Raw genomic sequence first — 57,671 nt, 5'->3', positions numbered from 1 at the left:
GTCACGCTGGGGGCCGCGGGCAGCCTGGTGGTCACTGCGGAAGGCGCGGAGACGGTGCCCGCACTCAAGGTGGACGTCTCGGACACGACCGGCTGCGGGGACGCGTACTGCGCGGGGTTCCTGACGGGACTCCTGCACGGGCAGGACGTGCTGACCGCGGCCCGCTGGGGCACGGCCGCCGCCGCCCGCGTCGCCACCGGGCTCGGCTCGGACGCCGGCCTCATCGATCTCGACTCGACTCTAAGGACTCTCGGATGACCGACGCAGAACTCCGTCAGCGCGCACTGAAGGTCGTCCCCGGCGGCATGTACGGCCACCTCAACGCCGCCCTCTTCGCCCCCGGCTTCCCGCAGTTCTTCGAACGCGGCGAGGGCTGCCGCCAGTGGGACGTGGACGGTCGCGAGTACATCGACTTCATGTGCAGCTGGGGCCCGGTCGTGCTCGGCCACCGCCACCCGCGCGTGGAGGAGGCCGCCGCCCGGCAGGCCGCACTCGGCGACTGCCTCAACGGCCCCGGCCCGGTCATGGTGGAGCTGGCCGAGCTGCTGGTGGACACCGTGCCCAGCGCCGACTGGGCGATGTTCTCCAAGAACGGCACCGACGCCACCACGCAGGCGCTCATGGTCGCCCGCGCCGCCACCGGCCGGACCAAGGTCCTGATGGCGCACGGCGCCTACCACGGGGCGGACCCCTGGTGCACTCCCTCCCTGGCGGGCACGACGCCCAACGAGCGGGCCGACCTCGTGGAGTTCACGTACAACTCACTCGAGTCCTTGGAGGCCGCGGCGGCGACCGTGGAGGGCGACGTGGCGGCGATCATCGTGACGCCGTTCAAGCACGACTCGTTCGAGGACCAGGAGCTGGTGGAGCCCGCCTTCGCGCGGGGCGCCCGCGCCCTGGCCGACCGGCTCGGGGCCGCGCTGGTGATCGACGACGTGCGGGCCGGGTTCCGGGTCGATCTGCGGGGTTCCTGGGAGCCGTACGGGGTGCGGCCCGACCTGACCGCCTGGTCGAAGGCCATGGCGAACGGCTACCCGATCGCCGCCGTCACCGGCACGGACGCGCTGCGCGGACCGGCGCAGACGCTGTACTCGACGGGGTCGTTCTGGTTCTCGGCGGTCGCCATGGCGGCGGCCAAGGCGACCATCGAGACGCTGCGCGACACGGACGGCATCGGCGCCATGGAACGCGCGGGCACGCAGCTCCGCGAAGGGCTTTACGCGCAGGCCAAGTCCCACGGGTTCGTGGTGAACCAGACGGGACCCGTCACGATCCCGTGGCTCAGCTTCGACGGGGACGCCGACCTCTCCGTCGCGATGTGGTGGAGCGACGCCTGCCTGCGGCACGGGGTCTACCTGCACCCGTGGCACAACTGGTTCATGTCGGCCGCGCACACGGAGGCCGACGTGGCCAGGGCGCTGGAGGGCACGGACCAGGCGTTCGCGGAGACCCGTGCCCACTTCGGCTAGGGAGCGGTGAGCTTGCTGATCTCGGCCACGACGGACGGCCAGAGCGGGCGCGGCAGGTCGTGGCCCATGCCCGGGTAGGTCACCAGCCGGGCGCCCGGGACGGCCGCGGCCGTGGCCTGGCCGCCCGCGACCGGGACGAGCTGGTCCGCCTCCCCGTGCAGCACCAGCGTGGGCACCCGCACCCCGGCGAGCCCTGCCGTGCGGTCGCCCGAGGCCATGATGGCGGCGAGCTGCCGGGCCGTCCCGCCGGGGTCGAAGCAGCGGTCGAACGCGAGTCCGGCCAGCAGGGTGATCCGCTCGCGGTCCAGCTCGTATCCGGGCGAGCCGATGACCGACCAGGTCAGCACCGCCTGGGCCTGGACCGCTTCGCGGTCGGCGGGGGGCGCGGCCATGAGGGTGGCGAGCGCGGCCTCGGTGGGCGGGGCCGCCGAGGGGCCGGGGGTGGACATGATCGAGGTCAGGGTCAGCACCCGGTCCGGGTGGCGGATGGCCAGCGCCTGGGCGATCATGCCGCCCATCGACGCTCCGACCACGTGGGCGGCCGGCCAGCCCAGCGCGTCCATGAGTCCCGCCGAGTCGTCGGCCAGGTCGTCCAGCAGATACGGCGAGGGCGCCCCCATCGCGGGAACGCCCTTGTCGTGGAAGTGTGTGGAGAGACCGGCGTCGCGGTTGTCGAACCGTACGACGTGGTGTCCCTGGTCCGCCAGCAGCGCGCAGAGCCCTTCATCCCAGTGGATGAGCTGCGCGCCGAGCCCCATGATGAGGAGCAGGGGGCGCCCCTCGTGCGAGCCGAAGCTCTCGTAGGCGATTTCGATGCCGTTCGCGGCTACGCGGGTGGTCACGAGGACCAGAATGACATTCTGGTCCAGGTCCGTAAAGTTCAGCCCTTGAGAAGATTGCGGACGCGGTCGCTGGCGAGCACCACGCCGCCGCCCACCGCGGCCACGGCGCTGGCGACGACGGCGCCCGTGCTGGCGCTCCACTCTCCGGCCTCGCGCGCCGGCGCCGGCACGGCCGCACCGGCCGCCGGGGGCTCGGCCGGGTTGTTGTCACGCTCGGACCAGGCGCCGGTCGAGAACGGGACCGGGTAGTTCTTCTTGCCGGGACCGTTGCCCCACTTGGTGATGACGTAGTCGACCTTGATGTGGCCCTGGCCGCCGACGCCGTCGACGCCGAGCGTCTCCATGTTGAACGAGCCGCCGGTCAGCTCCGCGAACGTCTTGCCGTCCAGGTCGAGCATGACGCCGTTGTTGGAGGGCACGCCCGGGCCGCGGTCGCCGACGAAGAAGGGCAGCTTCTTGCCGTCGTGAATCACGTATCCCTCGGTCATGAGCGGCCAGCTCGGGCTGGCGGCCAGACCTTTCTGCATGGGCTTGCCACCGGCGGGCAGACCGGTGTCCCCGGCGCGGCCGGAGGAGTCGTCCCAGAAGTACGAAGCGGTGGTCGAGCCCTTGAGCAGGACCTTCTCGTCCGTGTTGGAGTCGGCGTGGGCCGCGGTGCCGGCGATGGTGAGCGCGCCGACGGTGGAGGCGGTGAGCAGAGCGAGGGTACGCAAACCAGAACGTGCAGACATGAAAGTACAGTCCTTCGCGAGGGGGCAGGGGGATTGCGCTCGCTGAAAAAGGGCGTAGCAGGGCAAAGCACCTGACAGGGGGAAAGCTACGCGGAGCGCGAAACGAGCCTGGAGAAGGGACCGCTCAGAGGGCGGCCGTCATCACGCCGTATGGGTGTTCTACGTGATCATTCAAGTTCTGCATATGTCCTCTCCATCTCGCCTACCGGGTTAGCTGACGGGTTCGGGCGGTGGAGTTGCCCTACCGACACAAGGTCGGATTCACCCCAGGGAGGTGGGTCCCCGGCTCCCGAGTGATCGGGATTAGGCGCCAGCCGGCTGGTTCCCTTGTGTGGTCCACGCCACCGGCTGGTAAGTGGGCATCACTCTAACCACGTATTCCGGACAAACACAAACAGTTCGTCATGAATCGGTGTAAAGATCTACCTGCCTCCGGCATAGAGAAAGGGGGCACGGCATGGCCGTACCCCCTTGAAATTCCCGGCCTCAGCCGCCGCTCTTGCGCCTGAACGATCTTTTACTCGCAGCCGGACCGTGCGCCCCGTGGATCTTCGATGGGTCGCCGCCCTTGCCACCCGCGCCCGAGTCCGCGTGCTGGTTACGCTTGCGCTCCAGCGCCTCGCGGAACTTGCGCTTCATCTCGTCCTCGGGAGTCTCGCTGACTTCCGGCTCCGGTGTTTCCGCCATGAGGACCTCCATGGTGTTGGGGACTATCACAGCTTCGCATGGCGCCGCTTATGACGCGAAACTGGCCTCAACCCTGTTCTGCGGCGTGGCGGGCACCTCCAGCCGCCTGGCCGGCATCGCCACCAGCGCGATCAGGGCGAGCAGCGCCCCCGCCACCCCCAGTGACGGGATGACCGCCGCCGCGGCGGAGGCGTGCGCGGCGGCCAGGCCGTGCACGGGCGCCTCCGCCGTGACCGTCGAGGTGTAGAGGGTGCCGCCGACGGCCAGCGCCACGGAGCCGCCGATCTGGCGGAAGAAGGTCAGGTTCGCGGAGGCGACGCCGATGTACTGCGGCTCGACGGACTGCTGGGAGGCCACGGTCAGGCCGGACAGCATCGGGCCCATGCCCAGCCCGATCAGCAGCATCCAGCCGGCCAGCAGCAGCCCGTCGGTGTGCGCGGTCAGGTTCAGGCAGAGCAGGGTGCCCGCGACGAGCAGGAACGGGGAGGCGACCAGCCACGGCTTGTAGACCCTGGTCCTGGACATGAGCGCGCCCATGACGACGCTGCCCAGGACCATGGCCAGCGTCATCGGGTAGATCCTCAGCCCGGACTCGGTGGCGCTGACGCCGAGGGACTGCTGGAAGTAACGCGGCAGGAACACCACGCCGGCGTACATGCAGAAGGCCGTGAAGAAGGACGTGACGTTCACGAGCGTGTAGGTGCGGTTGCCGAACAGGTGCATGGGCATGATCGGGCTGGCCGCCCGCCTCTCGACCAGCACGAACACCGCCAGCAACGCGGCCGCGAGCACGATCGGCCCGGCCACGGCGGCGTCGGTCCAGGTGTTGCCGTCCAGGCCCTTCTCCGTCAGGCCCAGCAGCAGCGCGCTGATGGCCACGGTGAAGACCGCGATGCCCGCGTAGTCGGGGCGCCCGCCGCCGCCCACGCCCGGCCGGTTCGGCAGGCGGCGCGCGACGATGGCGATCAGCACGAGGCCGATCGGCACGTTCACGTAGAAGGCCCACCGCCAGGTCGCGTGGTCGGTGAACAACCCGCCCAGGAACGGCCCGGCCAGGTACGTCAGGCCCATCACGCCGCCGAGCGCGCCCTGCACGCGGGCGCCGTTCGTACCCGGAGGGAACATCTCCATCACCAACGCCATCGACAGCGGCAGCAGCGCGCCCGCGCCGAGCCCCTGCAGCGCGCGGAACGCGATGAGCTGCGGCATGTCCTGCGCCGCCCCGCACAGCGCGGACCCGGCCACGAACACCACCATCCCGATCAGCAGCAGCGCCTTCCTGCCGTGCTGGTCGGAGAGCCGGCCGTAGAGCGGCACGGTCACCGTCGAGGTGAGCAGGTACGCCGTCACCACCCAGACGTAGAGCGTCGTGCCGCCCAACTCGGCCGTGATCCGTGGTAACGCGGTGCCGACGATCGTCTGGTCGAGCATCGCCAGGAACATCCCGCCGAGCACCGCGAGCAAAAGGAGCCCTTGAGGCTTCATGTCATCATTCACATGTGAAGAGTGATATGTAAATTCTGACATGTCAAGTCTTCGATATGCTGGCGCGCATGTCCCTTCGGATCGCACTTCTCGGGCTGCTGGAGGCCGTGGGCCCGGCGAGCGGGTATGACCTGGCCAAGAAGTTCGAGCACTCGCTCAACCACGTGTGGCAGGCCGGGCACACGCAGATCTATCCCGAGCTGGTGAAGATGGCGGCCGACGGCCTGGTGGCGGCCTCGTCGGAGGGCGCGAGGGGGCGCAAGATCTACACGATCACCCCCGAGGGGGCGCGGGAGCTGCACACGTGGCTGGTGGAGCACGAGCCCGTCTTCGTCGTACGCAACGAGACCGCGCTGCAGGCGTTCCTGCTGCCGCTGCTCTCCACGGAGGAGGCGATCGCGGTGGTCGAGCGGATCAAGGCCGGGTACGAGGCACGGCTGGTGGTCCTCGACTGCCAGCCCGCGGAGGGGACCGGCCACTACGCGCTCCGGCTCGGGCTGGCCCAGGTCCGCACCGGCATCGAGTGGGCCGAGGAGACCCTGGCCGCCCTCAGGAGCCGCTGAGCCCGCCCGCTCAGGTAAAGGGGAACCACTCCGTTCCTGGTGTTGCGTTGGAGCGGCCCAGGAAATAGACCCCGCATGCCCGCCACGATCGCCACGTCCGCAGTCGCGTCATGAGTCTCCTCGGCCGCGACCTGGCGATGGACCTCGGGGGCTCCCGCACGCGGATCTACGTCAGGGGCAAGGGCATCGTGCTCGACGAACCCTCCGCGGTGACGATCGACGGCCGTACCGGCAAGATCATCGGGTACGGCGCGGACGCGACGGGCGAGGAGATCTGCTGGCCGGTCAGCGGCGGCCTGCCGGCCGACGGCGACCTCACCCTGCGGATGGTCAAGCACTTCCTGAGCAAGGTGCACCGGCGCCCGCTCGCCAGGCCACGCCTGATCATGGCGCTGCCCGACGGCTCCACGCCGATCGAGCGGGCCACGCTGCGCGACGTGGCGTACGAGGCGGAGGCCAGGCAGATCCGGCTGATCCCGCACTCGCTCGCGGCGGCGCTCGGCGCGGGCCTGCCGGTCCGCGACTACGTGGGCGGCATGGTGATCGACATCGGGCGCGACTCGGCCCGGATCGCCGTGCTCTCCGGTGGGGAGGCCGTGGCCACGACGGCGGTCCCGGGCGGCGGCCGGGCCGTGGACCGGGCCATCGCCCGCCTGGTCGAGCACGAGCACGGCCGCACGATCGACGAACGCGAGGCGGAGGCGGCCAAACACCACGCCGGCGCCGACGGGAATCCCGTTACCGTACGAGCCAGGGACCCCGAAACCGGTCAGGAGCACGACGTGCGGCTGCCCGTGGAGCGGATCCGGGAGGCGGCCGGTCCGGCGATCGAGTCCATCGTGTGGGCGGCGATGGAGACCGTCGAGCGCTGCCCCGCCGAGCTGACCGGCGACCTCGGGGATCGCGGCGCGGTGCTGGTGGGGGGCGGCGCGCTGCTCGCAGGGCTCGCGCAGCGGCTGCGGGAGTCCCTGGGCATGCCGGTACGGCGGGCGGAGCGGCCGCTGGAGTGCGTGGCGCTCGGCCTCGGCACCTGCGTGGACGACCTGGGACTGCGTGCCCGGCTCCGCCGGCGCCGTTGATCATTCTGTTTTCGCTTTTTTGGTGGAGGGCCCCGGACGATCTCGGATATGGTCCGATCGTGCGCGCCTGCCGTCACGGCTTATCCGCGGTGCTTCTCTGCGTCGCGGCGATGACGGCCTGCACGGCGGCGGCCGAGCTGCCCACACTCGAAGACGCCGCCCGGCAGCTCGACTCCGACGGCGGCGCCCTGCTCAGCTCCGCCGGCCTCCGGCTGTCGACCGAGTCGCCGGTGGACGACGACTCGTGCGTGCCGGGGCAGGTGCGGCGGTACTTCCGCGCCGAGAGCGACCTCGCCTCCGCCTCCTCGGGGCTGCTGGATCGGCTCCAGGAGATGGGGTACGACAAGGTGGTCGACGACCTGGACCTGCGGGATGGGGATCAGGACGTCTCCGTCCTGCGCAATCCCGAGACACGGCTGACGTTCGAGCTGACCGTGCTCTCCGGCGACCGGCCCGGCGTCCGGGTCATCGGCAAGACCACCTGTTACGCCACCGACTGACACCACCCGGCCCCTTGGGTCCGCCGCCGGGAGGGCCTCAGGGGGTGGACAGGGCCTCGGTCGGGGAGAGGCGGGAGGCGCGGATGGCGGGGTAGAGGCCGGCCGCGGCGCCGATGGCCAGGGTGGCGGCGAGGCCGCCGACGGTGGCCCAGGCCGGGACCACGGAGGGCCAGCCGCTGTACAGCGCGTAGCCCATCGTGACACCCGTCCCCAGCAGGATCCCCCCTCCCCCGCCAAGCGCCGACAGAAGCAGCGACTCCGCCAGGAACTGGGTGCGGATCTGCCCCCGGGTGGCCCCGAGCGAGCGGCGGAGGCCGATTTCGGCGCGGCGTTCCAGCACCGAGATGACCATCGTGTTGGCCACCCCCACCCCACCCACGAGCAGGGCCACCGCGCCCACCCCCAGCAGGAGGTTGGCGAACGCCTGGCTGGTCGCCTGCTTGGCGGCCAGGGCGTCGGACGGGCGGGAGACGTCCACCTCGTTGGGCGCCTCCGGGTTGGCGGTGCCGGCCAGCACCTGGCGTACGGCCTCCAGCTTGGACTCCTCCGAACGGGTGTAGAGCGTGGTCGGGTGCCCGTCGAAGCCCAGCCTGGACTCCGCCACCGGCCAGCCCACCAGGACGCCGCTGTCCAGTTCGGTGGCGAGCGCCACCGGGTTCATGACCCCGACGACTGCGAAGCGGACGCCGCCGATCACGACCTGCGTGTCAGCCCCGATCGAGCCCACCCCGAGCCGCTGGGCCGCGGAGGAGCCGAGCACGGCGGCCGGGTAGCGTTCGGTGGCGGCGTTGAGCCAGGTCCCGCTCCGCAGCGTCGCTCCGACGGTGGCGGGCAGGTCGAGGCGGGCCGCGTACGTGGTCATGCCGCCGGTCTGGGCCTCGGGGATCTCCTCCGACCGGTAGACCTTGGCCTCGCTGATGCGCCCGATCGACGAGGCCGCCTGGACGGGGCCGATCCGTTCGATCATCGCCTCCGCGTCCTTCGGCATCTGCGCGGCCTCGCCCATGAGCGTGGTTCCGGACGAGACCGTGAGCAGGTTGGTGCCGAGCGCGGAGAGCGTACGGTCCAGCTCGGCGCCCGACGAGGACGACAGCCCGACCACGCTGACCATGGCCGCGATGCCGATGGCGATGCCGAGCGCCGACAGGAAGGCCCGCAGCGGTCTCGTACGCAGGCCGACCGCCCCGACGCGCATCACGTCGCGGGGCCGCATCCTGGCCGGGGACAACTTCGGCCGGGGCGCTTCCACGACGGCCATCACACCGCCTCCAGCGGGACCCGCGCGCTGTCGGAGATGATCCGGCCGTCGCGCATCCGCACCTGCCTGGGCAGGCTGGCGGCGATCTCCCGGTCGTGCGTGATGATCACGATGGTGGTGCCGCTCGCGTTCAGCTCGTGCAACAACTCCATCACCCCCGTACCCGACACCGAGTCCAGGGCCCCGGTCGGTTCGTCGGCCAGGAGCAGCGGCGGGTCGCCCGCCACCGCCCTGGCGATGGCCACGCGCTGCCGTTCGCCGCCGGACAGCTCGTGCGGCTCGTGGTCCATCCGGTGCCCGAGCCCGACCCGTTCGAGCGCCTTGGCCGCGCGGCGCCGCCGCTCCGACCGGCTCAGGCCGGTGTAGACCAAGCCGTCGGCCACGTTGTCCAGCGCCGGGACCTTCGCGGCGAGATGGAACGACTGGAACACGAACCCGATCGTGGTGGCCCGCAGCGCCGACAGCTGGTTGTCGGAGAGCTTGGAGACGTCGTACCCGTCGATGTGGATGGTCCCGGAGGTGGGCCGGTCGAGGGTGCCGACGACGTTGAGCATCGTCGACTTGCCCGAGCCGGACGGCCCGACGATGGCGATCAGCTCGCCGTGCTCGATGCGCAGCGACACCTCCCGCAGCGCCGCCACGCCGCCGGGATACGTCCTGGACACGTCCGTCAGCGCGATCATGGGGTACGTCATTTCGGCATCCCCACGGTCATGCCCTCGGTGAGCCCGTCACCGCTGACCTCGACCCGTCCCCCGGCGAACAGCCCCGTCTCGACCTTGATGTAGCGGGACCTGCCCCCCTCGACGATCTCCAGGCCGTAGCCGCCCTCCTGTAGCGCCACCAGCGCCGCGACCGGCACGGTCAGCACGTTCTTGCGCTGGGAGGCCGTGAACGTCACGTCCACCGCCGCCTTGTCCAGCCCCTTGGCGGACTTGGACTCGCCGATCGAGACGAGCGCCTCGACCCGGGTCTCCGGCTCGGCGTTCTGGCCCTCGCCCGGCTTGACGACCGTGGCCACCTCGGTGACCTTGCCCCGTACGTTCTTGCCGTCCGGCAGCGTGACCTCGACCTTGGCGCCCTTCTTGGCCATCCGCTGGTCCTCGGCCTCCAGCTCGACCGTGACCACCTTGGACGTGCCCGTATAGGTCAGGATTTTCTGTCCCGGCGTGGCCGGCTGGCCCTCCTCGGACTCCAGGCTCTCCACCCGTACCTTGCCGGGGGCGAAGACGACCCGGCCCAGCTCGACCACGCCCGTCTCGTCCAGGCCGCGGTCCTCCTGCCACTCCTTGACCGCCTCGGCGGTGTCGTAGGTGTACTCGTCGTCGACCGTGAAACCGTCGTAGCCGAGCTTCTTGAGGTTGCGCTCCAGGTTCTCGACGTCCTTGCCCTCCACGCCGACCTTGAGGTCGCGGTAGGCGGGCGTGTCGCCGTACAGGAGCATGACCGGCTGGTTGTCCACCCGGTACAGCGACCGGCCGCGGGTGACCTGGGCTCCGCTGTCGGGCAGCCAGGTGATCGTGCCGGGCTTCCTGCTCATCGCCGTGGTCACCGGGCCGTAGCCGAGCTCGCCGTCGGCGTCCCTGGTGTCGTTCAGGGTCTGCCTGGTCACCGCGGTGGTGGCCGGGGGCAGGGCGGTGGCCGACCGGGTGGGGCCGGCGCCGCCCTTCAGCAGGCCGGCGCTGTTGATCGCCACGAACCCGCCGCCCGCGGCGACCAGCGCGATCAGGAGCCCGGCGACCACCTTGCCCCGGCCGCGCCGGCGGCGCGGCCGGGAGGGCGGGGAGCCGGGCTCCGCCTTCCCGTCGATGGTGGCCATCCCCATCACATGCCTCCCATGCCCGCCTCAGAGAGCTCCTTCTCGCACTTCTGCTGGGCGGACTTGAAATCGGGGTCCTGGCCGACCTCGGCGTTGATGCGCACCATGCCGCCCTCGGGGTCGGGGTAGGACTCGACGCCGTTGTCACGCATGCACTGGGCGACCTTGCGCAGCGCCTCGGCCCGCTGGGGGTCGATCTTGCCGCCCTCCCCGCCCATCTTCGGCGCGTACTGCTTGCACGCCTCCTGGGCGGCCTCGACCTTCTCCTGCGGGACGCTGCCGTCGAACTTCATCATGATGCCCTTGCCGGGCTCGGGGTCGGGGACCTCCACTCCGTTCTCGCGCATGCACTGGGCGAATTTGAGACCGCGCTCCTGCGGGTCCTCGCTGGGCTTCGCGCTGGCCGCGGCCTGGGTGCCGGTGCCGGACACCGACGCCACGTCGGAGCCGCCGCCTCCGCCCGAGCCGCAGGCGGCCAGGGTCAGGGTGAGCGCCAGGGCCATCGCGCTGAGGACTGGTCCTCGCATGGGTGTTCTCCTCCGTCGAATGAACGTGGTTCGAGGAGAGATGCAATAGGGGCCGCTGTTTCCTCAGCGTTTCCGTCCGCTGTTTGTTCCGCGGCTTATTTTGAGCAAATGCCGTCTACGCCACACTCAGCTCCGTAAGCAGAAGAAAGGTGCACGATGCGGGTGCTGGTGGTGGAGGACGAGCCGCTGCTCGCCGACGCGATCGCCGAGTGGCTGCGCGAGGAGACGCACGCGGTCGATCTGGCGCGCGACGGTGCGGCGGCGCTGGAACGGATCGCGGTCAACGAATACGACGTGGTCGTGCTGGACCGCGACCTGCCGCGCGTGCACGGCGACGACGTGTGCCGGGAGCTCGTCGCGTCCGAGCGCGACGCGCGGGTGCTGATGCTGACCGCCGCCGTCCAGCTCGACGACCGGGTCACGGGGCTGTCCCTGGGGGCCGACGACTATCTGTCGAAGCCGTTCGCGTTCCCCGAGCTGGCCGCGCGGGTCCTGGCACTGGGGCGGCGCTCGCGGCCGGCCGTGCCGCCGGTGCTGCGCAGGGCCGGGATCACGCTGGACCCGGCGCGCAGGGAGGTCTTCAGGAACGGGCGGTTCGTCCCGTTGTCGAAGAAGGAGTTCGCCGTACTGACGGAGCTGATGCGGGCGAACGGCACCGTGGTCTCGGCCGAGCTGCTGCTGGAGAAGGCGTGGGACGAGCACGCCGACCCGTTCACGGGCGCGGTCCGGCTCACCATCCTCAAGCTGCGCCGCAAGCTCGCCGACCCGCCGGTGGTGGAGACCGTGCCGGGGGTCGGGTACCGGATCCCATGAGCTTCCCTCGCATGAGCTTCCCTCGCATGAGTTTCCTGAGGCGGCTCGTACGGCCGCGGCCCACGCTGCGGCTGCGGCTCACCCTGTTGTTCGGCGCCCTGTTCATGCTCGCGGGGCTGACCCTGCTCGGCGTCACCTATCTGCTGTTCAACCAGCAGCTGACGAACTCGTTCGAGAGCCGGTTCATCGCTCCGCCGGGCAAGTCGAAGCAGCTGTTCTTCGTCCAGGACGGCGTCGAGCTCTCCGGCGAGGCGGCGTACGAGTGGATGCGGCAGCAGGAGCTGACGCTGCGCGGCGCGGCCATCACGTCGCTCCTCACGCAGGGTCTGATCGCGCTGGTCGTGGTCGGCGCCGTGGCCGTCTGGCTCGGCTGGGTGGTCGCCGGACGGGTGCTGGCCCGGCTGCACCGGGTCACCGAGACGGCGCGCAGGATCGCCGCCGCGCCCATGGCCGAGCGCGGGCTGCACGAGCGGATCGCGCTGGCGGGGCCGGACGACGACGTCAAGACGCTCGCCGACACGTTCGACACCATGGTGGAGCGGCTGGACCAGTCCTTCGACGGGCAACGCAGGTTCGTGGCGAACGCCTCCCACGAGCTGCGCACGCCGCTGACGCTGAACCGGGCGCTGGTCGAGCTGGCCATGCACCGCCGTACGGCCTCGGCGGAGATCAAGGAGCTGGGCGAGAGCCTGCTGGAGATCAACGCCCGCCACGAGCGGCTCATCTCCGGGCTGTTGCTGCTGGCCAGGTCGGAGCAGGAGATCACGGACCGCTCCCCGGTGGACCTGGCCGACGTCGTGACGCACGTGGTCAGGCAGACCGCCGCGGACGCCCAGGACTCCAAGGTCACCGTGCACGAGGTCACCGCGCAGGCGCCCACCGTCGGGGACGCCCTGCTGCTGGAACGGCTGGTGCACAACCTGGTCGAGAACGGCATCCGGCACAACCTGGACGACGGGACCGGGTGGGTGCGGGTGGTGAGCCGGGTCGTGTCCGGCGGCCCGGGCGGGTCGGGGGGCCCGGGCGGCCCGGGCGGGTCGGGCGGGTCGGGCGGCTCAGCCGGATCGGGCGGGTTGGGCGGCTCAGGCGGCTTCGGCGGCTCGGGCGGGAGAGCCGAGGTCGAGGTCAGCAACACCGGGCCGGACGTGCCGCCATACGAGATTCCGCAGCTCTTCAAGCCGTTCCACCGGCACGGGGCCGAGCGCGTGATCACGGCCAGGAGCGCGGGGCTGGGGCTGTCGATCGTACGGTCGGTGGCAGTGGCGCACGGCGGGGACGTCCGGGCGGAGCCCAGGGAGGGCGGCGGCCTGGTGGTGACCGCGTCGCTGCCGCTCGCCTTCCATTAGCTCTGTACTGTCGGGTGTCATGGAGATCTGGATCAATCCGGCGTGCTCGAAGTGCCGCTCCGCGCTGTCCATCCTGGACGCCGAGGCCGCCGAATACACCGTGCGCCGCTACCTTGAGGACCCGCCCGACGAGGCCGAGATCCGCGCGGTCCTGGCCCGGCTGGGCCTCGAACCGTGGGACGTCACCAGGACCGGCGAGGCGCGGGCGGCCGAACTCGGCATGGCCACCTGGCCGCGCGACGCGGACGCGCGTGACCGGTGGATCAGGGCGCTGGCGGAGAACCCGATCCTGATCCAGCGACCGATCATCACGGCCGACGACGGAACGACGGTGGTCGCCCGGTCCGAGGACGCCGTCCGCTCTGTACTCCCCTGACCGTCCCCAACGGCTCACCACCGAACACGACCAGACAGCCACGAACCACCGCCAAACCAACACGCCCGCACCCATCTCGGTGCCATGTCGGTCCGGCCACCGCCCGCCCGCACCCCTTCGGCGCCACGGCGGTCCGACCACCATGCCCACACCCATCCCAGCGTCGCGGCCGTCCAGCCACGGCCCGCCCGCACCCATCCCAGCACCGCGGCGGTCCAGCCGCCACGCGCCCGCGCCCTTCTCAGCGACCCGGCAGTAAGCCCGCCAACGCGTCCGCGCACATCTCGGCGGCACAGCGGTCCCGCAGCCACCCATCCGTTCGTCCGGCCGATTTCCGATTTCGGCCGCATCCGCGCGGACGCGCAGGTCGTCGTGCTCGCGGGGACGGCGGGCGAGGATCATCGGAGCCGACACCGGCCAACTGCGGGCATCGCCCCCGTCGTTGACGACGACCCGGCGGTACACGGCCGTACTCCCCCGGCTGCGACGGGGTGGGGCGTGGTGCACGCGCTCCTACAACCCCCGTGTGGATCGCTTGGTCAGTTGACGCAGTCCTGCGTCTTGAGGCTGAGCGCCAGCTCGTAGACCTTGCCCTTGGAGAGCAGGAACGAGTAGTTGGCCTTGGAGTTGCCGGGGACGCTCACGTACGGGTAACCGCTCGCCGCGGTCTTGACGCCCGGATACGCCTTCTTGATCTGCGTCATCGTGGAGCCGAGGCCGATGCCCTCGGGCGTCTTGACACCCTTCGCGGCGAAGATCAGGGCCACGCCACGCTTCTTGGAGATGTACAGGCCCACGTTGTCCTTGCCGGTGGGCAGGGCCTTCAGGTCCCAGCCCGCGCACGAGCCCGCCTCGCCGGCCTTCTTGAGCACAACCTCTCGGGTCGCCTTGGCCTGCTTCTCGCTCATGCCGAGCCGGACCTTGCCATAGCCGTAGGGCCCCAGCGTGGTCTGGGCGGACTGGGCGAACGCGGGCGCGCCGGCGGTGAGCAGTGCCCCGCCTGCCAGGACCGCCACAAGCACCTTCATCACGATGATCTCCCCTGTGTCGAACGGTACGCATGCTTCGAGTGGCGGACCCGGCGGAAAGTTCATCCGGATTAGTCACGAACGCGCCACACCGGCGGCGCGAACAGGCTCACAGCCGTGACGAGCACGGCCGCCACGGCGCCCACACCCAGGACGGGCCCGCTGCCCAGCAGCGCCGCCGCGGGCCCCGCCAGGCCCATGCCGACGGGCGCGGCCACGAGGGCGCCGAGCATGGTGACGGAGGTGGCGCGGCCGACGAATTCCTCGGGGAGGTGGCGCTGGATCGAGGTGGTCTGGAGGACGTTGTAGACCACCAGCTCCATGCCGGCGGCCGCCGCCGCCAGCGCCAGTAACCAGAGCGCGGCGGGGATCGCCAGCAGCGCCGGGAGCGGGGCCATCAGGAAGAAGAAGAGGAGCGCCGCGACCACGGGCCGCCCCGGCCGCCACCGGGCGCCGACGAAGCCCCCGGCCAGCCCGCCGACGGCGTACGCGATGCCGATGGCCGACCAGGCGGGCGCGCCGCCGAGGTGCTGGTCGGCGACGTACGGGCCGAGGACCAGGATCGGGGAGACCACGAGCACGTTCGTGAGCGCGCTGTGGATCGTCCACATCCACAGCCACCGGTGCCGGGAGAACTCCGCGAACCCGCCGCCGATGCCGGCCAGCACACCGCCGCTCGGCCGCGGTCGTCCCGTCTCGAGGGGCAGGCGGTACAGGAAGGCCGCGCTCACCAGGAACGTCAGCGCGTCGACCAGGATGGCCCAGCCCGGCCCGACCAGCGCCACCAGGGCTCCGGCCGCGCCCAGCGCCAGGATCGACGCCGCGCTCCTGGAGATCGAGATCAGGGAGTTGGCCGCCTGCACATGCTCCCTGCCGGCCAGCCCGGTCACGAGGCCCGCCGCGGCCGGGGTGAAGAACGCCGATCCCGCGCCGGCGATCAGCTGCAGGGCGATCAGCATCCAGAGGTGCGCGGCGCCGGTGAGCAGCAGGACCGCCGTCATGCCGTGCGCGGCGAAGCGGGTCAGGTCGGCAAGCAGCATCACGGTCCTGCGGGAGAACCGGTCGCCGACCGCGCCGCCCAGCAGGGTCAGGAGGATGACGGGCAGCCGGGTGCTCAGGACCACGATCCCCAGGTCCACGGGTGATCCGGTGAGGTGCAGGACGGCGAACGCGATCGCCAGAGGGGTCAGCGAGTCACCGAACGCGGAGGCGGTCTGACCCAGGTAGTAGCGCCGGAACCCTTTGGCCGCCAGCGGCGCGAACATCGAACGCGAACGAGAACGAGGCGAGACCGCCCGGCCACCGGCGTCTCGCTGCCCATCCACGGCGAGCCGAGCGCCAGCATCAGCCCGGACGCGCGCAGCGTCAGGAACGGCGGCGTCAGGGACGGTGGCCGTGGCACGGGGATCGGGCTCGACGCCCGTGGCACCCGGGGTGCTCGGGCCGAGTGGCGTCGTGAGGTGGCGAGCGTCGGGTGCCGCGAGGTGGCGGGCTTCGCCTATGGCGAGGTGGTGGTTGTCGGGTGCCGCGAGGTGGCGGGGGTCACCTACGGCGGGGTGGTGAGTGTTGGGCGCGGTGGGGTCGAGCGGCTGGGGCTCGGTTGTGCTCCGGTGGCTGCGATCGGACACCGTGCCCCTTTCGACGCGCGCGTGGCATCGGCACTCGCCCCTGGCCGCCGGCGCCGGTCTGAAGATTCGGGGACACTCTGCCAGGCTCCACCGACAGTTCCGGGGTGGTCAGGCTGGGGCGTAGTGCGCGTTGACGGCGGGTTGGCCGGTGTAGTTGGGGCCGGCCTGGTCGTCCGCGCCCAGGTAGCGGTACGGGAGGTCGAGACGTCTGCGGCCCCGGCAGCTGATCCTCCTCGTGCGCCCGTCGTACGTCATCCCTTGCGAGCGCAGGGCGGTGGTCAGGCGGCGGCCGGCAGGGGTGTCGTCCGGGAGGCGGATGCTGCGGGTGTCGAAGTTCGCGACGAAGAGGCCGTCTTCGGTGAGCCAGTCGGCGGCCTTCGCCAGGAGCGCGAGCTTGTCACCGATGTAGTGGAGGCCGTGTACGCAGGTGATGAGGTCGAACGGGGTATCGGGGCGCCACGTGGTGACGGAGGCGGTGATCAGTCGCAGCCGTGGCGGGGTCGGCGGGCAGGCGAAGAAGTCGACCAGGTCCACGCCCACGATCTCGGCGTCCTGTCCGAGCAGTGCGGTGGCCTCGTTGAGGGCGTTCGCCGTGCCGCAGCACAGGTCCAGCCAGCGCGCCGGCCGGGCTTCCGTGGCGCGGAGCACGTGGATGACGTCGATGCCGAGCTCTCGGTTGTAGGAGGGGAGGCGGCGTTCGCGGTTCATGAGGCTGTTGGCCACGACGGGCGAGCCCTCCAACTCGTCGTCCGTGGTCAGCGGCATGATCGCACCTTTCTGGCCGCGCCCGGGGTTACCGGAAGGTTTCCGACAGATCCGGAACTTCGCCACAAATCCGTATGCAGTCGCTATCGTACGTAACGATCAGCCGCCCCCGTCTCAGGAGTCACTTCTCTCATGCCGCAAGTCGAACCGCTGCGGGAGGATGACCCAGCGACAGTAGGGGAATACCGCCTGTTCGGCCGGCTGGGCGCGGGCGGCCAGGGGACCGTCTACCTCGGGCAGGCTCCCGGCGGGAGCCCCGTGGCGGTCAAGGTGCTGCGCGAGGGTGCGGGGTTCGACGACAGGCTGGCGAAGGAGATCGCGGCCGCGCGGCGGGTGGAGCCGTTCTGCATCGCGCAGGTACTGGACGCCTCGCTGGGCGGCCCACGACCGTACATCGTGACCGAGTACGTGGACGGCCCCTCACTCCACCAGGCCGGCCGCCACAGCGGAGCCGACCTGCAACGGCTCGCCGTCGCCACGGCCACCGCGCTGGCCGCCATCCACCAGGCGGGCATCGTGCACCGGGACTTCAAGCCCGCGAACGTCCTGCTCGGTCCCGGCGGGCCGCGCGTCATCGACTTCGGCATCGCCCGCGCCATGGACGACGCCCTCACGCACACCAGCAGCATCGTCGGCACGCCCGCGTACATGGCGCCCGAGCAACTGGCGGGGCAGTCGGTGGGGCCGGCGGCGGACGTGTTCGCCTGGGCGTCGGTCATGGCGTGGGCGGCCAACGGGACGCCGCCGTTCGGGCAGGACACGCTGCCGGCCATCATCAACCGCATCCTCCACAACGAACCCCAGCTCGGCGACGTCCCGCATCCGTTACGGGGCATCCTGTACGACTGCCTGGCCAAGGATCCGCATGCCCGGCCGACGATGCGGGACGTCATCCTGCGGCTGCTGAGCGGGCAGAACTCCGGGGGGCAGGGTCCGACGGCCGGGGTCCCCCAGGGAGCGGGGTCCGGTCCGATCCCAGGATCCGCAATGCAGGGGCCGGGTTACGGGTCGGTGCCAGGGCAAGGTCCGATTCCAGGGCCGGGGCAGGGGCCGGTGGCCATATCGGGGCAAGGGCCGGGGCCGGGGCGGGGTCAGGTTTTCGGGGCTGGGAACGGGCCGGTGCCGATGCAGGGGTCGGTGCCGGGGCAAGGACCGCTTCCCGGGCCGGGACGTGGGCCGGCGCAGGGTCAAGGACCGGCGCCCGGGCCGGGATATGGGCCGGTGCCGGGGCAAGGACCAGTGCCTGGGCCGGGTCAGGGGTATGGCCCAGGCCAGGGGCATGGGCCGGAGCGGCGGGGGGTGGCTGGGCGGCGGGTTGTGCTTCCGGTGGCCGTGGGTGTGTCGGGGGTCATGGTGGTGGCGCTGATCGGTGGCGTCGTCTGGCTTGCCCCCTGGTCGAAGCAGCCCGGTCGGGCGTCGTTCGCCGCCGATCAGCTCAGCCCGTCCGCCGCCACCAAGACCACCGAGCCCCCGGCCACGAAGACGCCGCCCCGGAAGACCCACAAGGCCACCCCCAAACCCACCCAGAAGATCACCCCCAAGGTCACGTCCACGCCACCGTCGGCGACGCCCACGCGCACCACGGCGCGCCCGACCGTGGCTCCCACCCCCACCAAGACCACCAAGAAGCCGGTCGCGAACGCCAGGATCAGCATCCTCGAGATCGAGCTGTTCGGCGGCCCCGGCCAGAGCCAGGGAAGCGGCTGCTACATGCCACCGGTCCACTTCCAGACCAACGTGGAGTCGACCCGGCAGAAGGTGTGGGTCTCCTACAAGTGGCTGCTGGACGGCAAGGCGGTCGCAGGGAACAGGTCGTGGGTGTCCGAGGGCGGGTACACCGCGTTCGCGACCTCCGGCCAGTACATGCTCAAGGCCGGGCGCCACACGGTCGCCCTCAAGGTCACCTCCCCGTCGGCGACGCAGAAGAGCGTGTCGTTCAACGTCTGCGCCATCCCGACATGATGATGCCGGAGGCCATCGGCCCGTACCGGGTCGTCAAGCAGCTCGGCGAGGGCGGCCAGGGCGTGGTCTACCTGGCCACCGCCCCCGACGGCACCCGGGTCGCCGTCAAGGCGCTGCACGAGGGGCTGCCGGGTGACGGCCGGTTCGCGAAGGAGATCGCGGCCGCGCGGCGGGTGGAGCCGTTCTGCATCGCGCAGGTGCTGGACGCCTCGCTGGGCGGCCCACGACCGTACATCGTGACCGAGTACGTGGACGGCCCCTCACTCCACCAGGCCGGCCGCCACAGCGGAGCCGACCTGCAACGGCTCGCCGTCGCCACGGCCACCGCGCTGGCCGCCATCCACCGGGCCGGCGTCGTCCACCGGGACTTCAAGCCCGCGAACGTCCTGCTCGGACGTGACGGGCCGCGCGTCATCGACTTCGGCATCGCCCGCGCCATGGACGCCGCGCTGACCCGTACCAGCAGCGTCGTGGGGACGCCGGCGTACATGGCGCCCGAGCAGTTCATGGGCGCCGCCGCGGGGCCGGCGGTGGACGTGTTCGCGTGGGGGGCCGTCATGGTGTACGCGGCCACGGGCGCCCCGCCGTTCGGCAACGACTCCGTGCCCGCGGTGCTCAGACGGATCCAGTACGAGGAGCCGCAGCTCGGCGGGGTGCCGGAGCCGCTGCGCTCGATCGTGTACGCCTGCCTGGCCAAGGATCCGGCGGCCCGCCCGGCCATGCACGACGTCCTCTTCCAGCTGATCGGCGGCCAGGCACCTCCGCCAGGCGGTTCGGCTCATCCGGCCTCACCAGGACCGGGATCGGGGGCGTTCCCGGGCGGCCCGGTGCCTCAAGGAATGGCGCCCATGGGATCAGGACATGCGGGTCCGGGGGCGTTTCCAGGAGGGCCCGCATATGGGGCCGTCCCGGGCGGACCTCATGGGCCTGGCCCGTACCGGGGACCCGCGCATCACCCCGGCGGGCCCTTTCCGCACCAGCCGCCGATCGCCCACCTCCGGACCAACCCCGGACGGGGATCCTCCGGCAACGGGCGCATCCTCGCGTTCCTGGCCGGCGGGACCGCGGTCGTCGTGACCGGCGCCGTGGTGGCCGCCTGGGCCTGGGCGCCGTGGTGGCCCGGCCGTGCCACCACCGCCAACATCGTCACGGCCTCCACCCCGACTGTCTCCGGCTCGGGCACCGGGGCTAAGGGATCCGCCAAGACCCCGCACCCCACCAAGAGCCCGAAGACCTCCAAAACCCCGAAAACGCCCAAGACCTCCACAACCCCCAAGGCCACCACCACGACCCGCCCCACCTCCGAGCCCACCGTCAGCCGAACGTCCAGACCGACCACGAAACCCAGCACCTCCAAACCGACCGCGACCAGCGGCGGCGGCGGGGTGAAGTCGGTGTCCTTCAGGTACGAGGGCTACAAGCTGAGCGACTGCTGGCGCAACGACACGAACATCTGGGCCACGGTCTCGGCCACGGGCACCTACAGCTACCGGTGGCTCGTCAACGGCCAGAACCAGGGCAGGCAGGAGGGCACGTCGTCGTCGAAACCCCTGCTGCCGTCCATCACCTGGAAGGGGGCCGGGACGTACAACGTCGTCTTCGAGGTGGTCACCCCGACGAGGTTCACGAAGAGCGCCACGGTGAAGATCTGCAGCAACAGCGAGAGCTGGGGCGAGGAGTGGCCGGACTAGCGTCTTGAATTCTCTGTGATCTCTGAAGAAATTCGGGCGGGCGTAGCCTGCTTTGGGCTGCTCCCGTGCTTGGCAAGTGCGAGCACGGGGGTGGCTTTGGCGTGGTGGAAGCCGGTCCGGTGGTAAGAATTCCTGACATGCCCTGTCCGGTACGACTCGCGCCGTCCCGGCTTGGATGCATGGCCCGCCGGACGCTGTCCCACCCCGGGCACGCCGGGGACGGGGGCGGGCACCGTGCGCCGGTCGGGCACACGGCTGGAGGTCAGCCAATCGTCTGCCAAGGTGTTCACCAAGTTGTTTGCCGGGTCCTTCGCGGTGCGGGCCGGCCGTTTCGGGGTGGGACGGTTCTTGGATCTGTCGCGCGCCGCCGGCCGGGGGTGCAGGTCGGTTCGGGTATGTCGGGCGCGGCGGGCGGCGCGGGTGGGCTTGGCCGGCCGGCGGGCGCGCGCCACGTTACCCTCCACGACCTTGGGGATGGTGCGGGCCCCGGTGGCGCGGTGGGTGCGGGTGGCGTTTTGGCCGAGCAGGCCGCGCGCCAGGATCCGCTCGGCTGCGGCCCAGTCCCGATCACACGACAGGCCGCAGACAGGGCAGTACGCCCACGCCCAGCCGCGCTCGGCGAGCCGGTCCGGGGCCGGGCAATGCCGGAGCACCGACGTGCCGTCCCCGCAGCGGGGGCAGTACCGGGAGGTGCCGCGTGCCGGGACGGTGACCACGGCGATGGTGTGCTTGGCCGCCAGGTGCCGGATGGCCTGGACGATCTGCCCGCGCACCTGCCCCGACAGGCGCGCGTTCGCGCGTCCTCGGCGCCCGCGTGCTTCCAGGGTGGCAAGGTCTTCCAGGTAGATGACCGTCGCCCCGTTGGCGACGGCCTGATCGACCGCCCAGCGTGCCGCCGACCAGGCCAGCGCCTTGTTCAAGTGCCGGATGCGGGCGCACACGCGCTCGTGTTCGACACCAGTGTGCCGGCACGCTACGGCCAGCTGCGCGTAGCGGGGATCGGCGGGCGTGATACCGGCCAGGAGCCGCTGCTGATGCTGGTGCTTGGCGGCCAGGCGCTCACGCTCGGCCCGCAGCCGGTGCAGTTTGGCGGAGATACCGCTCGCGTCGTAGGTGAGTGGCCGCCCGTCGCCGATCACCCGGCCATCAGTCAGACATCCGGCCGTGCCGGTCAGCAGGGTGTTGAGGCCCCAGTCGAACCCCACCCCGGTCACATGTCCGGTGGCGGGCGCGAACGCGATCGGGATCTGGAACGGCAGATCGACGCGCACCCGGCCGTCTTTCACTCGAAGGGCAGGCGTGCATAGCTTCGCTTGCGAAGGCACAGTCGGTGGCAACGCGATCGGCAGCACGTGCCAGGCCCAGTCCTTGGCGGAGGCGGGCGAGGCGATCAGGGGAAGCCGCACCCGCAACCGGGCGCTATGGTTGCCGGTGCGCTCCAAGGTGACCAGCTGCCGGTCGGCTGCGGCCAGCACGATCTGCGCCGCGCTGACCGGGGGCTCCTCCAGGTCGGTCAGATCGACTGGCAACACGCCATGCTCATCATGGTAGGCGCGGATCTGCCGGGTCCGGTTTCGGATCTGCGCCAGGGTCACCCCGTCCGGCAGCACAGCGTGCAGCGCGTCCCATTCGGCGCTGGTGCGGGCTCGCGGGTTGGCTGGCCAACTAGCCACGATCGCCGCCGCTAAGCGGCGACGGTGAAGCGCCAGCCGCAACGCGCGGGCGGCCTGCTCCTGCGCGCACCGCACCACGCGATCGAACACGTACACGCTCGACGCGGGGGTTATGCTCCAGCCCAGCCGCCGGAGAGCCATCCACCCTTTCGGCGGCAATGCGCGCCCGTCCAGCCCCACTCCGGACGCCAGACCATCCAGATCAGCCGCATTCCACCGGGCCGCGACGATACCGGCGCTGAGTTCTCGCGCCAGGCCGGTCAGCCAGGCGACCCGCTGCGCCAGCAGCGGCTGAGAAACGACCTCGCCGGTCTTTTCCACCGTCGCTACGTGGGCGGTGCAGGGCGCGGTCGCGGTGAGCTTACTCACGTCGCCGCCCCCTGCCTCGAAGCGGTTGCGCGGCGGCACCCGGGCGTGTACGGCACGACCTGCATCCGCCCACCCCGCCTCTCGCCTCCACGATGTGTCACCGAAACACTACCAAGAGTTCGCGTCCATGGATAGAACACTTGAGCGATAAATATCCAATACCGTCCGCCCGCACACGCGCTCAGGCCACACGGCAAAAATGCTCGCCGACCGCCCGGCCAGGCCGGTCTTCCACAGCCTGAGCCCTGTCCATGCGGACCTCCACGATCCGGTGGCGGCGCCCTTCGTCTGCCCGTACCGCCAAAGATGCCTCCTGCCCGCCCCCACCGGATACGCGCACGTAGCCGACCCGCACCCGCCTCTATACCGGAAAGAGGCCGCAACACCAGCGAACGAATCAAGGCCCGCCTTCTCGAAGCGGCCCTCGAGTTGAGCCGTGCCGACCCACCTCACGCGAATCCGACCCCGACCGACCCGCAGCCGCACTACGCCGAGACGCTTAGCCGCCGCCCGTCTCAACACACTCAACTGAGCTGAGAGATCACGGCAGAGCCTCTGGCTTTCATAGCGAATATGGAGAGCAGTTCATGCCCTTAGCCCTTGGCCAGGAGCTCCTCGAACGTGGTCGCGGCGTGCCCGGTGAGCGTGGGGATCGCGTCGCCGACCCCCTCCAGCTCACCGGCGGCGATGGCCTCGTACGTCGACACCCACGCCGCCACCTGCCACGCGGGCGCGTTGTAGCCGCGGCGTGACTCGTAAGCCTCTTCGACCGTCTCCGGGTGGTATGTGATCGCGCGCCCGGTCGCCCTGGTCAGCGCGGCGGCCACCTCGTCCAGTGTCAGGGCCTGCGGCCCGGTGAGGTCGTAGGTCGCGCCCTCGTGCGCGCCCGGATCCAGCAGGACCGCGGCCGCCGCCTCCGCGATGTCGTCCTGGGCCACCGCCGCGACCCGCCCCTGACCGGCCGGGCCGCGGATCACGCCGTCCTCCCCCGCCATGCCCGGCAGGAAGTCGGCGTACAGGTTGTCGCGCAGGAAGGTGAAGGGCAGGCCGCTGCCGCGAATGTGCTGCTCGGTGGCCCAATGGTCGCGCGCCAGCGTGAACGTGGCATCCGGGGCGGCGCCGTAGAACGAGATGTACACCAGATGGGCGACACCGGCGTCGCGGGCGGCGTCCACGAACGTGCGATGCCGGTCGAGGCGGTCGGCGCTCTCCGACGCGGACACGAACAGCACGGTCGAGGCCCCTTCGAGGGCCCGCCGCATCGCGCCGGGATCGCCGTACTCGGCGCTGACCGCGCTCGCGCCCGCGAGCGGGGCGACGCGGTCGGCCTGCCGTGAGACGAGCCGCTGCTCGACCCCGGCGGCGGCGAGCAGCGCGGCCACCCGCCCGCCGAGGCGGCCGGTGGCACCGGTGGTGACGATGAACCCCATGCCGTCACCCTATTGCGGCCGGAGCTGTCAACCAGGCGTCCCCCTGCACCGTCTCCTCATGGTCCCCATCCGTCGCAAGGAGTCGCCGTGCGTGTTCTGCTGCTCGTCCCAGCCGCCACCCTGTTGCTCTCGTCCGCCGCCGCCCGAGCCGACGTCGTGGAGTACGCGTGCAAGGTCCGCGCCACGGGCGAGACCCAGGACGTGAAGGTCGAGGTCGAGCTGACGGTGCCCACGGACGCGCAGGTGGGCGAGCAGATGGCCATCGGCTGGCACGGCACGTACGTGGAGGGTTCCGAGTTACGCGCACCTGCCACGGGCCTGGAGGACGGCCTCAAGCTGTACGCGTACGCGGGCATCAGCGGCATCGAAAAGCTGACGTCGGCCACCGGCGTCGCCGCGGTCGGGCCGATCATTCCCGGGGCGCCCGTCCGACTCCCCGCGACGACGGTCGACATGAAGACGACACCCAAGAACCCGGGCACCGGCACCGTGCACGCGGCCTCCATCAACTTCGGCACCAGCCCCAGCGATCGCGCGATCGAGTGCGAGGTCAAGAACGAGGACGCCCGGACGGAATACCCCCTCAGCATCCCCGGAACCGGCGAGACCACGAGCGGCAGCCCCAGCGAGACGGACACGAAGACGAAAACCCCGGCGGGTGCGGCCGACACGGGTGGCGGTGGTGAGGCGGGGCCCGACGGGCGGGTGCTGGTGGGGGTGGGAGGCCTGCTCGTCCTCGCCTCCGCAACCGGCCTGGTCCTGCGGCGGCGCAGGGTTGTAGCGGGCTTGTAGCGACCCTGTAGGACCCGGGCTGATCGTTTACGGCAGAGGGGCGCGAGAAGCCCCTCTGCCCCGAACAACGAGGGAGAGTCCCATGGTCAAGACTGTTCGCCGGTACGCCAAGTACGCCATCAGCACGCTGTCGACCGCGGTTTTCGTCCTCAACGGCTGACACCCAGGTGTCCCCCGGGCGCTCCGGGCCCGGGGGACACACTGCACCATCGCGACAGGAGGGCGAGGCGTGTTCGGCACAGCGGTGCGGCAACTGGGCTACGCGTGGACGATGATGTCCGGCCGCAGGTTCCGGATCAAGGACGTGCGGGCGCTGGTGGAGGACACGCGGGCGACCATGGAGGCGTTCGGATCGCCCGGCGAGGGCTCCGACGACATGCTCGCCGCCGCCGACCCGGAGATCCAGGAGGACCTCACCAAGCGGCGCCTGCGCCGCACGATCAGGCACGCCCGCGCGGAGGTCCCGTACTACCGCGGTCTCGAGTCGGACGACCTGGCCGGCATCGCCCCCACCCCCAAGCAGGCACTGCGCGGCATGTCCGCCGCGTTCGTCTCCGAGCTGGCCCGTCCCGCCGTGCTCGCGCACACGACCGGCACGACCGGCAGCCCCACGCTCGTGTGGTTCTCCGCGTACGAGATCGAGCTGATGTCGTCGATGGCGGCGCTGGCCGCGATGCTGAACGGCGGCCTGCGCTCCGAGCACCTGTGGGCCAACGCCATCAGCTCCCGTTCCATCGCCCAGATCGTGGCCGAGCGGGCGGTGCCGATGACGGGCGCGGGCTTCGTGCACCTCGGCATGATCGACCCGCGCGCCACCCTCGACCGGCTGGCCACGCCGATGCACGTCCCCGGCAAGCAGCCCCTCATCACGCACCTGAACGTGACCGCCTCCTACCTGGCCGCGCTGGTGCAGGAGGCCGAACGCGGCGGCTGGAGCCCGCGCGACTTCGGGCTCATCGAGGTGACGTCCGGCGGCGAGGTGCTCACCGACGCGCTGCGCCTGCGCGCCGAGGAGGCCCTGGGTGCCAGGGTCTACGACGGCTACTCCATGACCGAGATCGCGCCCGTCACCGGGCGGGTGTGCGATGACGGCCACCTGCATCTGCCCTCCGACCAGGGCCTGATCGAGGTGCTCGACCCGGTCACCATGGAGCCCGCCGGGCCGGACGCGCTCGGCGTCCTGGTCGTCACCCCGTACTCCACCTTCCGCGACACCACGCTGCTGCTCCGGTACGTCACCGGCGACCTGGTCAGAACCCTGCCCGAGCCGCCCACGTGCGCGCTGGCGGCGATCCCGGCGACCTCCCGCATCCTGGGACGCGCCGTGGACGGCGACGTGACCACCCGTGACGTGCTGGACCTGCTGCAGGCCGAGCACGCGCTGCCGCTGCCGACCAGGTTCGCGGTCGAGGACGGGATCCTGCACGTCGTGTCGGGCAAGGACGACCCGGCGCTGCTCAGCCGGCTGGAGGAGCGGGCCGCCGCGACGAAGCTCAAGGGCATCGTGCTGGTCGAGAGCCCGGACGACCTGCCACGCCCCTGCCACGTCCGGGCGGACCTGATCGAGCAGAGCTTCGAGCACGCCGCGCACCTCCCGATCGGAGTCCGATGACCGCGCACGTCCTGGGCCTGCACACGCTCATCGCGCTGACCGTCGCGTTGGCGGCCCTGTTCCTGTCCCGGTACGAGATCCCGCGACCGCCGGTCGGCAAGTTCGTCGGGTCCGACATCGCCGTCATGATCGTGGCGCTGGTGGCGATGCCGTTCGCGTACCTGCACATCCCCGTCGGCATCGTCGTGACGATCTTCGGCGTCGTGGTGTTCACGCTCGCGCAGCTCACGCTGGCGCCGGTGCTCGGCGGGCGGACGGCGGCGATCGCGGCGGCGGTGCTGGTCGGCGGCGACGTGGCCGCGTACTTCGCCGGTTGGGAGCCCGCCGTCCTCGTGCTGAACGACGTGGCGGTGATCCTGCTCGTCGTCGGCGTGGTCAACCTGTGGGTCCAGACGGCCGTCACCCCGGCCCAGGTGGCCGCCCTGGCCGCCGCCCTGACCTGCTACGACACGCTCGCCACCGGGCTCAGCTCGCTCACGCTCGACTTCGTGGCGCGGCTGGACGGGCTGCCGTTCGCGCCGGTGCTGGCCACCCGCTACGGCGCCGACGCCTCGCTCGTCGGGTTGGGCGACTGCCTCATGCTCACGTTGTGGCCGCTGGTGGCGTACAAGAGGTACGGCCGGCGCGCCGGCTGGCTGGCCGCCGGGATCGACGCCGCGCTGCTGGCCGTCGCGGCCACGGCCTTCCTGTTCGGTAGCGGCGCGATACCGCTGCTGACCCCGCTCGGCCCGCTCATCGTCGCGCAGTGGCTCTTCTGGCGCACCCGCCCGGTCCCGGCGCCGTCGCGGCCGGTGGTGGAGCGGGCGCTGGGCGAGATGATTCCCGCGGGCGTGTGGGTGGCGCTGGCCGACGGCGAGATCGTGGGCGAGGGCCCCACGCCGGGAAGCGCCCGGCGGGCGGCACGGCAGTCGGGCCTCGCAACCGTCCCCGTGGTACGGCACCGCCCGGCCGAGTAGGTCAGCCCTGGGCCTCGTTCAGGAAGCCCTCGACCTGGGCCCGTTCCGGCCCGCTCTCGAACAGCTCGGCCGACTCGCGCCACACCGCCGCCGCGCACGGGTGCTCCCCCAGCTCGGCGTACGCGCGGCCGAGCTCCCTGAGCACGCGGGCCCGCCAGGTCGGCGGCCCGCCGGGCCCGAGCCCGTCGCGGGCGGTGACCAGCAGGCCGAGCGCCTCCGCGGCGCGCCCCTGCCGCAGCCGCACCTCGCCCAGCGCGTACGTGGCCAGCGCCTCCCCCAGCCCGTCCCCGCACTCGCGGAAGAGCGACCTGGCCCGGTCGAGCGCGTCCACGGCCTCGTCGAACCGCCCGAGCGCCCCCAGCGCCTCGCCGAGCCTGCGCAGCACCTTGCTGGACGCGACGCGATCCCCGATCATCTCGCTGACCACCAGGCTCTCCTGGTAGCACCACACGGCCTCGGCCACCTCGCCACGCAGGTAGCAGGCGGTGCCCAGGGCCCGCAGCAGGTCACCGCGGGCCCGCCGGTCCTCCCCCGCCTTGGCCAGCCGCTCCTGGCAGAGCCGCACCGCCTCGCCGTACCGGCCCAGCTCCATGTGGATCCAGACGGGCCACGTCCAGGCGTAGTCGAGCCCGCCCTCGTCACCCAGCTCCTCCAGCAGGGCGATGGCCCGGTACGCCTCCTCCAGCCCTTCCTCGAACAGCCCGGCCCCGTGGAGGCAGGCCGCCCGGTTGATCAGTGCGTACGCGGCCCCGTGCGAGTCCCCGATCCGCAAGCAGTCCTGATATATCCGCTGGAAGTGCTCTCCCGCCGGCCCGTAGGCCCCGCGCGACAGCGGCACCCCGGCCAGCACCAGCTCGGCCCGCAGCGCGATCCGCTCGCTCGGCGCCGCCGCGATCACGATCCCCTGCAGCCGCTCCACGTCGTCGAAGAACCCCTCCAGGCTCAGGTACGCCGACAGGTGGTGCGCCAGCTCAGCCGCCTCCTCCGCCATCCCCAGCTCGACGGCCGCCGACACGCTGTGGACGAGCGTCCTGCGCTCGGCGGCCAGCCACGCGATCCCGACCCCGTCGATCGCCTCGGCCTGAGGGAAGGGCGGCGCGGTCGGGATGGGCAGGTCGCTGGTGGCCGCCCTGAGCAGGCGCAGGCACTCCAGCACGTGCCGGGTCAGCGCCGCCCGCTGCTCCTCCAGGTCGTCCTCGACCCGGGCCCGCTCTTCGGCGTACACGCGTAACAGGTCGTGCAGGCGGTAACGCGGCTGTCCCGCCCCGTCGACCTCGCCCGAGTCGAGCATCCCCCTGACGACCAGCGTCTCCAGCGCCGCGTCCGCCTCCAGCCCGGACGAGCCGAGCAGGGCCGCCGCCGACCACTCGGCGATGCTCCCCAGGTCGGCCAGCCCCAGCAGCCGGAACGCCCGCCGCGCCGGCTCCGGCAGGGCCGCGTAGCTCTCCCCGAACGTGCCCCGCACGTCCAGCCCGCCCACGATCAGCTCGTCGAGCCGCCGGTCCTCGAGCCTGCTGGCGAACACGCCGACCGGCCAGGACGGGCGGATCGCCAGCCGCGCGCCCGCCACCCTGATCGCCAGCGGCAGCAGCCCGCAGGCCTTCAGGATCGCCTGCGCGGCCTCCGGCGCCGCGCGGAAGCGCGCCCCGCCCGCCACCCGCTCCAGCAGCAGCCGGGCGTCGTGCTCGCCGGGCAGGTCGAGCTGGAGCCGGGTGGCCCCCTCCAGGGCGGGCAGCCGCGACCTGGACGTCACCAGCACGCAGCTGCGCGCGGTGCCCGGCAGCAGGTGGCGCACCTGCGTCTCGTCCTGGGCGTCGTCGAGCACGATGAGCACGCCCATGTCGGCCAGGCGCTGCCTGAGCAGGCTCGCCCGCTCCTCCAGCGGCCCCGGGACGAGCGTGCCGTCCACGCCCAGCGAGCGCAGCAGCTCGCCGAGCAGGTCCTCCGGCCGCCGCGGGCCGGCCGCGTCCCGGCCCAGCCGCAGGAAGACCTGCCCGTCGGGGTAGTCGGCGCGTAACAGGTGCGCCGCGTGCACGGTGAGCGTGGTCTTCCCCACTCCCGGCAGCCCCGAGACGACCACGATGGGCGGCGACATCCGCTCCGGCCGGGCCCGCGCGGCGGGGAGCAGCACGTCCAGCTCGGCCTTGCGGCCCACGAAGTCGGAGGTGTCGGCGGGCAGCTGGCACAGCGGCACGCGCGGGGAGACCGGGGCGCTCGGCGCGGGATCGCCGGCCAGCAGGGCGGCGTGCAGGTCGGCCAGCTCGCGGCCCGGCTCGATGCCCAGCTCGCTGCTGAGCACCGCGCGGGCCTGGCGGAAGGCGTCGAGCGCCTCGCTGCGCCGCCCGCTCCTGTGCAGGGCCAGCATGAGCTGCGCCCACAGCCGCTCGCGCAGCGGGTGGGCGGCGACCAGCGTGCGCAGCTCGACCACCAGGTCCTCCCCGCCGAGCTCCAGCCGGACGTCGATCCACTCGGACCTGGCCAGGAGGAGCTGCTCCTCCAGCTCGGCGATCCTGGGCTCCATGGCGCTGCCGAGCCGGCTGTCCTCGGCGGGCCTGCCCCGCCACAGGGACACCGCGGCCTTGTAGGCCTGCTCCGCGGCCTGGTGCTCGCCCGCCTGCCGCGCGCGCCGCGCCCGGCGTACGAGGTCCTCGAACGCGAGCAGGTCGAGCCGGTCGGGCGACAGCTCGCACGCGTACCCGGCGGGCTCCGTGCGCAGGCGGAGCGCGGTGCCGCTGACGACGCGGCGCAGCTGGGAGACGTACGTCTGGAGGTTCGCCACGGCGGAGCGCGGCGGGTCGTCCCAGACGGCGGCGACCAAGCGCTCGGTTGAAATCACGACATTGGGGTGGAGCAGCAGGACGCTGAGCACCGCGCGCTGCTTGGCGCTCAGCCGAACGGGCCCTTCTGCGCCTTGTACGCGTAAGGATCCCAGAATCGAGAAATCCATCGTGGCAATCTCCCCGAGGCCGTCCGGACCCACGACGCAGTACATCCCTTGCCGGATGTTTTGGCAACTGCCGACCTTGACGGGTCTAGTTTGATGTCATGGGATATCTGCCGATCGGCGAACATGGGCTGATCGGCGACCTGCGAACGGTCGCCCTGGTCGGCACGGACGGCACGATCGACTGGTACTGCTGCCCGCGCTTCGACGCGCCGAGCGTCTTCGGCTCGATCCTGGACACCGAGCGGGGCGGCTGTTTCGAACTGGCCGCCGACCTCGACATACGGACCAAACAGTTCTACATCCCCGACACGAACGTGCTCGTCACCCGGTTCTTCGCGGACGAGGGGATGGCCGAGGTCCAGGACTTCATGCCGGTCGTCGAGGAGGAGACGCACGAGGCCGACCGGCACCGGCTGATCAGGCGGTTGGTCTGCGTACGCGGCTCGCTGCCGTTCCGTGTGCTGGTCGCTCCCCGGTTCGACTACGCCGCGCAGGAGCACAGCGTGCGCCTGCACGACGGCCGGGCCACGTTCGAGTCATCCGGGCTCTCGCTGACCTTGACCTCGACCGTGCCGCTGGAGAGCGACGGGCGTGACGTGCGGGCATGGTTCACGCTCTCCGAGGGCGAGCAGGCCGTCTTCGCCCTCGACCGGTCCGACATGGGGCTCGGCCCGAAGTCGTGCGCGCTCGCCGAGGCCGAGCAGGAGCTGGCCAACACGGTGCGGTTCTGGCGGTCGTGGCTGTCCGGCTCCCGTTATCGCGGCAGGTGGCGGGAGATGGTGCACCGCTCGGCGCTGACGCTGAAGCTGCTCACGTACGCGCCGACCGGCGGCATCGTCGCGGCCCCCACCACGAGCCTGCCGGAGCAGATCGGCGGCCCGCGCAACTGGGACTACCGCTACGTGTGGGTGCGCGACGCGGCCTTCTGCGTGTACGCGCTGCTGCGGCTGGGCTTCACCGAAGAGGCCGAGGCGTTCATGAACTTCCTGTCGGAGCACGTCACGCTCGGCCGCGGCGACCAGTCGGCCCCGCTGCAGATCATGTACGGCATCGACGGGCGCGTCGAGTTCCCGGAGCGCGAGCTCCACCACCTGGAGGGCTACCGCGGATCGGCCCCGGTACGCGTGGGCAACGCCGCCGCGGACCAGCTCCAGATGGACATCTACGGCGCGCTCATCGACTCCGTCTACCTGTACGACAAATGGGGCAAGCCCATCTCCAGTGACCGCTGGGACGAGCTGTGCACGCTGGTCGACTGGGTCTCCGACAACTGGGACCAGCCGGACGAAGGCATCTGGGAGACCCGCGGCGGGCGCAAGAACTTCGTCTACTCCAGGCTCATGTGCTGGGTGGCCATCGAGCGGGCCATGCGCATGGCCATCCACCGCGGGCTCCCGGCCGACATCCCGCGCTGGCGCGAGGCCCGCGACGGCATCTACCGCCAGATCATGCGGCACGGCTATTCGGCCACGCTGAACGCCTTCGTCCAGCATTTCGACGATGACGTGCTGGACGCGGCGGTGCTGATGATGCCCCTGGCCAAGTTCGTCTCGCCCATGGACCCGAAATGGCTGTCCACGCTCGACGCGCTCGCCGACGAGCTGGTCTCCGACTCGCTGGTCTACCGCTACAACCCCGAGGCCAGCCCCGACGGGCTGCAGGGCTCGGAGGGCACGTTCTCGATCTGCACGTTCTGGTACGTCGAGGCGCTGGCCAGGGCGGGCCGGGTGGAGGAGGCCCGCCGGGTCTTCGACAACATCCTGAGCTACGCCAATCATCTGGGCCTGTACGCCGAGGAGATCGGGCGCTCAGGGGAGCAGCTCGGCAACTTCCCCCAGGCGTTCACCCATCTGGCGCTGATCAGCGCCGCCTTCAACCTCGACCACGCCCTGGGTTGACGCGTTCCGCTCCGGCAAACTGGGCGGATGACGTCGAGTGATCACGAACCGGCCACGCCGTTCGAGGAGCGGTTGTGGGCGGCGCACCGGGACGGGCAGGACGCGCTGTGCCTGAGCCTGCTCCGCGACGCGGACCTGGCGCTGCCGATCACCGCCGCCGCGGCGGACGGGACCGAGGCCCCCGCGTGGGCGACCGCCGCCGACGCCGAGCGGACGTGGCTGCTCGCCTACACCTCCGTGGAGGCGATGCGGCTGGCCACCGGGGGCGTCGCCACGCACTGCCGCGTCCTGTCGCTGGTCGAGCTGGCGGCCGGCTGGCCGGACCCGCGGTGGGGGCTGGCGATCAATCCTGGGCTGACGGCCGCCTTCATGCTGGAGTCGGGGACGGTGGCCAGGCTGGCGGTGCCCACGCTGGCCGCGGACCTCGTGCTCGACCCCGGGTCGGGGGTGCCGGCGGTCCAGAAGCTGCTGTCCCCCGCCGCCATCCATGACCTGCTGACCGGGGGCGAGCCGCGCGTCTCCGGCTACTGCCATCACGCCCTGGACGTCTCGCACATCGCGACGCCCGTCGTGCTCGCCGACGCGCTGGGGCAGCCGGACCTGCTGACCGAGAACGGCTCGCTCAACATCCTGCGCTGGCGCCCCGTGGGCCTGGCCGGCTACCGCACCCCCTACGGCGGGACCGACGAGGAGCGCAGGGCCGCGGTGGCGGGCTGGGTGGTCGAGGAGCCGCCGTTCGTGGGGATGGGCCTGGTGCCGAACGTCGACCAGGTCATCCGCGAGTACAAGGTGTACGGCGTGGGCCTGCCGCACGGCGCGGAGATCTGGGAGCTCACCTCGGGAGGGACGGAGCACCGGCGCGCGATCTACCACGGCGACCTGGGCCGGTGGCTGCTGGTCGGGAGGCGGACGGGATGAGCTGGCACTTCTACCGGGCTCGCTGGCAGGGGGCGGACTACGTGGCCAGCCCCGAGCCGCACTCCCTGGAGCTGTGGATCCGGCTGCGCAGCCCCGAGCCGGCGGACGGGTTCGAGGAGGTCGAGCCCGGCTGCCACGTACGCCCGGTGCCCGCGTCGGAGTGCACGGCCCTGGACTTCGTGACGACGGTGTGCACCTGGCGGGGAGAGCGCTTCCACGTGCACGGCGAGCGCGACGGGCGGCTGCTGCTCGAATACCTGGGCGGGTCCGCGCCCGCGGCGGTGGAGCTCGGGCTGGAGCGCGTCGAGCGGGGTGTGTACCGCCTCTGGGTGCCCCGGGCCGAGGTGACGGACCTCCACGAACACACCGAACCACTAAATGTCGGGAAACAACACTTTTGAACACACTCTTGTCTGATGGTGTTCATGTGACGGAAACTAACTAGAAACGTGGAAGTTTCGTAAGAGGATTTCCCGTAGACGGGAGGCCTGGCTTCAGGGGGTGTCATGGAGTCGCTCGACCAGCCTGATTCGGCGGCGATGAGGGCATACGCCGACGAGCTGCGCGACATGTTCCGGCAGATCCAGGACGCGGGCATGGAGCTGCATGCCCAGGCCAGAGGGGTGCAGTTCACCGAGAAGTCACGCGACGGCCTGGTGTCGGTCACGGTCGGCCCGCGCGGCGAGCTCGTCCGGCTCGACCTGGACCCGCGCATCTACCGGCGGCCGGAGGCACGGCAGCTGGCCGACACGATCGTCGAGACGGCTCAGCGGGCGGCGGCCGGCGCCCGCGAGCGCGTCACGGAGATCCTCGAGCCGGTGATCCCCCGTGCGGAGCTCGAGGCACACCTCGACGGCGACGTCGAAACCGCCCTGACGCAACTCGCCGAGCGGATGGAGGGTGAACGATGAGGCTCTGGGACGGTACGCAGATCATCAAGCCCAGCGTGGACCGGGGGCTGTCCGAGTGGTCGACGATGGCCGAAGACCTCGAACACGAGTCGGCGAGGCTGGTCTCCCTGGTCCGGGAGGCGCTCGACGCCGCCCCGTGGGGTCCCGGCGCCGAGGGGGAAGCGTTCAGGGCCGCCCATTTCCGCAACGACGGCCCCAACCAGATGCTCAGCCAGTGCACCCAGCTGGCCAAGGAGATCACCGGTGCGGGGAGCGGGGTGCGCACGGCCGTCGACAACACCCTGAAGATGGATCTCGACATCAAGCGCGACATGGCGGCCGGGCGGGTGCGGGAAATCTGAGGCCCAGGACGTGACGGTCAACGCCGACACCGGGGTCCACGGCTCCGGCAGCAAGAACGGCGGCGGCCTTGCCGCCCCGCGGCCAGCGGTCCGCATCGACAGCGACGTCCTCCCCGCGTGGGAGACCGAGGCGCTGCCCGACTGGGTCGTCTACTGGCTGCTCCCCCTGCTTTCGGCTGGGCAGAAATGGCCGGGCGCCAGCGAGAGCGGCCTGTCGAAGCTGTCCGAGGCGTACGACAAGCTGGCCGAGGGGTCCGTCAGCTCCGCGCCGGCCGCGGGCTCGGCCACGCGCGTCCTCCTGGACGGATGGATCTCGCCCGCGACCGCGAACTTCGTCACCAGGGCCACCTTCCTGTACGGCCACGAGGGCGGGCTGGCCGGGGTGTCCGGGAACGCGCAGGCCTACTCGCAGCAGGCCAACAACTTCGCCGTCGAGACGCAGTACTCCAAGCTCTCCGTCAACGTGGCCTTCTGGGTGACGGTCGTCGCCATCGCGATCGCCCTCTTCGTCGCCTTCTTCACCGCCGGCTCCTCCACCGCGATCATCGGGCCGTACGCGGCGGGCGCCCGCGCGGCCATCACGCGGATCCTCGTCAGGCTCATGACCCTGGGCGGCCGGGAACTGGGCGTGCGGCAGCTGGCCAGGGTGACCGCGCTCAGCGGCGCCACCGGGCGCGGCCTCATCGCCAGGCTGCTGGCCTCACCGATCGGCCGGGAGCTGATCGAGGAGATCGGCGAGGAGTTCTTCATCGACGCGGCCTCCCAGTACCAGCAGCTCCAGATGGGCACCGTGCAGGACTGGGACGTGAACAAGTCGGCCGCCTCGGTCATCGGCGCGGGCGGCGGCGCGCTCTTCGGCACGGCCCTGGCCGGGCCCGTGTCCCACGTCACCAGCCACGTGCCGGGTTTCGCGGGCCGTGCCCTGACCACGGGCCTGACCAACACGATCGCCTCCCCGGCCGGCAGCTTCATCGCCAACGGCGTGGTCTACGACCAGTGGCAGAACCCGTTCACGGCCGATTCCCTCCTGGGCGGCTTCATGGGCGGCGCCGGGCGTACCGGGACGATCAGCCCGTTCAACCCCGAGGTCTACACCGCGCTGGCCCACCCGGTCACCTCTCTCGCCTCCGCCTACGACCTCGCCGCGCACACCGACGCCGGCCGCGCGGCGGGTGGCCCGCCCGGGGGCCCGGCGGACGGGAACACGTCAGGTGGCGGCCCCACGAACGGCGGCCCCCAGCCCGGCATGGCCGGAGCCGTGCGCCAGCCTGACCCCGCGGGGCCCACCACCGTGAGGTCCGGCGGGCAGGCGACCGCACCGGCGACCCCGAGGCCCGACGCTCCGGCGACCCCGAGGGCCGACGGCGGCCGGGACGGCGACGGCCGCCGCAACCCCGCCGCGCCGGACCCGGACGCGTCGTCGCAGCGGCGGACCTCCAGGGGCGAGGACCCCGACCAGACAGACCCGAATGCGGCGGCACCCGACCAAGCGGACCCGAATGCGGCGGCACCCTCCCAGGACGACGCCGCGCCGCAGCCCGCCGGCGACGCGGGCCCGCGACCGGACGACGCCTCCGGAACGGCCCCGACGGGACAGGCGCCGGACGGCACCACCGCGCCCAACGCCGACCCGGCCCAGCCGGACGGCACCCCCGCGCAGCCGGACAGCGCCCCCGCCCAACCGGACACCAATCCGACAAACCCTGACAACAACTCCACCCAAGCCGACGCCAACCCGACAAACCCCGACAACAGCCCCGCCCAGCCGGACGGCCAGACGGTGCCCGACGCCCAAGCGATGCCCGACGCCCAGGCCGCGACCGGCACGACGACGCTCGCCGACGACGGCTCCGGGCACCCGGTCACCTCCCTCGACGGGTCGGTGCCGGCCGGTCAGCCCATGCCCGCCGCCGTCCGGGCCCGTACGGCGCTGATCGGCGCACTCACCACGAGCTTCCCCGACGCGGTGATCGGCCCGGAGGGCGACCTCCTCATCTCCACCCCCAATGGCGTGCGCGTGATCTCCGCGGCCACCATGAGCCGCATCCGGTCCGCGCTGGACATGCGGGCCGAGGAGGTCTCGGACGTCTCCGACCTGCAGGCCGAGGCCGCCGCCCTGCTGACGGTCGCCCAGGCCGGGGAGCCGGCCGCCCCCGCGGCGGCCCCGGCGCCCGACGACGCCCCCGCCGCCGCGCCTGCGTACACGAGCAAGCCGGGGACGGTCACGTCGCGGCCGATCGCCGGCACCAGGTACGTGACCGACGGCCGCCAGGGCCCGGACCTGGACCTCGACGAGGTGCGGAGCTCGATAGGAAACTGGCTCGCCCGCCACTTCCTCGACCAGGGCGTCAAGCGCTTCACCTGGTCGACGGATTCGGAAGGCCGCCGGACGCTGGCGGTCCACACGGAGACGGACGGCGTCCACCACTTCCGCCCCGTCATCGGCGGCCTGCCCTCGGACCTGATGGGCCAGACCGAGATCAGGTCGGGCAGGAGCGCGGACGACGCCCACCTGGTGCACTTCAACCCCCGTGTGGCCTCGGACCAACTGTCCAGGGTCTGGCTGCACGAGATCACCGACACACTGCAGGAAGTGCGGTCGGCCGGCGGGGGCAGGCGGCAGGGCTTCCTACGGCGCCGACGCGGCGGCGAGGCCACGCAGGACGCGTGCGTCCCCGCCTTCTACAACGAGTTGTCGTTGCTGGCCGGGAAGTGGCACCAGGCCCAGACGCTCCCGGAGAAGCGGCTCCTCGCCGTCGACATCGACGGCGTGGCGCGCAAGCTGCACGAACGCGGTCACACCCCGCCCCTGCCGCCCTGGGCGCCCGGGCAAACCGCCCGGCCGAGCCACGCCCCGGCCTTACCCGGCGAGCACCCGTCCACCCACGAGGTTCAGGACGTCATCAACGCGCTGATCGAGGCGGAGCATGCGCTCCAGAAGCAGATCAGTGCCAAGAAGGACAGCGCGAAAGAGGCAGGTAAGCAGGCCCGCAAGGCGGCGCGGGACGCGGTGAAGGCGCGGATGCAGCACGACCAGGGCCGGTCCGAGCGGGCCCGCAAGGCGCGGCAGGAGATGCGGACGCACCTGGCCACGCAGAAGCGGCACTCCAGGATCGCGCAGGCGTACGCCCCCGCGCTGGCGGAGGCGACGAAGGCGCGGAAGGTCTACGAGCAACTGCTCGCGGCGATGAGGCAGCCAGGAGGGCCCACCCAGCCGGGAGAGGTCGGCATGGCCGCCATCGCCCGGTCGCTGGAGGCCGAGGCCAGGCGGCGCCACAAGGGCTATCTGGACGCGCTGGCCGAGGCGCTGCCGCACAAGGACAGCCTGTCCACGGCCATGCCGACGGGCCGGCTCGCCCACCTCAACGCGCTCACCACCGCCGTCAACGAGATGTTGGGACGCAACAAGATCGGCTACCAGTTCACCCCGGACGAACTGGAGCGCGCCCTGCGGGCCGACTTCCACAAGATCGTCTCCGACGGCGCCGTGTTGCGCGTCGGCCGCGGCAGCAGGGCGGCGGAAGTGCGGGTCAAACTCTCACTCTCCGACCTCGTCGAGGTGCTCGACCCGGGCGTCAAGGCATCGGAGATGATGGTCGGCCTGTTCTTCCAGGCGGGCCGCACGGTCACCGCCACCGAGTCGGGCAGCGGCGGGATGAACGTCGGCTTCGACAGCTCCGTCCTGGCGCAACTCCTGGCCGAGGGCGAGGTGCCCAGGACGCTGGTCGAGCTGCTCGGGGTCGGCCTCGGGGTCGCCGCCGGGCGCAACTGGTCGGCGACGGGCGGCGCGGGAATGTACGCGCAGGGCGGCTCCGTCGCCGACAACAGGAGCGAGTCGCTGCTGTTCGACGCCGCCGCGACGTGGACCGTCGACATCCGCACCGGGCAGGACACGAGCTGGCGGGACACCACCGTGGTGAATTCCGGCAAACCCGGCGATTCCGCCGCGCAGCGGATGTGGGTCTCGCACTCCTTCACCGACCAGCCGCCGCGGAAGCTGGCCTGGATCGACGACGACAAGCGGGACCCGAAGCTTCCCAACCACGTCCTCACCAGCATGGACGGCTTGGAGGAGGCCCTCGACGAGATCGCGGCGACGCTCGGCGGGGAGTACACCAAGGTCGGCGCCGTCCCCCACGACCAGCTGCGCACGTTCGTGACCGACGTACTGCCCCACCGGCTGCGCGATGCCGTCAACAAAGGGCGGGAACAGGTCTTCACCAAGAACGGTGAGCCGCACGCGAGGGTAACCGCCAAGAGCCGGGTCGTGCTCGTGGAGAGCGAGCCGCTGGGCGGGGCGACCGCGGACGAGTGGGAGGAGGAGGTGCTCGTCGACTTCGTCGCGACCCCGGGCGGCGCGTCATCCGGCGGGTCGCTGGAAGCGAGCGCCTCGGCCGGGTTCAGGCACGACGCGCTACAGGGGGTCGGCGTCGGCGGCTACCATCCCACCATCGGGCCGCAGGTCAGAGGCTCCCGGGCGGCGTCGCGGTCCTACTCGGCCACCGCCAACAAGCAGGCCATCCACCCGAGCGTGCACAGGAAGACCAGCTACAAGCAGAGCTACCGGCTCGTGGTGGAGACCACGTTCACCGTGGAGGTGATCGGCAAGCCGCCTGTCACGCTGCGGCCGATGCGCAGTGAGGCGGTGGTCAGCATGCGGGAGAAGGCCGCCTACCACTTCGGCCTGCCCGTCGACAGCGCGGCGCTGGTGTACAGGAACGGACAGCCGCTCCTCGACGCGGACGGCAACCAGGTGCTGCGCGGCGACATGAATCCCGATCCGCCGCCGGGGCGCAAGCCCGAGCTGCCCGTGTGGCTCGGCGACGGCCCGGGACAGATGCGGGGCGCCGGCCCCGCCCTCGTCCAGGACATCGACGGGCTGGACGAGTTCAGGGATCAGGTGCTGGACGAGCTCGCCGAGCGCGGGATCATCCCGAAGACCGTGAACGGCGTGCCGCAGTACTCGTCCAACCTGCTCGCGCGCGCCTCCCAGATTCTCAATCGCCAGGAGGTCACGGAGCAGCTGTCCGAGCACCGGATCAGGTCCGCGTACGACTCGCTGGCCCAGGACGGCATTCAGGTCGACCTGGTGATGCACGGCCTGAACAGCACGTCGGAGCACTACGTGCTGCACCTGTCGCTGAAGCAGGACTTCGACGACGTGAAGTACCTCGGGCACACGGAGTCGGAGACGGTGGTCAACCTCGAGATCGGCTCCGACACCTCGGCCCAGGGCACGAGCAGGTCCAGGACGTACGGGGGCGGCGCCTCCGTCAGCGAGAGCGACGGTCCCGACCAGGGGCACGACGGCCTGTCGCACGAGGTGGGCGTCAATGCCGGCGGCAACCGCACCCGTACGGCGGGCTCGAGCGACGGCGACACGGTCAACGTGGTGCCCATCCTGCACGAGAGCACCGGCCCGGTCGCGGGCTTCTCGGTGCGCCACGACCTGACCGCCACGCTTGTGCACGACGGCACGGCGACCACCCTGGCGTCCGAAAGTGGTAGGGCCAAGCTGCTGTTCGCGGCGGACCACCTTCCTTCAGAGGACGGATCGGCGCCCATGCCCATCGGCAAGATGTCGCGGAAGGTGCTGTCCAGGGCGAAGCTCATCCACTTCGACACGCACGGCAGTCTGGAGTCCGCGGCGAAGCAAGTGCTGCCGAGAGGTATGCGCGAGGATTCGGTGGCGTACCAGATGATCAAGGCGACCCTGGGCGTGCGCAATCTCGTCGCCCACCCCAGGACGCTGATGAGGATGCTCACCAGCGGCCTCGGGATCCGCACCCGGGGAATGCCCACCCGCTCGTCGCTGACGGTGCGGGGCGAGGTCGGCGACACGGAAGTGGTGGGCGTCGTCGACCAGGTGAACGGCGACATCCTGTTCGGGCTCGGCAGCGCCGGCGTGTCCTGGGGCGGGTCGTCCGGCGTGTCGGCCGGCGCCTCGACGAACGTCTCCGACCTCGACGACGGCGGCACGTCGAACGACGGCGGCAAGCTCTCGCTGCCTTCCCGGTCGGGAGGCACCTCCGACTCCACGTCGATCCTCGACATCTGGGGCACCGAGGAGCTCACGATCTTCTTCGGCCGCCAGTACGTCCTGCGTGCCAACGTGGACCTCACCCTCACCGGCTCGGAGAACACGGCGCACGCGCTGCCGCTGGGGGACCGGGTCCCGCTCGGCGAGAACGGCGAGGCCCCGGCACAGGGCACCGGGCTGTTCCTGCTTCCCGAGGAGGAAGCGCTGCAGCTGTACTCCGAAGGCGAGCTCCCGCTGCCGGGCGCCCTGGTGGCCGACGCCATCGAGCGGCTGCTCAACGGCAGCCTGCCCCTCGACCCGTCCCTCGCCGTGCCCCTCGTCCAGAGGTACGTCATGGACGTGGCCAAGGCGCGAAGGGCCGGCGAGGACGTGGGGTACGCCGACCGCACCCCCCGGCGGGCGCTGCTCGCCAAGCTCCAGGAGCTGACGGGCCTTGGCCCGCAGGCGACCACGGCCCGGCAGGCGAACGAGGAGAAGCGGCTGGACGAGACGCTGAGCGAGGCGGCGGACCTGGTCGAGCGCTCCAGGGAGGTCGTGCTGTCGCCGTCGAACGAGGACGGGATGGGCCTGGGCACGACGGAATCGCTCGAACTGACCGACGAACAGGGCAATCCCATCGACGTCGCGGACGCCGTGCTGAAAGCCGTGCGAGCCGCCGCCCCCGAGGTGGTGGACGGGAGCCCGACCCTGAGCGAGGAGCTGAGCGTCAACTTCTCCCAGGACGCCGTGAAGATCCACGTTCCCGACATGTTCTCGCCGCGCGGCTTCCAGAAGAGCTACCACGTGCAGGTGGGCTCCCAGGTCGGGCAGGCCGAGGAGGTGACCGTCACGACCCGGCTGGTGTACGACAACCCCGCAGACTCCCGCAAGGCCACCTTGCTCTCGCGCTTCAAGCAGGCCGGGGTCATCATGCAGCGCTACCGCTACACCGACCTGTCGCACTCCGAGTCGTACAACGGCTCCTACTCCGCAGGCCTGGACTACGGCAGTTCGGACCAGGGCGACGGCCGCGGGGCCGGCGTGTCGACGGACCGGGGCCGCTCTTACACCGGCTCCACCAACCAGCAGGGCACGCGGCTGCAGCGGGTGGCCCGGTTCAACGGCATCAACCGGGTCAAGCAGAAGCCCAGGCTGGTCATCGAGGTCAAGCGCACGCCGGTGCGTGGAGGCACGATCCCGGCCAAGGTCCAGCAGGCGGCGAACAAGCTCCGGCGCAGGCTCCCCTCCACCCACACGGTCGAATACAACGCCACGCTGGTGCGGCGCATCCCGATCGGCATGGTTCGGCCCGTCGACGAGGATCCGGGGCAGGTCGTCATGACGTCCGATCCCCGGCAGGTCGAACTGCACCCCGGCTTCTTCACGGACGCGCTGTGGGAGGACCCGCGTAAACCCAGCCTTTTCGACGTCGTCACCGCGCAGCTGTCGAAGATGCTGGGCGCCAAGACGGTCACGGAACGCCTGTCCGAGATAACCAAGCGGCTGTCCCTGGGGGCACTGCTGACCGGGTTCGAACGGATGACGGGACCAGACGGCGACATCGTCGTGCGGGTGGCCAGGCAGAAGTTCAAGGACCAGGGCGCCCAGGTCAGGATCCGGGCCCGCATGTCGGACTTCACCATCGTCGCCGGCCCGTTCGAGGCGGAGAAGGGAGAGGTCGACAGGACGGCCAACGCCCAGAACGTGACGGTGTCCCGCGGTCGCGCGCTGCCGGTCGGCGAGAGCGGCAGCATGAGCGACGGCCAGTCGGGACTCAACGGCGGCGTGCGGGCCGGGGAGCAGGCGTCCGAGAGCGTGACCGACCACAACGGGGGGCGCCGCGAGCGCACCAAGTCCGAGAAGAGCCAGGCCTACACCGTCCGGCTCAGGGTGGACTACGACTTCACCTTCGAGCACGTGGCGCGGCTGCGGAACGGAGACGAGCGCGTCGTCGGCGACCCGATCCATCTGCCGGGCGCCAGCAGCGGCTGGGTGGACGTGACGCTCTTCGAGGAGGAGATCGCGGAGCTGCGCGCCCGGGTGGAGGCGAACGTGCGGCTCGCGCCCCTCGTTGATCAGGGATGGCCGACGTTCAAGTTCGTGCCGGCCGAGGGCCGCGTAGGGCTGATCCAGGTCCTGCAGGACGCGCGCCTGGCCGCCCGCGAACGCCGTGCGGTGGCCCGTGTGACGGTCCGGGAGGCGGACGGCCTCCATCGTTACGTGGCCGCCCCTGACGGCTCGGTGCACAGCGAGACCCCCGACGGCGGGTTCGCCGAGGCCTTCGCCACCCTCTCCCCCGCGGTGCTGGACGCCGCCCACCAGGTCGGCCTCGATCTACGCGACGTCTTCATGAACTCCGAGAACCCCGGCACCTTCTCCCATCAGGTCAAGGCCGAGCTGATGGCGCGTGGCGTCTTCGCGCTCGACACCGCCAAGCCGGCCTGGCCCGCCGACCGGGAAGAGGAGAACCAGCCGGTGGGAGGCAGCGTCGCCCAGGGGGTGGCCATGTCGGATCCCGCGATCGAGGGCACGCCCTTCAGCCGGTCGGCCCGGCCCGACGGGGTCCCCGACCTGACCGTGGACGAGCTGCGCAACCAGAACATCACCCTCGGCGACCTGGGCGGCGCCGCCGCGCACGTCGCCTGGAACGGCGACACGCTGACCGTCCAGGTCCCCAACGCGCCCGACCAGCACGTCCGCGTGCTGATCGGGGAACCGGGCGCAGGCAACGACGCCTCCACCGAGTTGCGCGCGGGCACGGCGGACGACCCGCACGTCATGCGCTTCTGGCCGCGCGTGCACCCGGACGTGGTGTCGTCGGTCCTGGTGCACGAGCTCTCGCACGTCCTTCAGGAGACGCTCGCCGCGTCGTCGGGCGCTCCGCAGGGCGTGATCAGGACCTCCTTGTCGGAACACCAGACCGAGGGCACCGACTACTGCCTGCTCCCCCGTCTGAACGAGCACGCCCACCTGTCGCGCAAGTGGCACGCGACCTCCGACCCGGCCACGCACTCGCTCCTGGCCGACGCGATCGACGCCATCGCGGCCGACCTCGAACGCCGCGGCCACACCCCGCCCGCGCCACCGTGGGGAACGGGCCCGCGGGCGCCGGCCGCCCCTCAGCCGCTGAGCCGGCTCGCGCGGCTGCTCAACGGGGGAGGCCCGGTGGGGCTGGACACCTCGCCGGCCGGGCTCGGCAGGCTGGCGCAGACCGCCGGCGTCGCCGACCTGGCTCCGGCGGGACCCTCCGGCGAGTTCACGGTGTCCACCAGGAGCGGGACCTTCACCGTGGCGCTGGCCGACGCCGCGCCGGGCGCCACGGACGTGACCGTCGACTCGCGTGAGCCGGGGCGGCTGGCGCTTCGCGTGCCCGCCGACGGAGGCGGGCGCGGGGTCGTCGCGGTGGCCGAGCAGATCGCCGCGCACGCGGCCGCGCTGGACGGCCGCCCGGCGGGCCGGACGCTCGGCCCGGGGCCGGCCTTCGGCGCACACCCCACGGCGCCGGGGCAGATGCTCGGGGTGGCCGACGCCGCGACGCTCGCGCGGCTGCGCGGGCTGGCCCGCGCGGTCACCGAAGGCGGCTGGAGCGGCGCGGCCGAGGCGCTGCGTGCCGAGGCGGCGCGGGCCGGTCTGGCGCCCGGCCAGGCCGGAGCGGCGCCCCGGTTGCTGGCGCTGGCGCGGGCGGGCGAGCTCTCTCCCGCCGACGTCACGGCGATCCGCGGCCATGCGACGCTGCCGGAGACGGCCGCGGCCAGGGCCGTCGAGCGCGGCGCGGCGCTCATGGGCGCCCGGGTCCACGACTACGGCTCCGGCCTGCTGGACATCGTGCTCCCCGGCCGCCCGCCCATCCCCGTAGAGGTGCGGTCGGGCCCAATGGGTGACACTGCGGGTGACACGGGCATGCTGACCGTCCAGGTGGACGGCCGCCGCACGATCGGCGCGAACGAGCGGGCCGCCGCCGCGACCGTTGCCGGAGCGGTCGCCCGTACGCTGGGCGCGACGGCCGCCGGCGACCACGCGGCCCTGGCCGAGCTGTACGAGGCCGTGCGCCAGGCACGCGCGGCCACCGTCCGCCAGCGGCCGGCCCGGCTCGGCGTGCTCCACGACCTGCTCGCCACCATCCGCCCCCAGGTGTGGCAGCTCGTCCCGCAGCCGCTGGCCACCGAGCTCGCCAGGCTGGCGGACGGGGCGCGTCCCCGGGACCTGCCGACGTACATGGACCGCCTGCGCACGCTCGCCAACGCGACCGGCTGGCACGAGCCGGAAGAGGAGAACTGCCGGTGCCCCGCCGACGGGCCGTGCGAGTGCGGCCTGCGCACCGGGGAGGCACCGGCCGTGGCACGCACGATGGCGGTGTGACCGCGATCGCGCGTTCCGGCATGATGGAACTCCCGAGGAGAGGACGGCTATGGCATTCGCGGTGGCGCGGACGAGGGATGAGGCGCATCTCTACCTCGATCTGCACCCGTGCGCCTGCGGGTCGGTGGACACGACCTGGCACAGCGGGCTGGTGAGCGTCGAGGAAGGGCTGGTCAACCGCTATTCCGGCGGGTGCGGGAAGTGCGGGACGGCCCGGGAATACCTGTTCGGCCTGCCGGAGCGTCCCGTGCTGCCCACCGGCTATCCGACGTTCGGCGGGACGGAGCCGTCCGAGCTGCTCGACGCGGGCGAATGGTTGTGGGTGGCCGACCTGAGCGCGGGCAACGTGCCGGTGGACGACCAGGCAGAGGCCAGGCGCACGCTGCGGGTCGCGACCGCGGCCGTCGAGGAGGTCGTCAAGTTCGTGCCGCCGGGGGCGGACGCGGTGCCCGATGACGGGTTCTGGTCCGAGCGCGGGCAGCAGTTGCGGGCGGCCGACCCCGGCAGGTTCCAGCTCGACCGGCTGCTCGTCGTCAGGGACACCTACCAGGATCTGGCGGGCCGGCATGCCTGAGCGCGGTCTGGCCCGTTCCCTCGTGGAGGCGTACGTCTACTTCGACCTGGTGGCCGGCGGCGGTGAGGCGGGCGCGTCGCGCCGGGCGGTGGTCGAGCAGGACCCGGACGGCTGGGTGGTGCGGCTCGGCGGCACGGAGGTCCTGGTTCCCGAGGAGGCCGAGGTCGTGGCGAGGCAGGCGGGGCTGATCTTCGGCACCGGCCTCTCCGAGCTGATCGACCCCGGCCAGTGGGTGCTCATCGCCACCACCTACGCGAGCCGGGCTCTGGAGGGCGCGCTGTTCTTCGCCGCGGACCCCTCGGACCCCGAGGCGTTCGGCAGGATCGAGACCGACTGGCGCTTCGCCGCCGACGCCGTGGCCGAGGCGCTGAAGTTCTTCCCCGGCGGCGCCGCCGAGCTGTCCCCTGACGACTTCTGGAGCGAGATGGGCAGGGCGTTGCGGGAGTCCGAGCCCCATCGGCTCACCAGGCAGAAGCTGGAGAGCGATCTCGCCTTCTACCGCCAGAGCCTGGACGACTTCCACCGTCTCCACGACGGCTGAGGGTCGGCCTCGGTCAAACGATTGATCTCTGGGTCACACCCGTAATATTTTATCGATTATGGTGCGACGCAGCCGAATCAGAAACGTGATGGTCATCCTGGTCGCGGCCTTACCGGCGACCGCCGCGACGCAAGCCCCGGCGGCGGCCGCCGCCCCGCTCACCGTGTACGTGTCACCGGACGGCAGGGAAGGGGCCCGCGGCACCGAGCAGGACCCGTTCGCGACCGTCGAGCAGGCCCGCGACGCGCTGGCGGGCCGGACGAGCGCCCGCTCCCCCGGGACGGTCCGCATCAGGGGCGGCGTCTACCGGACGTCCAGGACCGTCCAGCTCAGCGGGGAGCGCAATTCCTACGTCACCTATGCCGCCTATCCGGGCGAGCGGGTGGAGTTCGCCGGGGTCACCACGCTCTCGCCGGAGAAGTTCCGCAGGCTGAGCGACCTCCCGGCGGGCGAGGCCAAATGGTCGTCCAGGTCGCGGGTCCGGGACTCGGTGTCCGGCAATGTCTACGTCTACGACCTGGCCGCCGAGGGCATCCCGGCCGGGCGGCTCAACAAGAACGGGTTCAACTGGAAGCCGCAGCCGTACGCGCCCGAGTTGATCACCGACGACGTCGCGCAGACCCTGGCGCAGTATCCGAACGGCGGCGAGAAGCTGGACCGCGCCGACCTCACCGTCAAGGAGGCGCCGAAGGGCGCCCGCGACTACTTCTCGGACAAGACCGCCGACGGCACCACCCTGCCCTACGAGGACATGCTGAAGCTGCCCGGCCCCGCCTACACCGCGGTCGACCCCGCGCTCAAGGAGCGCTCCGCCACGTGGGCCCCGCCCGGCGGGACCGCCGACAACACGACGTACGAGACCGACGGCTGGCTGTCCGGATATTTCGGCAACAACTATGCCAACGACCGCGTACGCATCGACTCCGTCAACGGTGACGAGCTCAGGACCCGCTACCCCACGATGTACGCCGCCACGGACAAGTGGACGTCGTTCGTGGCCCAGAACGTGCTGAGCGAGCTGGACGCCGAGGGCGAGTACTACATCGACCGCTGGAACGGCGGCGACGCCCTCTACTACTACCCGCCCGGCGGCACGGTCGAGGGCAAGCGGATCAGCCTGACCTCCTTCGACGCCCCCTTCTTCACGCTGGAGCACGTCAAGGGGGTGACGCTCAAGGGGCTGAAGCTCAACGGCACGACCGGCACCGGCGTACGCCTGCTGGACGCGGAGTCGTGCACCATCGACGGCCTGGAGATCCTCAACGTCAGCATGGACGCGGTCGCGATCGGCGAGGCCAACGACGCGATCACGGCCATCGCCGAGTACCGCACGAGCCGGGGCGGCCACCGCAACCGGGTGGTCAACAGCAGGCTGCACGACCTGGGCGGCGGCGGGGTGTTCACGGCCGGCGGCGACCGCGACTCGCTGGAGCGCGGCGACCACGTCGTGGAGCACAACGAGATCTACGACTTCTCCAAGCTCGCCACCTACACCCCGGCGGGCTACCTGTACGGCGTCGGCAACACCTTCAGGTACAACAACGTCCACGACGCGCCACACATGGCCATCCAGATCATGGGCAACGACATGGAGGTGAGTCACAACCGGTTCGAGAACCTCGTGACGCACGCCTCGGACCAGGGGGTGATCTACGCGGGCCGCGACTACACGTACCTGAACAACGTGATCTCCTACAACCTCTTCAGGAACGTCGGGCCGAAGGGCAACCAGGCCGTCTACATGGACGACGGGATGTCGGGGATGGTGATCCACCACAACTTCTTCGACGGGGCCCAGCACGGCCTGTTCTACCAGTCGGGGCACAGCAACGTCGCGACCGACAACGTGTTCAAGGACGTGACGTACGTCGGGCACGACAAGCTCTACCACGAGAGCGGCGGGCGGCTGCCGGTGCCCAACTCCAAGGTCGTGGTCGAGCGCTTCAACGACATGCTGAAGGCCGGCGACGGCACCGGCTTCACCAACACGCGCGAGAACATCGAGAAGTGGTACCGGCACTACGGCCGCCAGTACCCGAACATCCGGTCCTGGTACGTCCCGGCGGACGCGAGCGGGCGGACCTGCACCGCCGTCGGCACCACGGAGTGCACGGAGGCGTACGTCTGGCGCGACCCGGACTCCGTGTACGTGCCGTCCCACAACGTGCTGACCCGGTCGGTGAGCATCGCGTCGGGCGGCTTCGCCTACACCGACGACGCCGGCGGCCTGAGCAACAAGACGTTCAACCCCGACTTCGACTCCTACAACGTCAGGAAGGACACCGCCACCGGCTTCGCCTTCGACCCGGTGACGGGGAAGTTCGACGCGGCCGCCACGCCGCTGAACTCGGCCGAGGGCTTCGGCCGGAGGTGGGTGCGGGAGTGGAACGCGCGCTTCACCCTGGAGGGCATCGGGCCTCACTGACTCAACGACTGACAGAAAAGCGGCGTCATGTAAAGATCGAGACTCGGCGAACCCTTGTTTCGGAATTGAGCAAGATCTGCTTCTGCCCTTCCCGAGGGTTTCGGGTCATCGTGAGGACGTGCATCCGACCCCCCGGCAACAGGAGCAGGTCCTCATGGTCAGACGATCCCGCGCGCTACTCGCCGCTTTCGCCCTCTCTGTGATCACCGTACTCGGGTTCGCCTTGCCCGCCCACGCGGTGACCTTGGAGCAGAAGCTCGCCGCTCTTTCCGGTTTCTCGCAGCCCACGGCCGCCAGCGCCTCGTCCTGGCGGGCGGCCTGGGAGAACCAGGCCGCGTGGGCGGACTACGCCTTCGACTGGTCGACCGACCTGTGCTCGAGCAGCCCGGACCAGCCGCTCGGCTTCGATTTCCGGATGCCGTGCAGAAGGCACGATTTCGGTTACCGCAACTACAAGGACGTGAGCCAGTTCCCGGCGAACAAGTCGCGCATCGATGACTCGTTCTACTACGACATGAAGCAGGTGTGCGCCAAGTACTCGGGCGTCTCCAAGTCCACCTGCAACGGTCTGGCCTGGACGTACTACCAGGCGGTCAAGGAGTTCGGGAACCTCAACGTCACCCAGGAGCAGATCCAGGAAGTGCAGCAGGAGGCGCAGCTGAGCGCGCAGAACGCGGAGAACGCGGAGAACGCGGAGAGCGTCGAATCCTGACAACCCAAAAGGGCGAGGATGCCTTGGCATCCTCGCCCTTTTCGTGCGGTGCGCCGCCAGGGACTCGAACCCCGGACCCGCCGATTAAGAGTCAGTGGCTCTTGTGTCGGATGCTTACGCAATGTGCCCGACGCGTCGCTCTGTCCAGGAATGCCCATGCCAAGAATATCCAAAAATGTCGCTTGGTGTTTCAGGGTGCCGTTAGCCGAAGAGCAACCATCGAGCAACCGACGGCGTGATTGCGTGGCCTTGACCATTCCGATTTGATCGGATCTGGGGGTATCAGTCTCACCTACAGTAATAGGTGTCCGTGGAAGGTCCCCTTGGTGATGACGAGACTCGCCGCGGACACCGTTAAGAGCGTGCATCACGCCGTTGGCGTGCGGTAAGCGCTGAGCAGGTCCTCCCGCCCCACCCATCCCACGCCTGCGTGAGGTGTCCACATCTGAAGAAGCCCTGATGGCCGACCGTGAACGAAGCATTGCCGCGTCGCCTGAGGGAGGCCGCATTCAGCCGAACCCGAGATTGCCATGTACGACGCAGCCGGTGGCGGCAAGGACATCACTCCGCCGGCCCGGATGGTGCGGCCCTGGTGGGCACGGTCTTCAACGCGTGCGCGATGGTCAACGTTGTTGCCCAGAATCGAGCGGCGCAGCGTCTCTTTGCGCTGTGACCGGAGATGATCACCGTGGTGGCGTGTAGGTCGCTCCTGCCAGGTGGATGGTGCTGGACAAGCAGGAGGCAGGTCTGTGTGCGGCTGACCTGCCTCCTGTGAACCTCGCCTGTAACTAGCTGGTAGGCAGGTGAATCACCGTCCCGCCCTTGCCTGTGGCCCTTTCGTCCGTCGCGCCTTGTCCGGGGCGCGGGATGCGCCGTCCGGGAGGTACTGGCCGGGGCGCAGGTGCGGGAGATCCGGTGAGGAAGGCAGCGGTTGCCTCGGCTGCCGCGGCGGCGGCTTCGGGGTAGATGCTGGTGTAGGTGTCGCGGGTGAACGCCGAGGAGGTGTGCCCGAGGGTCTCCTGCACGATCTTGATGTCCACTCCGGCCGCGAGCATGGCGGTCGCGGCGCCGTGGCGCAGGTCATGCAGCCGGATCGGCGGCAACCCTGCTTGATAGCAGATGCCGTAGAAGCGGTCGGTGACGTGCTGGGGGTGCAGGGGCCGGCCGATCTCGTCGGTGAAGACGAACCCGGACTCGATCCAGTCCTCGCCCGCGGCCAGCCGTTCCCGCCTCTGGCGTTTGTCGTGCTCCTTCAGAAGGGTCATCGTCTCGGCGTCGACGGCGATCTCGCGGTCGCTGGCATCGGTCTTTGGGGCGCCCTGGATCGGCTCCCAGCCGAGCTGAGTGATCTGCCAGTGAATCCCGATCCTCCCGGTGGAGTAGTTGACATCCGGCTTGCGTAGACCCACGCCTTCACCGCGTCGCAGGCCGCGCGTAGCGATCAGCCGGAACAGGACGAACAGCCGATCCTTGCGGGCGTAGGCAAGGAACGCCTTCGTCTGCTCGGCCGTCCACACCATCACCGACGAGGGCCTGGGCGTACTGATGTAGGCGACGATCGGATCTACGCGCCGCCCCTCACGGGCTCGCTGGAGCAGGTTGAGGTGCGCGGCGTGATCCTCACGCCATTGCTTCACCTTCTCCTCGGTCCATACGAGCGGCTTGGGCCGGTCGATCGCTGGCAGTTCGACCACGGAGGCGGGGTTGAAATCCAGGAGCCGGTCTTGTCGAATCGCCATGTTCAGGGCATGGCGGAGGGTAGCGCGAATGCGATGCATGCTCGTAGGACCGACCGGTCGCCGGTAGCGAACCGCCAGGACGCGGGCGGGATCGCCACTGGCACGTTCGGCGGCGATGGCGTCGTTGAACTCCTCGATCGCATCGAACATGCCCGCGATGTCGGAGACCCGTAGCTTGTCCAGCCGGATGCTCCCGAGGTAGGGGGTGAGGTAGAGCCGGACGTGGGATTCATAGGAGCGCCTTGTGGTCGGCTCGATGGCGCGCTTGCGCTTGAGGAACTCCGCCAACCACTCCGCGACCGTGACATGGCGGTTGAGGTCTTGGCGAGTGCGGACCTTGCGCCGCACTTCCTCGACATCGGGCAAGCACTTGGTGTCCTTGAGCACCGACAGCATCAGCGCGGTGATCTGCCGCCGCACCGCCAGGTCGGGGTCGAGAGCGAGCAGGCCGCGGGTGTGCTCCAGCTCGGCCTCGGCAGCCTCCAGTGTGGCGAAGCCACGGCGGCGCAGGGGGTTTTGCCGCTTGCCGTCAGCGTGAGCGGGAAGTTCCAGCTGATATCCCCACGTGCCGTGGGCGGTGCTCCACCGCTGGCCGCCGTCGCTGTGCGTGATGCGCAGTCCGGGGCAGGACTTGCCCAGCCGCTTGCCCGTGACCGGGTCCTTGCACGCACACGATTTGAACGTGGTGCCTTTGGCGACCGCGCGGGTCTCTCTTGCGGTGGTGCCGGGGTTGTTGCTTGTCATCGTGAGTTATCCCTTCTCGCTTGCCGGACGGCCACTGCGGTCCGGGTTGGTGAGGTCGAGCAGCGCCCACAGCCCGCGTATCGGCGCCGCGTACCAGCCGCCGATGCGCAACACCCGGCGCGGGAACGCGTCCGCGTTGGCCAGCCGGTATGCCTTGGTCCAGCCCATCCCGAGCAGCCGCCCGGCCGCCAGCAGGCCCACCACCTCAGGCACCCCGACGGCATCGGCTACCGAGCCCCTGGCAGGGGTAGTACTGGTCATCCATCTCCTCCACATACGTTGACGAACAAGGCCGATTCAGGCCGCGCGGGGTGCGTGATCCGCCCCGGCGTGGCGGGCTGTGACGGGCGCTACGCCACCGCCCCGGCCGCGTCCGCCCCTTGCTGGGTGCAGCCGTCGCGTTCACGACAGGCCGGATACAGCCCCGGCACGCGGGGGCCGGTACGCGGCCGGGATTGGCGGCAGCGGTATCGACGCCCAGCTCTATGGCCCGCGTCAAGCGAAATCCACAGGTCAGTGCCCGCACCCCAGTTCCCGGCCCGATTCGGTGCCAAGGACGAGGGGACGGAACCGACCTACTCCAGCGGGCGGCCGTCTGACAGGCCAGACCCAGGCGCGGACGGCCCCGACGCCGAGTGCAACTTCGGTCGTGTGAACAGCAGCAGGTCCGCATGCGCCCCTGCACTCGCCGGCAGCCTGGCGTCCGGCAAGCGGCCGCTTCGGCGTCCGCCGCGGCCAGCCACACGATCAGCGGCAGATGCCCCCACTCAGGGGCCCACACCTCCCGCCTCACGCCGCTTCCGACGGCGAGGTTCGCGGGTGACGGGAAGGTGATGGACGACGTTTCGGTGGTGAAATTGAGAACGGTGGTCGAGGTAGTGGCGAGTTCGGTCATGTGGGTGTGGCCCGAGCACCGGGTCGCTGATCCCTGTCACTAATCCAAATACCTGTCTCAAGGCCCGAGTTAGGACAACCGATCAAGCAAATATTCGACAATACCTGCTAATGCCAGGCGCCTTCAGGTACTTCCCGATCCTGGCCGATCAGGTCTCCCATACAGTCGTCCACAGCAGGTATGCGGGACGCCCTGCATCTCGACCGGGGCGCGGCGCCCGACACCAACCCTCCTGGCGAGCCGAACGCGATCAACCGCCAGGCGCCCCGTGCGATGCCTCCCGGAAATCGGGGCCGACAGCGGCCCTGTCGGCCCCGCACCGCGGCGGAACGCTCGGCACCGTCATAGGACGTGAAGGCAGGCGGCCAGCCCGACGCAGATGCTCATCAGCCAAAGGCCACCGCGCCAGGCTTCCTGCCAGAGCCAACCCAGCCCCTGGAGGCCCACTCGGCGAACCAGCTGGAAAATAGGTCACCGTCCACCGTCCCGAGTTGACGAGCGGGTGCTTCCCTGTCACCTGACTCAACACCAGCTCGAAAAGGCCGAGTTGAGACAGCGCGACAGTTCAGTCTTCAGCAAAATCGACATCGGAATCCACACCGGACGCCCCGAGCAACCAACCACCAAGCGAGAGTGACGAATATATGACATTCATAAACAAATCGCCACTATTGTTTTGTCACTGAATGCCTAGGTAGAACGCGCTCGCAGCGACACTTCCCAACCCTGCGCAACCGCCTGCGACATACTCCGACATGCAGCGACGGACCTCGGGACTTTTAATCCGTAGGTTCCGGGTTCGAGCCCCGGGCGCCCTACCACTCCACACCCCATCTGACCTGGGCTTTCCCGGTTCTCGACCGCCTCCGACGGGTCACAGATGGCCGAGTTCATGCTCGTCACATGCTCTTCGGCACGCGTCCGGCACATCGGCGGACCGGCAGCGAGGGTGAAATGCGCCGTTTGCGCTGCCGGGTATCGACCACCTTTGGTCGAACCGTAAAGCCAGACCCGCACGACCTCCAACAGAAGTGAGCCCTTTTCATCCTGAGTAGCGGCCTTCTTCCACCAGCTGCAGCACGAGGATCGCCTGCACGAGTGCGGTTGCGCGATGCGGGCAACAGCGCAGCCTGGTCAGCACCTTCCAGGACTTCAGGGTCGCGACGGCACGCTCGCCGATGGCCCGGATACGGGCATGGGCGCGGTTAACGTCCCGCTGTCCACGCGACAACCAGGGGCGATGGCGGTGCCTTTTGAACGGCGTGCGGATCGTGCCGCCCGCGCCTTGATAGCCCTTGTCCGCAAAGGTTTTCACGCCGGCGCTGGTCAAGGCGTCGATCAGGCCCACCGCCCGAGCGGCGCTCACGTCGTGGGTGGCGCCCGGCAGTGCAGGTGAGGCCCACACTAGCCGGCCCGCGGGGTCGGCCAGCAGTTGCACGTTCATCCCGTGCTGCTTGTGTTTGCCGCTGTAGTACGGCCGCTCGTCGGCGAGGCGGTCGATCGAGATGAGGGTGCCATCCAGGATGGTGTAGGCCAGCCGGGATGCCCGCTCGGCGGCGGCGTGCACGTCGTCGGCCAGCTCGGCGAGCAGGTCCACGCTTTCGCGGATGTAGCGCCAGGCCGTGGTGGTGCCGATGGCGAAGCCGGCAGCCAGGCGGGCGTAGGTATCGCCGTTGCGCAGGTGGGCCAGGACCAGCAGGGCTTGCCGGGCCGGGTCTAACTTCCGCCACCGAGAGCGGCGTTCGGCGCGCCGGATGCGGATGAGTTCGGCCAGGCGGATCAGGGTGTGGTTGGACAGTGGAATGGAGGCACGGTAAGACAGCAACGAGGCTCCCGGTTGGGGCATCGGATCTTGGTCGACTGCTGTCTTATCGGGAGCCTCCTCTCAGCCGCCACCGCTTCCCGCAGACCCATCCTGACCAGTGCCGTCACGATGTAGGGTCGGGAGCTGGCGCGGCGGCTTCTCCTGGCGGTAGGACCTGGGGCCTTCCTTCCGCCGGTTTCCCGGACGGGTGTGCCACCCCAGTGGCCATGACCAGGTTCATGACTCCGTTTCCAGCTCCCGCCGCTTCGAACCGGGCATGCGGTTCTCCCGCACCCGGCTCACCGACGTCGTTCACCGCCGGCATTCGGTCTCTCCCGCCAGGGCTTGCCCGCCCTGGGTGCGACGACGATTCCATACAAGCTGATCAGGCCCAGATCGATCGGCCGGGAGCAGGTCATCACCCACCAGCCGAACGCGCCGCTGCGGCGGTGTTTCTTGCTGACGAACCGCGCCAGCCGCTGTTGCGCATACCGCCTGATCTTGCTGAGACTCCTGGCCGAGTGCCCGTACTTGAAGTACCCGGCCCAGCCGCGAAGGAAGGCGTTCAGATCCTCCGCGATCGTCTCTGGCCGTAATGGCAGCCTGCGCCGGTCGGTGATTTCCCGAAGCCGGTCACGGGCGTGCTGCATAGCCTTGTCCGCGGGCCAGCGCGCAAGGAACGTCACCTTCGGTTTGCCCCGGTCACCCCGTGAGCGCACCAACCGGTGATGAAAGCCAAGAAAATCCAGGCCCTCGCCACCCACCTGCAGGTGCACGATGCGGGTCTTGGCCAATTTCGGCTCCAAGCCGAGCCCGGCCAGCAGATCGACCAGGCGCCTCAGCGCCCGCTCGGCCTGGCTCTGCGACCAGCACATGACGATCAGATCGTCAGCGAACCGCACCAACGTCCCATCACTTCCGTCCCATTCCCGATCCAGCCGGTGCAGGTAGACGTTGCAGAGCAACGGTGAAAGTGGGGAACCCTGCGACGTTCCGGTGACCCCTCGTCGGACCTGCCCGTCCTGCATCACCCCCGCGCGCAGGATCACGCGCAGCAGCTTGAGCACGGACTGGTCACAGACGCGTTCCTCGATCGCTTGCATCAACTCCTGATGCGGAATCGCCGTGAAGCAGTTGGCGATGTCCGTCTCGACCACCCACCGCCGCCCCCGCTGCTGCTCATCAATGAGCACCTGCAGAGCGTCATGCGGCGACCGTCGCGGGCGAAACCCGAACGAGCAATCGGCCATATCGGCTTCGAAGACCGGCTCGAGCACGATCTTCACCGCCGCCTGCACGATGCGGTCACGAACCGAGGGAATCGACAGCGGCCGCTGCTCGGTTCCACTGCCCGGCTTCGGGATCATCACCCGCCTGGCAGCCAGCGGCCGATACCGCTGCGTCTTCAGTTCGTCGGCCAATTCGCCAAGGAGCCGGTCAACGCCGTACTCCTCGACCTCAGCCAGCGTGGTCTTGTCGATGCCGGGTGCACCGTTGTTGACGCGCACCGCGACCCACGCGTGCTGCAGGACATCTCTGCGGAAGACCTTGTCCATCAGCGCGTGGAACCTACGTCCGGGATCGGCCTTGGCCGCCCGGTAGAGCGCATGCTGCAAGGCACGGACCGGATCACGCGGACGTGATCCCAAAACGGCGGGACTAGCCGAGACGGCACTCACCGGGCCTCCTCCTCAAAGACGCTGCGCATCGACGAAGTAGTGGCCCTTCCCTCACCGCCGGTTGTGTTGTCCGGTCGGCTCCAGCAGTACTACGGCCACCTCCGACGCCCACCCGGCCAGCGATCCACTTCCCGAGGTCATCGGTTATAGGACGCCACGCTCCGATGACAATTTCCGCAGGTCATCGGGCCGGGGAGGGTCTCCCCAGTTCCCGCCGTCACTATCGATACGTTCCGCGCCCCATACGCCGGGGAGTTCTTCACGGCTGCGCCTCCAGGCTCTTCACCGCTTCCATGGCCTTCACCCCGATTTCGAAGGGCTCGGCTCTCCCTGTTCCCACCCGAAAGCAGGCTGAGTAACGACGCCGCAGGCTTCGCTTCATGCTACGGACCGCACCGTCGCTCCCCCTGTTACAGGGCCTTTGACGCTGGGCTTCGACCCCGCCCGTTTCCAGACGAAACCGCCAGCCTGCTACCGGGCCTCCTGGCAGCTACCCGGACCGGACTCACACCGGCAAGCGACGACGAGCTTACGAACACGAAGATCAGCTACTCACGTAGCCTCACCTCCGTTCTGCTGGGCGCACGGAAAGAGCTCAGTGTTGGATGGAAGCGTTGGCGGGCGGGACACGCCCGACTTGATCGCAGGCCCGTCCAAGCAGTGGTCAAGCCGCCTTCGGCCGAGTCCACGCGCGGTCGACGCGGCGGCCGTCCAGCTAGCTGGCGCGCGTCTGGTGCGCATGGGTGGCGCGTTCACCCTTGTCACGCCGCAGCGGCCAGATCGCCGATGCTGAGTGACTTGGCGGGAGCGGTCGCGGTGGTGGTGACGTGTTGGATCGTCATGCCTGTACGACCCTGCTGGTTAACTCGTTTCAGGCGGTCAGGGCTGGTTCGAGTCGGGCCAGGTGGCTGGTGAGTTTGCGTTCCAAGGGCTGGCCGTTCCACCAGGCGTTCAGGCGGATCAGGTTGACCGCGATGGCGGAAGCGATGTGTTCGAGGTGGACTTTCTTGATGCCGCGGTAGCGGGCTCGGCGTAGGCCAGCGACCGTGACGGCTTGGTGGATGGTCGCTTCGATACCGCACCGGAGGGTGTATTCGTCCCGCCAGGCGGGGGTGGTCTGTTCGGCGCGGGCAGCATCGAGGGTTTCCTGGATCGCTCGTGGGTGCAGGGTGAGGTGGCGGCCGCTGCGCTGGGCGCTGGTGCACAAGGTCCGCACCGGGCAGGGGCGGCAGGCGCTGAGCGGGAAGGCGGCCACGATCATCGGCTGTTCCTTTTGCCGGCAGGGTGTCCAGGAGGTGCTGGTCTGTCCTTGCGGGCAGATGACTTGCCGGCGGTCCCAGTCGACGGTGAAGGCGGTGCGGTCATAGCCGTTGCGGGTGCGGGCCTGGACGGAGTTGTCCGTCCGCAACGGCGTGATCAGGTTGATCTGGTGCTGTTGGCGGGCGGCGACGATGAGTTCGGCTGAGGAGTAGCCGGCATCCAGGTAGTGCTCGGCGGGCAGGAGGCCGCGCCGGGCCAGGTGCTGGTGGATGGTCTCGGTCATCGCCGTGTCGGGCACGGTGGCGTCGGTGGTGGCCACGTTCGTGATCAGGTTTGGCGGCCTCGTGCCGGGGTCGGCGAGGATGTCTTGGGTGTCGGCGCTGCGGTGGCAGGTTTCAGTGATGTGCACCGTGAGGTAGGCCACGGGCGCGGTGTCGGTATCGCTACCGGTCCGTTTCCCGTGACCCCCTCCCGAACCCGGCGTGTCCATTGCTGAACACCGGG

The 57,671-nt window shown here is 70.6% G+C and carries 41 protein-coding genes, 1 pseudogene and 1 riboswitch (1 of these 43 running past the window's edge); of the genes and pseudogenes, 23 read left to right on the top strand and 19 right to left on the bottom strand.

From position 1 onward, the window contains the following. Together AB0J87_RS54285 and AB0J87_RS54280 are read left to right on the top strand one after the other, a co-directional pair. On the top strand, positions 1-258 hold the 3' portion of the coding sequence (locus AB0J87_RS54285; protein WP_363981701.1) for a carbohydrate kinase family protein. Its footprint begins 660 nt before the window's first position; the window shows 258 of its 918 coding nt (coding positions 661-918); its start codon lies beyond the left edge, outside the window; it ends in the stop codon at positions 256-258. Continuing rightward, a complete protein-coding gene (locus AB0J87_RS54280) occupies positions 255-1,469 on the top strand; it encodes an aminotransferase class III-fold pyridoxal phosphate-dependent enzyme (RefSeq protein ID WP_363981698.1) in 1,215 nt (404 codons plus the stop codon). The genes AB0J87_RS54285 and AB0J87_RS54280 overlap by 4 nt, the downstream gene beginning before the upstream one ends. Here AB0J87_RS54280 and AB0J87_RS54275 read toward each other — a convergent pair. The 4 genes and pseudogenes from AB0J87_RS54275 to AB0J87_RS54260 all read right to left on the bottom strand — a co-directional run bounded on the left by AB0J87_RS54275 (position 1,466) and on the right by AB0J87_RS54260 (position 5,226). Then, positions 1,466-2,311 carry an alpha/beta fold hydrolase gene (locus tag AB0J87_RS54275; RefSeq protein ID WP_363981695.1) on the bottom strand — a complete coding sequence of 282 codons (846 nt, stop codon included), beginning with the start codon at positions 2,309-2,311 and terminating at the stop codon, positions 1,466-1,468. The two genes, AB0J87_RS54280 and AB0J87_RS54275, sit on opposite strands and share 4 nt — an antisense overlap. Positions 2,312-2,562: 251 nt before the next feature. Beyond that, positions 2,563-2,838 (bottom strand): annotated as a pseudogene (locus tag AB0J87_RS54270) (hypothetical protein); the annotation flags it as partial. 388 nt (positions 2,839-3,226) lie between these two features. Further along, positions 3,227-3,362, bottom strand: a riboswitch (cyclic di-AMP (ydaO/yuaA leader). Between the two features lie 166 nt (positions 3,363-3,528). Next, positions 3,529-3,729, bottom strand: coding sequence for a DUF5302 domain-containing protein (locus AB0J87_RS54265; protein ID WP_350728198.1), 201 nt, complete (start codon positions 3,727-3,729; stop codon positions 3,529-3,531). A 48-nt stretch (positions 3,730-3,777) separates the two neighbouring features. Further along, on the bottom strand, positions 3,778-5,226 hold the full coding sequence (locus AB0J87_RS54260; RefSeq protein WP_363981691.1) for an MDR family MFS transporter: 1,449 nt from the start codon (positions 5,224-5,226) through the stop codon (positions 3,778-3,780). 56 nt (positions 5,227-5,282) lie between these two features. On the opposite strand from AB0J87_RS54260, the gene AB0J87_RS54255 reads away from it, so the two are divergent. From AB0J87_RS54255 to AB0J87_RS54245, 3 genes are all read left to right on the top strand, one after another. Continuing rightward, positions 5,283-5,777, top strand: a complete 495-nt coding sequence (locus AB0J87_RS54255) for a PadR family transcriptional regulator (protein ID WP_363981688.1) — start codon at positions 5,283-5,285, stop codon at positions 5,775-5,777. A gap of 110 nt (positions 5,778-5,887) precedes the next feature. Beyond that, on the top strand, positions 5,888-6,856 hold the full coding sequence (locus AB0J87_RS54250) for a rod shape-determining protein (RefSeq protein WP_363981685.1): 969 nt from the start codon (positions 5,888-5,890) through the stop codon (positions 6,854-6,856). A 59-nt stretch (positions 6,857-6,915) separates the two neighbouring features. Next, complete coding sequence (locus AB0J87_RS54245) at positions 6,916-7,356, top strand: hypothetical protein (RefSeq protein ID WP_363981682.1); 441 nt, start codon at positions 6,916-6,918, stop codon at positions 7,354-7,356. Positions 7,357-7,393: 37 nt separating this feature from the next. On the opposite strand, the gene AB0J87_RS54240 is transcribed toward AB0J87_RS54245, so the two are convergent. From AB0J87_RS54240 to AB0J87_RS54225, 4 genes are read right to left on the bottom strand one after another with little or no spacing between them, the layout of a single operon-like run. Then, a complete protein-coding gene (locus AB0J87_RS54240; protein ID WP_363981679.1) occupies positions 7,394-8,614 on the bottom strand; it encodes an ABC transporter permease in 1,221 nt (406 codons plus the stop codon). Beyond that, positions 8,614-9,309, bottom strand: a complete 696-nt coding sequence (locus tag AB0J87_RS54235) for an ABC transporter ATP-binding protein (RefSeq protein WP_363981676.1) — start codon at positions 9,307-9,309, stop codon at positions 8,614-8,616. The genes AB0J87_RS54240 and AB0J87_RS54235 overlap by 1 nt, the downstream gene beginning before the upstream one ends. Then, positions 9,306-10,439 carry a peptidoglycan-binding protein gene (locus AB0J87_RS54230; protein ID WP_363981673.1) on the bottom strand — a complete coding sequence of 378 codons (1,134 nt, stop codon included), beginning with the start codon at positions 10,437-10,439 and terminating at the stop codon, positions 9,306-9,308. The genes AB0J87_RS54235 and AB0J87_RS54230 overlap by 4 nt, the downstream gene beginning before the upstream one ends. Beyond that, the gene (locus tag AB0J87_RS54225) at positions 10,439-10,960 is read right to left on the bottom strand and encodes a hypothetical protein (protein ID WP_363981670.1); all 522 of its coding nucleotides are present in this window, start codon (positions 10,958-10,960) and stop codon (positions 10,439-10,441) included. The genes AB0J87_RS54230 and AB0J87_RS54225 overlap by 1 nt, the downstream gene beginning before the upstream one ends. A gap of 156 nt (positions 10,961-11,116) precedes the next feature. Between AB0J87_RS54225 and AB0J87_RS54220 the strand changes: the two genes are divergently transcribed. From AB0J87_RS54220 to AB0J87_RS54210, 3 genes are read left to right on the top strand one after another with little or no spacing between them, the layout of a single operon-like run. Further along, a complete protein-coding gene (locus AB0J87_RS54220; protein WP_350728207.1) occupies positions 11,117-11,773 on the top strand; it encodes a response regulator transcription factor in 657 nt (218 codons plus the stop codon). A gap of 26 nt (positions 11,774-11,799) precedes the next feature. Then, entirely contained in the window at positions 11,800-13,119 is a 1,320-nt protein-coding gene (locus AB0J87_RS54215) for an ATP-binding protein (protein ID WP_363981667.1), read from the top strand. A gap of 19 nt (positions 13,120-13,138) precedes the next feature. After that, the gene (locus AB0J87_RS54210; protein WP_363981664.1) at positions 13,139-13,495 is read left to right on the top strand and encodes an ArsC/Spx/MgsR family protein; all 357 of its coding nucleotides are present in this window, start codon (positions 13,139-13,141) and stop codon (positions 13,493-13,495) included. Positions 13,496-14,034: 539 nt separating this feature from the next. On the opposite strand, the gene AB0J87_RS54205 is transcribed toward AB0J87_RS54210, so the two are convergent. The 3 genes from AB0J87_RS54205 to AB0J87_RS54195 all read right to left on the bottom strand — a co-directional run bounded on the left by AB0J87_RS54205 (position 14,035) and on the right by AB0J87_RS54195 (position 16,916). Continuing rightward, positions 14,035-14,523 (bottom strand): hypothetical protein, encoded by a 489-nt coding sequence (locus AB0J87_RS54205; RefSeq protein WP_363982044.1) that lies wholly within the window; start codon positions 14,521-14,523, stop codon positions 14,035-14,037. 71 nt (positions 14,524-14,594) lie between these two features. After that, complete coding sequence (locus AB0J87_RS54200) at positions 14,595-15,788, bottom strand: MFS transporter (RefSeq protein WP_363981661.1); 1,194 nt, start codon at positions 15,786-15,788, stop codon at positions 14,595-14,597. 471 nt (positions 15,789-16,259) lie between these two features. Further along, the gene (locus tag AB0J87_RS54195) at positions 16,260-16,916 is read right to left on the bottom strand and encodes a methyltransferase domain-containing protein (protein WP_363981658.1); all 657 of its coding nucleotides are present in this window, start codon (positions 16,914-16,916) and stop codon (positions 16,260-16,262) included. Positions 16,917-17,048: 132 nt separating this feature from the next. On the opposite strand from AB0J87_RS54195, the gene AB0J87_RS54190 reads away from it, so the two are divergent. Both AB0J87_RS54190 and AB0J87_RS54185 read left to right on the top strand, forming a co-directional pair. After that, on the top strand, positions 17,049-18,878 hold the full coding sequence (locus AB0J87_RS54190; protein ID WP_363981655.1) for a serine/threonine-protein kinase: 1,830 nt from the start codon (positions 17,049-17,051) through the stop codon (positions 18,876-18,878). Continuing rightward, a complete protein-coding gene (locus tag AB0J87_RS54185) occupies positions 18,875-20,569 on the top strand; it encodes a protein kinase (RefSeq protein ID WP_363981652.1) in 1,695 nt (564 codons plus the stop codon). Before AB0J87_RS54190 ends, AB0J87_RS54185 begins: the two co-directional genes overlap by 4 nt. Here AB0J87_RS54185 and AB0J87_RS54180 read toward each other — a convergent pair. Beyond that, positions 20,566-22,611: a transposase gene (locus AB0J87_RS54180; RefSeq protein WP_363981649.1), complete on the bottom strand. Its 2,046-nt coding sequence runs from the start codon at positions 22,609-22,611 to the stop codon at positions 20,566-20,568. The two genes, AB0J87_RS54185 and AB0J87_RS54180, sit on opposite strands and share 4 nt — an antisense overlap. 593 nt (positions 22,612-23,204) lie before the next feature. Continuing rightward, positions 23,205-24,041: an SDR family oxidoreductase gene (locus AB0J87_RS54175; protein WP_363981646.1), complete on the bottom strand. Its 837-nt coding sequence runs from the start codon at positions 24,039-24,041 to the stop codon at positions 23,205-23,207. Positions 24,042-24,128: 87 nt separating this feature from the next. On the opposite strand from AB0J87_RS54175, the gene AB0J87_RS54170 reads away from it, so the two are divergent. The 3 genes from AB0J87_RS54170 (at position 24,129) to AB0J87_RS54160 (ending at position 27,401) form a co-directional block, all read left to right on the top strand. Continuing rightward, the gene (locus AB0J87_RS54170) at positions 24,129-24,833 is read left to right on the top strand and encodes a hypothetical protein (RefSeq protein ID WP_363981643.1); all 705 of its coding nucleotides are present in this window, start codon (positions 24,129-24,131) and stop codon (positions 24,831-24,833) included. A gap of 229 nt (positions 24,834-25,062) precedes the next feature. Then, the gene (locus AB0J87_RS54165; protein WP_350728215.1) at positions 25,063-26,445 is read left to right on the top strand and encodes an AMP-binding protein; all 1,383 of its coding nucleotides are present in this window, start codon (positions 25,063-25,065) and stop codon (positions 26,443-26,445) included. Next, positions 26,442-27,401: a hypothetical protein gene (locus AB0J87_RS54160; protein ID WP_363981640.1), complete on the top strand. Its 960-nt coding sequence runs from the start codon at positions 26,442-26,444 to the stop codon at positions 27,399-27,401. Before AB0J87_RS54165 ends, AB0J87_RS54160 begins: the two co-directional genes overlap by 4 nt. 1 nt (position 27,402) lies before the next feature. On the opposite strand, the gene AB0J87_RS54155 is transcribed toward AB0J87_RS54160, so the two are convergent. Beyond that, positions 27,403-30,348: a BTAD domain-containing putative transcriptional regulator gene (locus AB0J87_RS54155; protein ID WP_363981637.1), complete on the bottom strand. Its 2,946-nt coding sequence runs from the start codon at positions 30,346-30,348 to the stop codon at positions 27,403-27,405. 98 nt (positions 30,349-30,446) lie between these two features. On the opposite strand from AB0J87_RS54155, the gene AB0J87_RS54150 reads away from it, so the two are divergent. The 10 genes from AB0J87_RS54150 to AB0J87_RS54105 all read left to right on the top strand — a co-directional run bounded on the left by AB0J87_RS54150 (position 30,447) and on the right by AB0J87_RS54105 (position 49,046). Continuing rightward, the gene (locus AB0J87_RS54150; protein ID WP_363981634.1) at positions 30,447-32,246 is read left to right on the top strand and encodes a glycoside hydrolase family 15 protein; all 1,800 of its coding nucleotides are present in this window, start codon (positions 30,447-30,449) and stop codon (positions 32,244-32,246) included. A gap of 27 nt (positions 32,247-32,273) precedes the next feature. Continuing rightward, on the top strand, positions 32,274-33,164 hold the full coding sequence (locus AB0J87_RS54145) for an SseB family protein (RefSeq protein ID WP_350728219.1): 891 nt from the start codon (positions 32,274-32,276) through the stop codon (positions 33,162-33,164). Then, entirely contained in the window at positions 33,161-33,565 is a 405-nt protein-coding gene (locus AB0J87_RS54140; RefSeq protein WP_363981630.1) for a hypothetical protein, read from the top strand. The genes AB0J87_RS54145 and AB0J87_RS54140 overlap by 4 nt, the downstream gene beginning before the upstream one ends. A 105-nt stretch (positions 33,566-33,670) precedes the next feature. Beyond that, positions 33,671-34,075, top strand: coding sequence for a YbaB/EbfC family nucleoid-associated protein (locus AB0J87_RS54135; protein ID WP_363981627.1), 405 nt, complete (start codon positions 33,671-33,673; stop codon positions 34,073-34,075). Beyond that, positions 34,072-34,416: a hypothetical protein gene (locus AB0J87_RS54130; RefSeq protein WP_363981624.1), complete on the top strand. Its 345-nt coding sequence runs from the start codon at positions 34,072-34,074 to the stop codon at positions 34,414-34,416. The genes AB0J87_RS54135 and AB0J87_RS54130 overlap by 4 nt, the downstream gene beginning before the upstream one ends. Positions 34,417-34,426: 10 nt before the next feature. Beyond that, complete coding sequence (locus AB0J87_RS54125; protein WP_363981621.1) at positions 34,427-44,794, top strand: hypothetical protein; 10,368 nt, start codon at positions 34,427-34,429, stop codon at positions 44,792-44,794. Between the two features lie 49 nt (positions 44,795-44,843). Further along, the gene (locus tag AB0J87_RS54120) at positions 44,844-45,368 is read left to right on the top strand and encodes a hypothetical protein (protein ID WP_363981618.1); all 525 of its coding nucleotides are present in this window, start codon (positions 44,844-44,846) and stop codon (positions 45,366-45,368) included. Next, a complete protein-coding gene (locus AB0J87_RS54115; protein WP_363981615.1) occupies positions 45,361-45,909 on the top strand; it encodes a hypothetical protein in 549 nt (182 codons plus the stop codon). The genes AB0J87_RS54120 and AB0J87_RS54115 overlap by 8 nt, the downstream gene beginning before the upstream one ends. An 88-nt stretch (positions 45,910-45,997) precedes the next feature. After that, positions 45,998-48,334: a right-handed parallel beta-helix repeat-containing protein gene (locus tag AB0J87_RS54110; RefSeq protein WP_363982041.1), complete on the top strand. Its 2,337-nt coding sequence runs from the start codon at positions 45,998-46,000 to the stop codon at positions 48,332-48,334. 154 nt (positions 48,335-48,488) lie between these two features. Continuing rightward, on the top strand, positions 48,489-49,046 hold the full coding sequence (locus AB0J87_RS54105; RefSeq protein ID WP_363981612.1) for a phospholipase: 558 nt from the start codon (positions 48,489-48,491) through the stop codon (positions 49,044-49,046). Positions 49,047-49,834: 788 nt separating this feature from the next. On the opposite strand, the gene AB0J87_RS54100 is transcribed toward AB0J87_RS54105, so the two are convergent. The 5 genes from AB0J87_RS54100 to AB0J87_RS54080 all read right to left on the bottom strand — a co-directional run. Beyond that, positions 49,835-51,529, bottom strand: a complete 1,695-nt coding sequence (locus AB0J87_RS54100; RefSeq protein WP_363981609.1) for a tyrosine-type recombinase/integrase — start codon at positions 51,527-51,529, stop codon at positions 49,835-49,837. Between the two features lie 6 nt (positions 51,530-51,535). After that, entirely contained in the window at positions 51,536-51,790 is a 255-nt protein-coding gene (locus AB0J87_RS54095) for a hypothetical protein (protein ID WP_363981606.1), read from the bottom strand. 1,676 nt (positions 51,791-53,466) lie between these two features. Then, positions 53,467-54,249 carry a transposase family protein gene (locus tag AB0J87_RS54090; RefSeq protein WP_363981603.1) on the bottom strand — a complete coding sequence of 261 codons (783 nt, stop codon included), beginning with the start codon at positions 54,247-54,249 and terminating at the stop codon, positions 53,467-53,469. 278 nt (positions 54,250-54,527) lie between these two features. Next, positions 54,528-55,907 (bottom strand): group II intron reverse transcriptase/maturase, encoded by a 1,380-nt coding sequence (ltrA, locus tag AB0J87_RS54085; RefSeq protein WP_363981600.1) that lies wholly within the window; start codon positions 55,905-55,907, stop codon positions 54,528-54,530. Positions 55,908-56,778: 871 nt separating this feature from the next. Further along, positions 56,779-57,671 (bottom strand): transposase (locus AB0J87_RS54080; RefSeq protein ID WP_363981597.1); only part of this gene is annotated, 893 nt, incomplete at its 5' end.

The organism is Nonomuraea sp. NPDC049625, from assembly GCF_040675285.1.
GTDB classification, from domain to species: Bacteria; Actinomycetota; Actinomycetes; order Streptosporangiales; family Streptosporangiaceae; genus Nonomuraea; species Nonomuraea angiospora_A.
Note: the sequence above shows the minus strand (reverse complement) of the source record. Positions and strands in the feature narration are given on the sequence as shown.

What these genes read in the sequence shown, in the direction of transcription:
- AB0J87_RS54280 (WP_363981698.1), top strand. Translation starts at nt 255, where the DNA reads ATGACCGACGCAGAACTCCGTCAGCGCGCACTGAAGGTCGTCCCCGGC.
- AB0J87_RS54265 (WP_350728198.1), bottom strand. Translation starts at nt 3,729, where the DNA reads ATGGCGGAAACACCGGAGCCGGAAGTCAGCGAGACTCCCGAGGACGAG.
- AB0J87_RS54255 (WP_363981688.1), top strand. Translation starts at nt 5,283, where the DNA reads ATGTCCCTTCGGATCGCACTTCTCGGGCTGCTGGAGGCCGTGGGCCCG.
- AB0J87_RS54250 (WP_363981685.1), top strand. Translation starts at nt 5,888, where the DNA reads ATGAGTCTCCTCGGCCGCGACCTGGCGATGGACCTCGGGGGCTCCCGC.
- AB0J87_RS54240 (WP_363981679.1), bottom strand. Translation starts at nt 8,614, where the DNA reads ATGGCCGTCGTGGAAGCGCCCCGGCCGAAGTTGTCCCCGGCCAGGATG.
- AB0J87_RS54235 (WP_363981676.1), bottom strand. Translation starts at nt 9,309, where the DNA reads ATGACGTACCCCATGATCGCGCTGACGGACGTGTCCAGGACGTATCCC.
- AB0J87_RS54230 (WP_363981673.1), bottom strand. Translation starts at nt 10,439, where the DNA reads ATGGGGATGGCCACCATCGACGGGAAGGCGGAGCCCGGCTCCCCGCCC.
- AB0J87_RS54225 (WP_363981670.1), bottom strand. Translation starts at nt 10,960, where the DNA reads ATGCGAGGACCAGTCCTCAGCGCGATGGCCCTGGCGCTCACCCTGACC.
- AB0J87_RS54220 (WP_350728207.1), top strand. Translation starts at nt 11,117, where the DNA reads ATGCGGGTGCTGGTGGTGGAGGACGAGCCGCTGCTCGCCGACGCGATC.
- AB0J87_RS54215 (WP_363981667.1), top strand. Translation starts at nt 11,800, where the DNA reads ATGAGTTTCCTGAGGCGGCTCGTACGGCCGCGGCCCACGCTGCGGCTG.
- AB0J87_RS54210 (WP_363981664.1), top strand. Translation starts at nt 13,139, where the DNA reads ATGGAGATCTGGATCAATCCGGCGTGCTCGAAGTGCCGCTCCGCGCTG.
- AB0J87_RS54205 (WP_363982044.1), bottom strand. Translation starts at nt 14,523, where the DNA reads ATGAAGGTGCTTGTGGCGGTCCTGGCAGGCGGGGCACTGCTCACCGCC.
- AB0J87_RS54200 (WP_363981661.1), bottom strand. Translation starts at nt 15,788, where the DNA reads ATGTTCGCGCCGCTGGCGGCCAAAGGGTTCCGGCGCTACTACCTGGGT.
- AB0J87_RS54195 (WP_363981658.1), bottom strand. Translation starts at nt 16,916, where the DNA reads ATGCCGCTGACCACGGACGACGAGTTGGAGGGCTCGCCCGTCGTGGCC.
- AB0J87_RS54190 (WP_363981655.1), top strand. Translation starts at nt 17,049, where the DNA reads ATGCCGCAAGTCGAACCGCTGCGGGAGGATGACCCAGCGACAGTAGGG.
- AB0J87_RS54185 (WP_363981652.1), top strand. Translation starts at nt 18,875, where the DNA reads ATGATGATGCCGGAGGCCATCGGCCCGTACCGGGTCGTCAAGCAGCTC.
- AB0J87_RS54175 (WP_363981646.1), bottom strand. Translation starts at nt 24,041, where the DNA reads ATGGGGTTCATCGTCACCACCGGTGCCACCGGCCGCCTCGGCGGGCGG.
- AB0J87_RS54160 (WP_363981640.1), top strand. Translation starts at nt 26,442, where the DNA reads ATGACCGCGCACGTCCTGGGCCTGCACACGCTCATCGCGCTGACCGTC.
- AB0J87_RS54155 (WP_363981637.1), bottom strand. Translation starts at nt 30,348, where the DNA reads ATGGATTTCTCGATTCTGGGATCCTTACGCGTACAAGGCGCAGAAGGG.
- AB0J87_RS54150 (WP_363981634.1), top strand. Translation starts at nt 30,447, where the DNA reads ATGGGATATCTGCCGATCGGCGAACATGGGCTGATCGGCGACCTGCGA.
- AB0J87_RS54145 (WP_350728219.1), top strand. Translation starts at nt 32,274, where the DNA reads ATGACGTCGAGTGATCACGAACCGGCCACGCCGTTCGAGGAGCGGTTG.
- AB0J87_RS54140 (WP_363981630.1), top strand. Translation starts at nt 33,161, where the DNA reads ATGAGCTGGCACTTCTACCGGGCTCGCTGGCAGGGGGCGGACTACGTG.
- AB0J87_RS54135 (WP_363981627.1), top strand. Translation starts at nt 33,671, where the DNA reads ATGGAGTCGCTCGACCAGCCTGATTCGGCGGCGATGAGGGCATACGCC.
- AB0J87_RS54130 (WP_363981624.1), top strand. Translation starts at nt 34,072, where the DNA reads ATGAGGCTCTGGGACGGTACGCAGATCATCAAGCCCAGCGTGGACCGG.
- AB0J87_RS54120 (WP_363981618.1), top strand. Translation starts at nt 44,844, where the DNA reads ATGGCATTCGCGGTGGCGCGGACGAGGGATGAGGCGCATCTCTACCTC.
- AB0J87_RS54115 (WP_363981615.1), top strand. Translation starts at nt 45,361, where the DNA reads ATGCCTGAGCGCGGTCTGGCCCGTTCCCTCGTGGAGGCGTACGTCTAC.
- AB0J87_RS54110 (WP_363982041.1), top strand. Translation starts at nt 45,998, where the DNA reads ATGGTCATCCTGGTCGCGGCCTTACCGGCGACCGCCGCGACGCAAGCC.
- AB0J87_RS54105 (WP_363981612.1), top strand. Translation starts at nt 48,489, where the DNA reads ATGGTCAGACGATCCCGCGCGCTACTCGCCGCTTTCGCCCTCTCTGTG.
- AB0J87_RS54100 (WP_363981609.1), bottom strand. Translation starts at nt 51,529, where the DNA reads ATGACAAGCAACAACCCCGGCACCACCGCAAGAGAGACCCGCGCGGTC.
- AB0J87_RS54095 (WP_363981606.1), bottom strand. Translation starts at nt 51,790, where the DNA reads ATGACCAGTACTACCCCTGCCAGGGGCTCGGTAGCCGATGCCGTCGGG.